This window comes from Pseudomonas sp. S2_C11, from assembly GCF_054668395.1.
Genome location: NZ_CP162765.1, coordinates 1,764,248 through 1,819,514 on the forward strand (window position 1 = coordinate 1,764,248; position 55,267 = coordinate 1,819,514).

Sequence of the window (55,267 nt, forward strand, 5' to 3'; positions counted from 1 at the left end):
GCAGCTACAGGGAGGATCGGCGTTTCTTGCTCTGAAAACAGTCTTGTTCTACATCCTTCGCACCAACACGGCGCACGCGTTTACTCCCGTCAAAGTGATCGCCGATGTTCTGTAAGTAATTGTCGCTTAAAAACAATTGCCTCCCTGCGCGCCGCCATAGACTGCCGGCCACGTCGGTTTTTGCCGTTAGAACGCCATGACCGAACGCTGACTCGAAAGCTGCCAATAAAAGCCTCCGCACGGGAGTAATAAATGAAAAAGCTAGTGATGTTCGGTGCCCTGGCACTGTCGATGTTGTCCCTGACCGCCGTGGCCGAAGACGCCAAGCCGATCCGCATCGGTATCGAAGCCGGGTACCCGCCATTCTCGATGAAAACCCCTGACGGCAAACTCACTGGTTTTGACGTGGACATCGGTGACGCACTGTGCGCGCAGATGAAGGTTAAATGCACGTGGGTCGAGCAAGAGTTCGATGGTCTGATCCCGGCGCTGAAAGTGAAGAAGATCGACGCGATCCTGTCGTCGATGACCATCACTGACGATCGCAAGAAAAACGTCGATTTCACTATCAAGTACTACCACACCCCGGCACGTTTCGTGATGAAGGAAGGCTCGGGCGTGAAAGACCCGCTGACCGAACTCAAGGGCAAGAAAGTCGGCGTGCTGCGCGCCAGTACTCACGACCGTTACGCGACCGAAGTGCTGGTTCCGGCCGGGATCGAACTGACGCGCTACGGCTCGCAGCAGGAAGCCAACCTCGACATGGTGTCCGGGCGTATCGACGCGATGCTGGCCGACTCGGTCAACCTCAGCGACGGTTTCCTGAAAACCGATGCTGGCAAAGGCTTCGAATTCGTCGGCCCGACCTACGAAGATGCCAAGTACTTCGGCGGCGGCGCTGGCATCGCGGTGCGCAAGGGCGATACCGCACTGGCCGAGCAGTTCAACAAAGCCATCACCGAAATCCGCGCCAATGGCGAGTACAAGAAAGTCCAGGACAAGTACTTCGACTTTGACGTATACGGCCATTAATACGCCGTGAAAAAAAGTGGCCCCGTTTGCGCGGTGGCCACTTTTTTTATGCTTTTTTATTGATGGAAATTCTCTGTGGGAGCGAGCCTGCTCGCGAATGCGGTCTGACATTCGACATCGTCATCGTCTGACCTGACGCATTCGCGAGCAGGCTCGCTCCCACAGGGTTTTATGTAACCCAGCTATTCAGGAGTTTTCCATGCAACGCATCGACCACGTTCTGCCCTGGAGCCATTTGGGCAGCGAGCGCTCCCTCAGCGTTTTCCGCTACGGCGCCGGCAGCCGCAAGGTGTATATCCAGGCCAGCCTGCACGCTGATGAACTGCCGGGCATGCGCACCGCGTGGGAACTCAAGCTGCGCCTGAACGAACTGGAACGGCAGGGCCGTTTGCAGGGCGTTATCGAACTGGTGCCGGTGGCCAATCCGATCGGCCTGGATCAGCATATGCAAGGCAATCACATGGGCCGCTTCGAATTGGGCAGCGGCAAGAATTTCAACCGCGCATTCGTCGAGCTCAGCGCCCCGGTGGCGGCACTGGTTGGCGAGCGTCTGGGCGCGGATGCCGAGGCCAACGTCGCCCTGATCCGCCAAGCCATGGCTCAGGTCTTCGAAGAATTGCCAGCGCCGGCATCGCAACTGGAAGCCTTGCACCGCTTGTTGCTGCGCCACGCCTGCGACGCCGACATCACCCTCGATCTGCATTGCGACTTCGACGCTGCGATTCACCTCTATGCGCTGCCGCAACACTGGCCGCAGTGGCAATCGCTGGCGGCGCGGCTGAAGGCGGGCGTGGCATTGCTCTGCGAAGACTCCGGTGGCAGCTCGTTCGATGAGTCCTGCTCGACGCCATGGTTGCGTCTGGCCAAAGCATTCCCGAACGCGGCGATTCCGGCGGCGAATCTGGCGACAACGCTGGAGCTGGGCAGCATGGGCGACACCCGCGTCGATCAGGCTCAGGCCAATTGCGAAGCGATTCTGGGCTTTCTCGCCGAGCAGGGTTTCATCAGCGGGGAATGGCCGGCGGCGCCGAGCGAATGTTGTGAAGGTCTGCCGTTTGAAGGCACCGAATACCTGTTCGCCCCGCACCACGGCGTGGTCAGTTTCTTGCGCAATGCCGGCGAGTGGGTAGAGCAGGGCGATGCGCTGTTCGAGGTTGTTGACCCGTTGCAGGATCGCGTGACCACCGTGCGCGCCGGCACCAGCGGGGTGCTGTTTGCGATTGATCGCGGGCGTTATACCGAGCCGGGGATCTGGCAGGCGAAAGTGGCGGGGCGGGTGCCGTTTCGTACGGGCAAGCTGACCAACGACTGACAGGTTGCGGTGAACGTGCGGGCCTCTTCGCGAGCAGGCTCGCTCCCACAGGGGGAACGCATTTCAACGGTGGGAGCGAGCCTGCTCGCGAAAGGGCCATCAGCCACTCCACAAAATTTGGATCCTCAGCCGAGAATGTTAGGCTCCCCCGCGAACCCGACACTCTGTGAAGGAACGCTGCAATGCTCAAATTGTTCGCCCTGCTGACCCTGCTCGCATCCACCGCCGTCCACGCGCAAACCACCCTGCAATCCGACTTGCCGCTCAAATACCTCGAACAGGTCCACGCCGACGCTGAACCACGTCCGCTGGTGATTTTCCTGCACGGTTACGGCAGTAACGAGGCCGATCTGATAGGTATGAAGTTTCAGCTGCCGGCGCAGTACAACTACCTTTCCGTGCGCGCGCCGATGACGTTGGGTGAAGGACGTTTCCAGTGGTTTCGCAAGAAGGGCGAAGGCGCCTACAACGGCGAGACCGATGATCTGAAGGTCAGCGGCCAGAAGCTGCGCGACTTTATCGCCCAGGCGGCGAAGAAATATCACGCCGCGCCGGACAAGGTGTACCTGATCGGCTTCAGCCAGGGCGCGATGATGAGCTACGAAGTGGGCCTGCGCGCGCCAGCGGTCGTGGGCGGGTTTGCCGCGTTGAGCGGGCGCTTGTTGCCGGTGCTCAAAGCCGAACTCAAGCCTGGGCAAGCGCCGCTGCCGCTGAGCATTTTTATCGGCCACGGCACCGCTGATGATCCGGTGCCTTACCGTCACGGCACCGAGGCCAACGCGCTATTGCAGAAACTCGATTACAAGCCCGAGTTTCACGCTTATCCGGGCGTCGGCCACAGCATCAGTGCGGCCGAATTGCGCGATCTGAATGGCTGGTTGCAGCGGCTCAATCCTTGACGATGGCTTTGATCAAGGCATCGTGAGCTTTCTTGTCGCTGACGCGGGAAATCACCTGCACCAGCGCCATCTTCGTCCCCGAGCCGGCCAGCAGCGTCGTGTTCAGCGTCTGGCCACCGCCCTGAGTGGCGGTGCTGTCAACCTGACGCAGCCCCAGGCCGGTGCCTTTCTGGGTCAGGCTTTTTTCGCTGAGCTTGTTGAAGTCCGGCAGGGCCTTGCGCTGATCGTCGATGAAACTCGACACGCTGCCGTCGAGAAACTCACCGTCGTTGTCCTTGACGTTCTGCCCAGCCGGGATCTGGTTTTCGGCGGCGATGACCACGGTCTTGGTGGCCTGGTTGGTGTACATCGTGCCCTTGGCCCCGCTCGGGCTGGCGGGCAGCGGGTTGGCGACAAAGCCTTTGGGCAGGACAAAGGCAAACTTGCCGTCGAGCAGCGAGACCTTCTCGGTTTTGACCTTTTCCTTGGCGGCGTGCGCGTTGATCGCGGCGAAACCAGCGATGGCCGCCAGCAACAGGACGACGGCTTTTTTGCTCAACAATGACATCTGAAATCTCCGGAAAATGGCCGCGCGAGGCGGGCGATCATCCCACGGAGCGTGCCGGGCGTTCCAGCGCGATTCGTCCAGGCGGTTATTGTGCTTGCGCCTTGGCCACTGGCCGCGCCAGCAGACGCCGGGTCACCCCGAGCATGGCCACCGACACTGCCACTCCCACTGCGAAGCCGCTGAGGCCCATGGTCGGCAGCGTCAAGGCCGACACCAGGCAGAACGCCGAGAACGAATACATGCCGGTTGCCGTTGCGCGCAATAACGCAGCGGTAAACGCAGGGCCGCGGGTTTGTTGCGAGAACACCGCCATGACGCTGCCAAGCACCGGGAACACCGCGAGAAGGCCGCTCCAGCGTTCGCCGACGGTGCTGGCGAGCATCGTCACCACCAGCGTCAGCGCCGCACCGGCGATCATCCGCCAGATCAGTTTGTCCGACTTCGGTGCTGGCCCGTTCAACACCGGATGCACCTCAGGGAACAGATAAGGCGAAGCGAGCAGTGCCACCGCTGCCGCAATCACCGAGAACGGCAAGGACGCCGGGATCACCGACAAGACTGCCGCCAGCGCGGCCCACACCGCCAGTGAAATGGTCAACGCCCACGGCCAGTTCGCCCGCTGCGCCACCTGCGCATAAGTGATGCAGAAAGCGATCATCGCGAACATTGCCGACAGCGCCGCGACCGCTGATTGCGCGGCAAACTGCGGCCCTTGTTCGATCGCCAGAAAAAACAGAATCGGCCCGACCACCACCGGCAATCCCGACAGCCACCCGGCCACGCTCGGCCCCCAACGTTTGCCCGCCAGGGAAATCAGCAGGAGAAAACCGGGAATCAGCAGCAGTTTGAGGATCAGCACGCGGGTGTCTCCATCGGGTCAGGATGAGCCACGTTAGCACTGCCGATTGAAGATTGCTGCCTATGTTCGCAATTTTTGTATACAAAAATTCAGGCGCGAATCCGGCTATGCTTTGATCATCAGAATGCAGCGGAGACGATACGGCGATGAACAGAACACCCAAGCTCGTACGTGGCTGTTGTGGCATCGGTTTATGGGCACTGCTGCTGACGCCGACGTGGGCCAATTGGCAGGACGCAGTGCCAGGGGCGCAAATCATCGGCAGTGGCGATTTCAGCGTGTTCGGCTTCGATGTTTACAGCGCGCGCTTGTGGAGTGCCGCGCGGCCTCTGGCGGACGGCCAGCCGTTTGCTCTGGAGCTGATCTACCGGCGCAATATCTCGCGAGACGATCTGGTCAGTACCAGCGTCGATGAGATCAAACGCCTGGCCGGTCCCCGGGTCACTTCAGCGCAATTGGCCGGCTGGCAGACGCAGATGCAGCAATCGTTTGTCGACGTTCAGGCCGGCACGCGGATTACCGGCGTGTATCTGCCGGGGCAGGGCGCGCGGTTTTTTGTCGGCCAGAAGCTGCAGCATGAGATTGAGGACCCACAGTTTGCCAAGGCGTTTTTCGATATCTGGCTGGATCCGCGAACACGCAGTCCCGAGTTGCGCGAGCAGTTGTTGGGGGTGAACCCATAGGTTCAGTGATCTTTGCGCTTCAAGGCATCAGGCGAAACGACTAAGCTGCCGGGCTCCCGTTTTTGTTTCTGGATGTGTGCGTGAAATTCAGTCTGCCCAAAATCGCCACCGCGCCGTTTTGCCCGCCGGAAGTGGCTGGCAGTGTTGCGGTTGATCCGACTGCCTCGTTCTTCAAACGTGTGCTGCGTTTCGCCGGTCCCGGTTTGCTGGTGTCGATCGGCTACATGGATCCGGGCAACTGGGCGACCGCGATCGAGGCCGGTTCGCGTTTTGGCTACAGCCTGTTGTTCGTGGTGTTGCTGGCGAGTCTGGCCGGCATGGTCGTGCAATGTCTGTGCTCGCGGTTGGGCATCGCCACCGGGCGCGATCTTGCGCAGCTGTCCCGCGAGCGCTACAGCACGCCGACCGCGCGCCTGCAATGGATACTGGCGGAGATCTCGATCATCGCCACCGACCTCGCCGAAGTGCTTGGCTGCGCTCTCGCGTTTCACTTGCTGCTCGGTTGCTCGCTGACCTTCGGCATCGCCCTGACGGCGTTCGACACGTTGCTGGTGCTGGCCTTGCAGAACCGGGGTTTCCGCCGTCTCGAAGCAATCATGCTGGTGCTGGTCGCGACCATCGGCGTGTGTTTTTTCGTTGAGCTGTTGCTGATCAAACCCTACTGGCCAGACGTCGCACTGGGCTTCAAACCTTCACTGGCGGCCATCGGCGATGCCGCGCCGCTGTATCTGGCCATTGGCATCCTCGGCGCCACAGTAATGCCGCATAACCTTTACCTGCACACCTCGATCGTGCAGACGCGGATGATCGGCAAGGACCTGGCGAGCAAGCAGGACGCGGTGAAACTGGCGCGTATCGACACCATTGGTTCGCTGGCCCTGGCGCTGCTGGTCAACGCTGCGATCCTGATTCTCGCGGCGGCGGCGTTTCACCAGTCCGGACACACCGATGTGGTCGACATTCAGGACGCGTATCACCTGCTCGACCCGTTGGTTGGCGGTGCGCTGGCGAGTGTGTTGTTCGGCGTGGCGCTGCTCGCGTCGGGGCAGAGTTCGACCTTCACCGGGACCATCGCCGGGCAGGTCATCATGGAGGGCTATCTGAACCTGCGCATCCCGTGCTGGCAGCGGCGTTTGATCACTCGCGGGCTGGCGCTGATTCCGGCGTTCATCGGCGTCTGGCTCATGGGCGATAACGCGATCGGCAAGTTGCTGGTGTTGAGCCAGGTCGTGCTCAGCCTGCAACTGCCGTTTGCCTTGTACCCGCTGATTCGCATGACCAACGACCGGCAGTTGATGGGGCCGTTCGTCAACCGCTGGCCCACGCGGGTGCTGGCTTGGGGGCTGTTTGTGTTGATCAGCGGGGCGAACAGCTGGTTGATATTGCAGTGGGCGGTTTGATCACTGAGTTGCGGTGACTGGCAGGGCCTCTTCGCGAGCAGGCTCGCTCCCACAGGTTTTCGCGGGCCGCCACAATTCAGCTGGCCAGCCGACGAGGGGTCATCCATCAACTTGTTTCGCGGCGGGCGAGCCTATACTGTATATGCACACAGTAAAGAGTCCGTGCCATGCAAATCATCGACAAGCTCAGCATCCTCGCCGACGCCGCCAAGTACGACGCCTCCTGCGCCAGCAGTGGTGCGCCCAAGCGCAGCTCCGAGGGCAAGAGCGGGCTTGGTTCGACGGATGGCATGGGCATTTGCCACAGCTACACGCCGGACGGGCGCTGTGTGTCGTTGCTGAAAATCCTGCTGACTAACTTCTGCCTTTACGATTGCCAGTACTGCGTCAACCGCCGTTCCAGCGATGTGCCGCGTGCGCGCTTCACCCCGGAAGAAGTCGTGACGCTGACCATGGATTTCTACCGCCGCAACTGCGTCAGCGGCCTGTTTCTCAGCTCCGGGATCATTCGCTCGGCGGACTACACCATGGAGCAACTGGTGCGGGTGGCGAAGTTGCTCCGAGAAGAGCACGAATTTCGCGGCTACATCCATTTGAAGACCATTCCGGAAGCCGATCCGGCCTTGATCGAGGAGGCTGGGCGTTACGCCGACCGCCTCAGCGTCAACATAGAATTGCCCACCGATGCCAGCCTGCAGACACTGGCGCCGGAGAAGGACATAACTTCCATCAAGCAAGCGATGAACACCATCTACACCGGAGTGCAGACGGTATTGAACGAGCCGCGCTCGGCAAAGTTCGCCCCGGCCGGGCAGAGCACGCAATTGATCGTCGGTGCCGATGACACCGACGACAGCACCATCCTCCACAGCGCCCAGTCCCTGTACGGCAACTTCCGTTTGCGCCGGGTCTATTACTCGGCGTTCAGCCCGATCCCCGACAGCCCGAAAAGCGTACCGCTCGCCGCGCCGCCGCTGATGCGCGAGCACCGTTTGTATCAGGCTGATTTCCTCCTGCGCAGCTACGGCTACAGCGCTGACGAATTGCTTAAAGGCCCGGGCAATCTGGCGCTTGATATCGACCCGAAGCTGGCCTGGGCGCTGGAAAATCGCGAGGTGTTTCCGCTGGACCTGAACCGTGCCGACGCGACGTTGATCGCGCGCATCCCGGGCATTGGCTTGCGCACCACCGAGCGCCTGGTCGAGTTGCGCCGTCAGCGGCGAATCCGTTACGAAGACGTGGCGCGGATGCGCTGCGTGCTGGCCAAGGCGAAGCCTTTCATCATCACCAGCGATTACCACCCGCAACAGGCGGAAGTCACCAGCCACATGCTCTATCAGCAATTGCGCGACCGACCGATGCCGCAGCAGATGGGGTTGTGGGGATGATCAGTCTTGATTGCGATGACCTGTTCGACACATGGCGTCAGCAGGCGCGCTGGTTGCTCAGCCATGAAATCGATCCGAGTCTGGTGAGCTGGGCGGCGGAAGGGGTGGGCGATCTGTTTGCCAGTGATGAGCACGTGCCCGAGGGGCAGGGGCCGTTTCAGGCGCGTATTCCCCGCGCGCTGCTCGACACCCTCGAACAAGCGGCGCGCTATCGCGGCGAGCAACGCTGGAGCCTGTTGTATGAAGTGCTCTGGCGCGTCAGTCACGGCGACCGCACGGCGATGATGGCAGGCGACAAACTCGGCAGCGAGTTGCAGCGGCGCATCAAGCAGGTCAGTCGCGAGGCCCATCATCTGCATGCATTCGTGCGTTTCATCGAGCGGTCGAAGGATCTGCCCGGTCCACAATACGTGGCGTGGCACGAGCCGGCGCATGACATCCTGCACAGCGCCAGCGAGCACTTTATCGGGCGCATGGGCCAGCATCGCTGGTTGATCGCCACACCGCGTGACGGCGTTTATTACGACGGTGAGCAATTGATTCACGAGCGGCAGTGCCCGATTGAGTGGCAGCAACTGGCGCAGAACGTCGACGATCCCCACGGCGATTTGTGGTTGACCTACTACAGCCACATCTTCAACCCGGCGCGGTTGAACCCGAAGGTCATGCAAGGGCATCTGCCGGTGCGGTTCTGGAAGAATCTGCCGGAGGGGGAGTTGATACCGGGATTGATCACCCAGGCGCGGATGGGCAAGCAGCAGAATGGGCAGGCGAGCGGGATTTCGGATCGGACGGGCAAGCGCATTGCCTCCAAAAATCAAAAGCAAACCCTCACCCCAGCCCTCTCCCGGAGGGAGAGGGAGCCGACCGAGGTGTTCTTGCGAACTCCATCGACCTGAATGGCCGAGGTGAACGCGATTTTTGAAAAGCACACAAGTCGGCTCCCTTTCCCCCTCGCCCCCTTGGGGGAGAGGGCTGGGGTGAGGGGGTGACGTTCTTCAATACGACACCAGAGCCCAGCCCTACAAAAAAGCCCCCCACCAATCACTCGGTGGAGGGCTTTGAGCATCAGCAGTCGTCAGATCAAACCTTGACGATCCAGCCCGCTGGCGCTTCGATGTCGCCGGTCTGCACGCCAGTCAGCTCTTTGTAGAGCTGCTGGGTTACCGGGCCTACCTCGGTTTCGCTGTGGAACACATGCAGGTGGTCGTTGTAGCTGATGCCGCCAATCGGCGTGATCACCGCAGCGGTACCGCAGGCACCGGCTTCCTTGAAGTCCGACAGCTTGTCGATCAGCACGTCGCCTTCAACCACTTCCAGGCCCAGACGCGATTTGGCCAGTTCGATCAGCGACAGGCGGGTGATGCCTGGCAGGACCGATGGCGAGTTCGGGGTGACGAACTTGTTGTCGTGGGTGATCCCGAAGAAGTTGGCCGAACCGACTTCCTCGATCTTGGTGTGGGTCATCGGATCGAGGTAGATCGCGTCGGCGAAGTTGGCCTTCTTGGCTTTCGAGCCCGGCATCAGGCTGGCGGCGTAGTTGCCACCGACCTTGGCCGCACCGGTGCCTTGCGGGGCCGCGCGGTCGTAGCTGGAGATCTGGAAGTTGTGCGGGGTCAGGCCGCCCTTGAAGTAGGCGCCGACCGGGATGCAGAAGATCGAGAAGATGAACTCGGGCGCAGTGCGCACGCCGATGTTGTCACCCACGCCGATCACGAACGGACGCAGGTACAGCGCGCCGCCAGTGCCGTAAGGCGGGATGAAACGCTCGTTGGCGCGGACCACGGCTTTGCAGGCTTCGATGAACTGCTCGGTGTCGACCGTCGGCATCAGCAGACGCGCGCAGCTGCGTTGCATGCGCAGGGCGTTCTGGTCCGGGCGGAACAGGTTGATCGAGCCGTCCTTGCAGCGATAGGCCTTCATGCCTTCGAAGCACTGCTGACCATAGTGAAGGGCGGTGGAGCCTTCGCTGATGTGCAGGACGTTATCTTCGGTCAGGGTGCCTTTGTCCCACTCGCCATCGCGAAAGTACGACAGATAGCGCTTGTCGGTCTTGATGTAGTCAAAACCCAGCTTGTCCCAATTGATGCTTTCGTTACCCATGACACCCTCTATCACTGAACAACCGCCGAAACGGTTCAAGGCTTCTGACGTTTTTTTGGATGGGCACAACAATACTTCATTCTTGAGCGGTTTCGCAGCCCGGACTATCGGATGACACTCAGATAAATAGTGTTGCCCTCAAGAATTCGCGAGCAGGCTCGCTCCCACAGGGGGAATGCATTTCAAGTGTGGGAGCGAGCCTGCTCGCGAAGGGGCCTACAGATGCAGCGCATGCCCCAGCGCCCGCAACGCCGCTTCCTGCACCGCCTCACCCAAGGTCGGGTGGGCATGGATGGTGCCGCCGATGTCTTCCAGTCGCGCGCCCATTTCCAGGCTTTGCGCAAACGCCGTCGACAGTTCGGAAACCCCAACGCCCACCGCTTGCCAGCCGACAATCACATGATTGTCGCGACGTGCGACCACGCGGACGAAGCCGCTTTTCGATTCCAGGGTCATCGCCCGGCCGTTGGCGGCGAACGGGAAGCTGGAAACGATGCAGTCCAGCCCCGCAGCCTTGGCCTCGTCCGGGGTTGTGCCGACCACCACCAGTTCCGGGTCGGTAAAGCACACGGCGGCGATGGCGGTCGGGTTGAACTCACGGCTCTTGCCACTGATCAACTCGGCAACCATTTCGCCCTGAGCCATGGCGCGGTGGGCCAGCATCGGTTCGCCGCTCACATCGCCAATGGCGTAGACGTTGCGCATGCTGGTCTGGCAACGGCTGTCGATCCTGATCGCCGAACCGTTCATGTCCAGATTCAGCGCTTCGAGATTAAACCCCTGCGTATTGGGTTTGCGACCGACGGCAACCAGTACCTGGTCGGTTTCCAGATTGAGGGTTTCGCCTTCAGGATCGCGCACCTGCAACGTGCCGTCGAAACCGAGCACGCTGTGCTTGAGGTACAGCTTCACACCCAGTTGCTTGAGCGCCTCATGCACTGGTTGCGTCAGTTCTGCGTCATAGGCCGGCAGGATACGGTCCTGTGCTTCGACCACGCTGACCTCGGCGCCGAGCTTGCGATAAGCGATGCCCAGCTCCAGCCCGATGTAACCACCGCCGACCACCACCAGACGCTTCGGCACAGCCGTTGGCGCCAGCGCTTCGGTGGAGGAGATGATCGGCCCGCCAATCGGCAGGATCGGCAGATTGACGCTGGTCGAACCGGTGGCCAGCACAAGATGTTCGCACTGGATGCGCGTATCGCCGACTTCCACGGTTTTGCCGTCGATGACTTTCGCCCAGCCATTGATGACCTGAACCTTGTTTTTCTTCAGCAGCGCGGCGACGCCAGTGGTCAGGCGATCAACGATGCCATCCTTCCACTCGACGCTTTTGCTGATATCCAGGGTCGGCGCGGCAACGCTGATGCCCAACGCCGAATGCTGGCTGTGATGCTGCGTCTGGTGAAACTGCTCAGCCACATGAATCAGCGCTTTTGACGGAATGCAGCCGATATTCAGGCAGGTGCCGCCCAACGACTGGCCTTCGACCAGGATGGTCGGAATACCCAATTGCCCGGCGCGGATCGCGGTGACGTAACCGCCGGGGCCGCCGCCGATGATCAGCAGCGTAGTGTTCAGAGATTGCATTCGGGCTTACTCCACAAACAAGGTAGCGGGTTGTTCGAGCAAGCCACGAATGGCCTGAATGAAGAGCGCCGCGTCCATGCCGTCGACCACGCGGTGATCGAAGGAGCTGGAGAGGTTCATCATCTTGCGGATCACCACTTGGCCTTTGACCACCATTGGCCGTTCGACAATTTTGTTCACGCCGACAATGGCCACTTCCGGCAGATTCAGCACCGGCGTGCTGACAATGCCGCCCAATGCGCCGAGGCTGGTCAGAGTGATGGTCGAACCGGACAGCTCATCGCGGCTGGCCTTGCCATTGCGCGCGGCGTTGGCCAAACGCGAAATTTCCGCGGCGCTGTCCCACAGGCTGCGCGCTTCGGCGTGACGCACCACGGGCACCATCAGGCCGACATCGCTTTGCGTGGCGACGCCGACATGCACCGCACCGAGGCGGGTGATGACTTGCGCTTCGTCATCGTAACGGGCGTTCATCTGCGGGAAGTCGCGCAGGGCGACGACCAGCGCGCGAACAAGGAACGGCAACAAGGTCAACTTGCCACGGCTGGCGCCATGTTTTTCATTCAGATGCGCGCGCAGTTCTTCGATTGCGGTGACGTCGATTTCCTCGACATAACTGAAGTGCGCGGCACGCTGAGTAGCATCTTGCATGCGCTGAGCGATCTTGCGGCGCATGCCGATCACTTGAATCTGTTCTTCGTCGTGGCGCTGGGCATAAGCGGCAGCGGCCGGCGCCGAAGCGTTCGACTGACCTTGCGCCAGATAGGCTTCAAGGTCTTCGTGCAACACGCGACCGGCCGGGCCGGAGCCGCGCACCAAGCGCAATTGAATGCCCAGATCCAGCGCATGTTTGCGCACGGCTGGCGAGGCTAGCGGGCGTTCATCCGCTTCGCGAGCGACCATCGGACCCTGGCAAACGGCAGCCGGACGTGGTGCGGCGGCTGCGGCGGGTTTGCTTTCGACAGCGGTCTCAACTTTCGGCGCAACCGGTGCTTCTTTGACCGGCGCGGGTGCGGCGGACTCTTTAAGGTTGCCGGCACCTTCAACCTCGATGCTGATCAGCACACTGCCGACCGCCATCACTTCACCCGGCTGACCACCGAGCGCAATCACTTTCCCGTGCACCGGCGACGGAATATCGACCATCGCCTTGTCGGTCATCACATCCGCCAGCACCTGGTCTTCAACCACCAGATCGCCAACCTTGACGTGCCACTGCGACAGTTCTACTTCTGCGATGCCTTCGCCGATGTCCGGCATCTTGATAACGTGCGTGCCCATTCAGACCTCCATGACCCGTTTCAACGCCGCGCCCACGCGGGACGGCCCTGGGAAATACGCCCACTCCTGCGCGTGCGGGTAGGGAGTGTCCCAACCGGTGACGCGTTCGATCGGCGCTTCCAGGTGATGGAAGCAGTGCTCTTGCACCAGCGATACCAGCTCGGCGCCGAAACCGCAGGTGCGGGTGGCTTCGTGTACCACCACGCAGCGGCCGGTTTTCTTCACCGACTTGACGATGGTTTCCAGGTCCAGCGGCCACAGGCTGCGCAGGTCGATGACTTCGGCATCGACACCGGATTCTTCGGCAGCGACTTGCGAGACGTATACGGTGGTGCCGTAGGTCAGCACGGTCACGTCCTTGCCCGGGCGAGTGATCGCGGCAACGTCCAGCGGCACGGTGTAGTAACCGTCCGGCACCTGGGCTTGCGGATGTTTCGACCACGGGGTTACCGGGCGGTCGTGATGGCCATCGAACGGGCCGTTGTACAGGCGTTTCGGCTCAAGAAAGATCACCGGGTCATCGTTTTCGATGGAGGCGATCAGCAAGCCTTTGGCGTCATACGGGTTGGACGGCATGACGGTGCGCAGACCGCAGACCTGAGTAAACATCGCCTCGATGCTCTGGCTGTGGGTCTGGCCGCCGTAGATGCCGCCGCCGCACGGCATGCGCAGGGTCATCGGCGCGGTGAACTCACCGGCCGAGCGATAACGCAGACGCGCCGCTTCGGAAATGATCTGGTCGGAGGCGGGGTAGACGTAGTCGGCGAACTGGATTTCGGCGACCGGACGCAAACCGTAGGCGCCCATGCCGACGGCGACGCCGACAATGCCGCTTTCCGAAATCGGTGCGTCGAACACGCGCGAGGTGCCGTACTTGGTCTGCAGGCCTTCGGTGCAGCGGAACACGCCGCCGAAGTAGCCGACGTCCTGACCGAAGACGACGACGTTGTCATCACGCTCAAGCATCACATCCATGGCCGAGCGCAGGGCCTGGATCATGGTCATGGTGGTCGTGGTCATGGCGGTTTCCAACTGAATATTGTTGTTGTGATCGTTCATGTCAGATCCCCAACTGCTGACGCTGGCGCTTCAAGTGCTCCGGCATCTCTTTGTAGACGTCTTCGAACATGGTCGCGGCGCTTGGAATCTGACCGCCGGCGAGGGTGCCGTACTGTTCGGCCTGTTTCTGCGCAGCAATCACTTCGGCCTCGAGTTCAGCGCTGACGGCGGTGTGCTCTTCCTCCGACCAGTGACCGACCTTGATCAGGTGCTGTTTCAGACGCGCAATCGGATCGCCGAGCGGGAAGTGGCTCCAGTCATCGGCAGGGCGGTATTTCGATGGGTCGTCGGAGGTCGAGTGCGGGCCGGCGCGGTAGGTGACCCATTCGATCATGGTCGGGCCGAGGTTGCGCCGGGCGCGTTCGGCAGCCCAGGCGGAAGCGGCGTAGACCGCGTAGAAGTCGTTGCCGTCGACACGCAGCGAGGCGATGCCGCAACCGACGCCGCGTCCGGCGAAAGTCGTGGCTTCACCGCCGGCTATGGCCTGGAAGGTGGAAATCGCCCACTGGTTATTCACGACATTGAGGATCACCGGCGCGCGATAAACGTGGGCGAAGGTGAGGGCGGTGTGGAAGTCCGATTCGGCGGTGGCGCCGTCACCGATCCACGCCGAGGCGATTTTCGTATCGCCCTTGATCGCCGAGGCCATGCCCCAACCGACGCCCTGAATGAATTGGGTGGCGAGGTTGCCGGAAATGGTGAAGAAGCCAGCGTCCTTGACCGAGTACATGATCGGCAACTGGCGGCCCTTGAGCGGATCGCGCTCGTTGGACAGCAACTGGCAGATCAGGTCGACCAGCGGTACATCGCGGGCCATGAGGATGCTTTGCTGGCGATAGGTCGGGAAGCACATGTCATCGATGTTCAGCGCCAATGCCTGGGCGCTGCCGATGGCTTCTTCGCCAAGGCTCTGCATGTAGAACGACATCTTTTTCTGCCGCTGGGCGACGACCATGCGGTTGTCGTAGATGCGCGTCTTGAGCATCGCGCGCATGCCTTTGCGCAGGATCTCGACCGGCACGTTTTCGGCCCACGGGCCGAGGGCGTTGCCCTGATCGTCAAGCACGCGAATCAGGCCACGGGCGAGGTCGGCGGTATCGGCAGGTTCTACATCGACAGGGGGTTTGCGCACCGTACCGGCATCGGTCAAATGCAGGTAGGAAAAATCGGTTTTGCAGCCGGGACGGCCCGAGGGTTCAGGGACGTGCAGGCGCAGCGGTTCATACGCTTGGGTCATGGCTTCTACGCTCGATCTTGTGAATTTCTTGTAGTGAGCTGGCAGTCATTCCCGGGTAGGGGAAATCTTGTCCTACAACAATCATAGGCGTGGGCAAGAAGAATATTTCTCTGTGTTTCGTTGCGCTGGCGACCATTTGCAGATAGAAATTCTCCATAAACATAAAAAACAGATGGTTTTGTCTCATGCGCAAACTGGACCGTACCGACATCGGCATTCTCAACAGCCTTCAGGAGAATGCGCGCATCACCAACGCCGACCTCGCCCGTTCGGTGAACCTGTCGCCGACGCCGTGCTTCAACCGGGTCAAGGCCATGGAAGAATTGGGCCTGATTCGCGAGCAGGTCACGCTGCTGGATGCCGATCTGCTGGGGCTGCATGTGAATGTGTTCATTCACGTCAGCCTGGAAAAGCAGGTGGAGGAAGCGCTGCAGCACTTCGAGGAGGCGATTTCTGATCGGCCGGAGGTGATGGAGTGCTATCTGATGGCCGGCGACCCGGATTATCTGATCCGTGTGCTGGTGCCGAGCATTCAGTCGCTGGAACGCTTCATGATGGATTTTCTGACCAAGGTGCCGGGGGTGGCGAACATCCGCTCCAGCTTTGCGCTCAAGCAGGTGCGCTACAAGACCGCGTTGCCGTTGCCGGCTAATGGATTGACGTTGGGAACCTGAAGATCAAAAGATCGCAGCCTTCGGCAGCTCCTACAGTTGCACCGTATTCCAAATGTAGGAGCTGCCGAAGGCTGCGATCTTTTGACGTTAAAGTTTGTTGAGCGGAATCTTCAGGTAAACCACGCCGTTGTCCTCAGGCGCCGGCATATTCCCCGCCCGTACATTCACCTGAATCGCCGGCAGTAGCAACGTCGGCATGCCTAACCCAGCGTCACGTGTCGTGCGCATCTCCACGAACGCCGCTTCATCGATCCCGTCATGCACATGAATATTGCTTTTGCGCTGTTCGCCGACAGTGGTCTGGCACTGCGAGGCGCGGCCCTCGGGCGGGTAATCGTGGCAAACGTAAAGCTTCACGCTGGCCGGAAACGCCAACAGCTTCTGGATCGACTTGAACAAGTGCTGCGCATTGCCACCGGGGAAATCACAGCGCGCGGTGCCGACATCGGGCATGAACAGCGTGTCGCCGACGAGGATCTGTTCGCCGTCGACCAGGTAGGCCATGTCCGCTGGTGTATGGCCGGGGACGTGCAGGGCGGTGGCCTTGAGGTTGCCGATCAGGAACGATTCGTTCGGCGCGAACAGGTGATCGAACTGCGAGCCATCGGCGCAAAATTCCGGCTCCAGATTGAACAGCGCCTTGAACACATTCTGCACTTTGCTGATCGATTCACCGATGGCGATCTTGCCGCCCAGTTCTCGACGCAGGTACGGCGCGGCGGAGAGGTGATCGGCGTGGGCGTGGGTTTCCAGTAGCCATTGCACTTGCAGCCGGTGCACACGCACGAAAGCGATGATCTTGTCCGCCTGCGCCGTGCCGGTGCGCCCGGCGGCGCCATCGTAATCGAGCACCGGGTCGACGATCGCGCACTGGCCGCCGTCGGCTTCGTAGACCACGTAGCTGTAGGTCGAGGAGGCGGGGTCGAGGAACGCTTCAATCAGGGCGGGCATGGCGAAAACCTGTGCTGGGTAATTTCGGGTTGCAACACTTTATGTAAAAACATAATGTTCGCAGCTTAAGTGACCTTCAAGGCCTCGTGCAAATGCAATCCAGTCTGACCGAATGTGAAGTCGCCCAACTGCGCGCCTCGGCGTCCAAAGCCTGCGCCTTGCTCAAAGCCCTGGCCAATGAGGATCGCCTGTTGATCCTCTGTCAACTGACCCAGGGCGAACGCAACGTCGGCGAACTGGAAAAAATGACCGGCGTACGCCAGCCGACGCTGTCCCAGCAACTGGGCATCTTGCGCGATGAAGGCCTGGTCGCGACCCGCCGCGAAGGCAAATACATTTTCTATGGCCTGGCCAGTCACGAAGTGATCCAGGTGATGAAAACCCTTTCGGGGCTCTATTGCGGAGCGGTACTCAAGAGCTGGGAACAGCCATAAATGCCAGCCCTCACAAACATCTCCTGTGGGAGCGAGCCTGCTCGCGAAGGCGGCGTGTCAGCCGACGAATAGTTGACTGAGCCACCGCTTTCGCGAGCAGGCTCGCTCCCACATTGGTTGTTGTGGTGAGCCAAAAAATCCTTGCGTGCAGCAAAAGGAACAAGCAATGAACGATCAACACTGGGGCCTATCCATCAGTGCGGACATCGTGGTCATCGGCGGTGGCACGGCCGGCATCGGTTTTGTCGCCAGCCTGCTCAAGCGTGACCCGCAGCTTAAAGTCACCGTGATCGAACCGAGTTCACAGCACTACTATCAACCGGCGTGGACGCTGGTCGGCGGTGGCGCGTTTGACGTGAAGGACACGGTCAGGCCGATGAGCAAAGTCATGCCGCGTCAGGCGACGTGGATTCAGGCCAGTGTCAGCGCCATCGACCCGCAAAGCCGCCAACTCACCCTCGATGACCAGCGCACCGTCAGCTATCAGAACCTGATCGTCTGCCCCGGCCTGCGCCTGGCCTGGGAGAAAATCGAAGGCTTGCAGGAAAGCCTCGGCCAGCACGGCGTCACCTCCAACTACAGCTATCAACACGCCCAGTACACCTGGGATCAAGTGCAGAAACTGCGCGATGGCCGGGCGCTGTTCACCCAGCCGGCGATGCCGATCAAATGCGCCGGCGCGCCGCAAAAAGCCCTGTACCTGTCTTGCGATCACTGGCGCAAATCCGCCGTGCTGAAAGACATCAAGGTTGAATTCAATCTCGCTGGCGCTGCGCTGTTTGGCGTGCCGACCTTCGTGCCGCCGTTGATGAAGTACATCGAACAGTACGACGCGCAACTGGCGTTCAACTCGAATCTGGTCAAGGTCGACGGCCCGGCAAAAACCGCGTGGTTTGAAGTCAAGGGCGCCGATGGCAACATCAGCCGGGTCGCGAAAACCTTTGATCTGCTCCACGTCGTGCCGCCACAAGTCGCGCCGGATTTCATCGCACAGAGTGCGCTGGCCGATGCCGGCGGTTGGTGCGAAGTCGATCCGCACAGCCTGCAGCATCCGCGTTATCCCGACGTGTTCGCACTGGGCGATATCTGCGGCACCAGCAATGCGAAAACTGCCGCAGCGGTGCGCAAGCAGGTTGTCGTCGTTGCGCAGAACCTGCTGGCCGCGCGCAAACAACAGCCGCTGCCGCTCAGGTACGACGGCTACGGTTCCTGCCCGCTGACGGTGGAGAAGGGCAAGGTGATCCTCGCCGAGTTCGGCTATGGCGGCAAACTGCTGCCGACTTTCCCGCTGAACCCGACCGTGGCCCGCCGTTCGGCATGGTGGCTGAAAGCGACGCTGCTGCCGTGGTTCTACTGGCACGGCATGCTCAAGGGCCGCGAGTGGCTGACGCGTCTGTCCAGGGTCGACTGAGAAAACTCCTATGTTGCTGGCAAGTCTGTTTGGCGTGGTGATGGGTTTGGTCCTCGGCCTGACCGGCGCGGGCGGCGGGATTCTCGCGGTGCCGGCGCTGGTGCTCGGGCTCGGCTGGACGATGACGCAAGCGGCGCCGGTGGCCTTGTTTGCGGTCGGCAGCGCGGCAGCGGTCGGGGCGATCGATGGTTTGCGCCATGGCCTGGTGCGTTACCGCGCGGCGCTGTTGATCGCCGCGTTGGGCGCAGTGTTTTCGCCGCTGGGGATCTACTTCGCGCATCAGTTGCCGGAAAAGATTCTGATGATTCTGTTCAGCCTACTGATGGTCCTGGTCGCCTGGCGAATGTTCAGAAAGGACCGTCAGCAAGCGGGGCCGAGCGATCACGGCCACGCCAGTTGGGGCCAGAAAAACTGCATGCTCAACGAGCAGACCGGGCGCTTCGACTGGACCGCCAAATGCACCGCCACTCTGGCTGCACTGGGCGCGATTACCGGCGTGGTTTCGGGTTTACTCGGCGTCGGCGGCGGCTTTCTGATCGTGCCGGCGTTCAAGCAACTGACCGATGTGCAGATGCGCGGCATCGTTGCGACGTCGTTGATGGTGATCAGTCTGATTTCCGCGATCGGGGTGATCGGCGCGTTTCATGCGGGTGTGCGCATTGACAGCCAGGGTGCGGCGTTCATTGTCGCCAGCATCGTTGGCATGATCGTCGGTCGCAGGCTGTGCGCGCAGGTGCCGGCGCGGGCGTTGCAGGTGGGGTTTGCCAGTGTCTGTCTGGTGGTCGCCGGGTACATGCTGGTGCGGGCGTGAAGATCAACAGATCGCAGCCTCGTTGCACTCGACAGCTCCTACAGGGGAATGCGATTCCTGCAGGAGCTGCGATCTTTTCAGCGGGTTACAACACCAGGTGCGGCAGCCACAGCGAAATCGCTGGAACGTAGGTCACCAGCAGCAACACCAGGAACAGCACGCCATAGAACGGCAGCAGCGCTTTTACGGTGCTTTCGATACTGACCTTGCCCACCGCCGAGCCGACGAAGAGCACGGCGCCTACCGGCGGTGTTATCAATCCGATCCCCAGGTTGACCAGCATGATCATGCCGAACTGCACCGGATCGACACCGATGCCCATGATCACGGGCATCAGGATCGGCGTGAGGATCAGGATCAGCGGCGCCATGTCCATCACCGTGCCCAACAGCAGCAACATCACGTTGATGCACATCAGGATCACGTAACGGTTGTCCGACAGGGTCAGGAACAGCGTGGTGATCTTCGCCGGGATCTGCATCAGGGTCATGATGTAGCCGAAGCTGGCGGCGAAACCGATCAGGATCATCACAATGGAGATGGTGCGCACCGTGCGGTGCATCAGCTTGGGCAGTTCGCTCCATTTGTAGTCGCGGTAGATGAACATGGTCACGAAGAATGACCACAGCACCGCGATGGCCGCCGATTCAGTGGCGGTGAAAATACCCGAGAGAATGCCGCCGAGGATGATCACCATCGCCATCATGCCCCACAGGGCTTCGCCGACGATCTTCAGCGCCTGGCGCATCGGAATCACTTCGCCCTTGGGGTAGTTGCGCTTTTTCGCGAAGATCAGGCACAGCACCATCAGGCAGGCGCTCATCAGCAGGCCCGGGACGATGCCGGCCATGAACAGCGAAGCGATCGACACCGTACCGCCAGCGGCCAGCGAGTAGAGCACCGAGTTATGGCTTGGCGGCGTCAGCAGGGCTTGCACCGAACCGCTGACGGTCACGGCGGTGGAGAAGTCCCGTGGATAGCCCTTGCGTTCCATTTCCGGGATCAGCACCGAGCCTACCGACGCGGTGTCGGCCACCGAAGAACCGGAGATCGCGCCGAAGAACGTCGAGGCAACGATGTTGACCAGCGACAGGCCACCGCGGACGAATCCCACCAGCACCCCGGCACACGCCACCAACCGCCGTGACATGCCGCCCTCGGCCATGATCGCACCGGCGAGGACGAAGAACGGAATGGCCAGCAGCGAGAATTTGTTCACCCCCGAGGCGACCTGGATCATCACCGCCTGGAACGGGATGTCGATCCACCATGCGCCGATCAGCGCAGCGGCGCCCAACGCGTAGGCGACCGGCATGCCGATCAGGATCAATACGATAAAACTGCCCAGCAGAATCAGAGCGTCCATTAAGCGGCACCTTCACTTTCTTCAACCAGGTCGAACTGCACGACCCGCCGTTTGCTCTGGTCACCGAGCAAGAGTTTTTCCAGAACAAAAATCAGCGTCAGCAGGCCGCCCACGGGGATCGGCAAATACGTTACGCCAACGCGCAGATCGGGCAGGGCGGCCATGAACTGGTTCCAGGTGGAGATGCACAGCTTGGTGCCCCAGATGGTCATGAAGATGCAGATTGCCGCCATCAGCAGTTGCGAAAAAATCGCTGCTGCGGATTTCAGCTGCGGTGGCATGCGGTCGGTGAGCATGGCCACGGCCATGTGCGCACCGGCGCGGTAACTGGCGGCGGCGCCGATGAAGGTGAACACCATCATCAGCAGGATCGCCGTCGGCTCTGGCCAGCTGGAGCCGGTGCCGAGCACGTAGCGGGCGAAGACGCCCCAGGGAATCATCAGGGAAATCGCCAGGACGGAAAGGCCGGCGACCCAGATGCACGTCATGTAGATCTTGTCGTTGATACGCAGCAGCAGATTCTTCATCGGGTTCCACCGTAACCGGGCGCGCCTGAACCGCTGGCGCGCCGGGCCTTTTTCATGAGTACGGAGCGGGAGGCGTTACTGAACGGCTTCGATCTTTTTGATCAGATCGGCATAAGGCGCGCCGTATTTCTCGCGAACCGAGGCGGTAGCTTCGTAGAAAGGTTTCTTGTCAACGGTGATGAACTCGACGCCAGCGGCCTTGAGTTTTTCTTCACTGGCAGCGGACTTCTTGTCCCACAGTACGCGCTCTTCAGCCTGGGCAGCCTTGGCGGCTTTTTTCACCAGTTGCTGTTGATCCGGAGTGAGTTTTTCCCAGGTGATTTTCGACATCACGATCGGCTCCGGCAGGATCAGGTGACCGGTCAGGCTGTAGAACTTGGCGTTCTGGAAGTGGTTGTGTTCGAGCAGGGTCGGCGGGTTGTTTTCCGCGCCGTCGATCACGCCGGTCTGCAGGGCGCTGAAGATTTCGCCGGTGTCCATGGCGATACCGTTGGCACCCATGGCGTTCATCATGTCGATGAACATCGGGTTGCCTTGCACGCGAATTTTCATGCCCTTGAGGTCTTCGAGCTTGCGCACCGGTTTTTTGGTGTAGATGTTGCGCGTACCGCCGTCCATCCACGCCAGGGCCACCAATTTGAATTCGGAGTTGGTGATCTTGTCGAGAATCTCATCGCCCACCGGGCCATCGATGACGTTACGCATGTGCTGCTGGTCGCGGAAAATGAACGGCATGTTGAACACGTTCACATCCGGCACCACGGGGCCGATGATACCCAGGCTGACCCGGGACATCTGTATCGCGCCGACTTGCATCTGCTCGATAACTTCCTTTTCCGAACCGAGTACACCGCCTGAGAAGTACTTGAAGGTCAGCTCGCCGTTGGTTTCCTTGGTCAGGGTCTTGCCCATGCTTTCTTCGGCTTCCACGGTGGGATAACCCTTGGGGTGGATGTCGGCGACTTTAAGTTCCAGTGCCTGAGCGCCACCAGCAAAGGTGAACATCAGCGGGAGTGCAGCGGCGAGCAAGGTGCGTTTGAAGTTCATGAGGGGTGAGTCTCCAGTCTTGTTATTTTTGTGTTCAAGGCGCAGCGGTGCAGCAGAGGGTCTAAAGCAAATCGTTGAATTGCGGTTCGGCGAGGCCCTTGACGCCTGGCTTCAGGGCGAACACGCCGCCGGCCAGGGATTGCGGGTCGTGGTCATCGCCGGGGCGAATCGAGGCGACAAACAAGGTGTCCAGGTTGCTGCCGCCGAAGGCACACATGGTCGGTTTCTTCACCGGTACTTCCAGTGAAAAATCCAGACGACCGTCCGGGGCGAAGCGGTGAATCAGGCCGGCGTCGTTGGCGCAGATCCAGTAGCAGCCTTCGGCATCCACGGCAGCGCCATCGGGGCGGCCGGGGAAATGATTCATGTCGACGAAGATTCGGCGATTCGATGGCGTGCCGGTCTCGGTGTCGTAATCGAAGGCCCAGATCAGTTGCACATTGGGGTGCGAATCCGACAGGTACATGGTCTTGCCGTCAGGGCTGAAAGCGAGGCCGTTGGGTACGATGAAGCCATCCAGTTGCGCTTCGATCACGCCAGTCTGCCCGGCGCCGTAGCGATAGAGCCGGCCTTCAGGCGCGTTCAGGCCCATATTCAGCACCATGCTGCCGGCCCAGAAACGCCCTTGGCGATCGCAGCGACCGTCGTTGAGGCGCATGTTCGCGCGGCTGTGCCCGACGGTGGCGAGCAATTCGCTGTCGAGGCTGCCGTCGCTGTGCGGGTGCAGGCGATAGAAACCGCTTTCCATGCCGGCAACCCAGCCGCCACTGCGGTGGCGGGTGATGCAGGCGAGCATTTGCGGGGCCTTCCACGAGGCAACATGGCCAGTGTCAGCGCTCCAGCGTTGCAGTCCGCCGTTGGGGATGTCGACCCAGTACAGGGCGTTTTCCTGCGGCACCCAGACCGGGCTTTCACCGACCGCGTTGCGGGCGTCGACGATCAATTCGGCTTGCATACTCATTCCCTTGGTTTTTATTGGAGGGGGATCAAGTCGAGCGATCAATCGCCAAACGGGCCTGCTGCGACGAAGGCGCCGCCCTGATAGATCCGCGCCGGATCATCGTCGGCTGGCATCGGCTGCGCTTCGACCTTGTCGCGGAAAACTTCCGAGGTGTCCTTGGCTTCGAAACCGAGGTGGCTGGCGTAGCGGTTGTCCCACCAGACGTCTTTGTTGGCGGACATGCCGTAGACCACGGTGTGGCCGACGTTTGGTGTGTACAGCGAGCGTTCGAGCAGTTGCGTGAGATCGTCGAAGCTCAGCCAGGTGTGCATCATCCGGCGGTTCTGCGGTTCGGGGAACGAGGAGCCGATGCGGATGCTGACGGTTTCGATACCGTAGCGATCGAAGTAGAAACTGGCCATGTCTTCGCCGTAGGACTTGGACAAGCCGTAGTAACCGTCGGGGCGGCGCGCCGAAGTGGCGTCGAGCTGTTGGTCCTGTTTGTAGAAACCGATGACGTGGTTGGAACTGGCGAAGATCACCCGCTTCACACCGTGCTTGCGCGCCGCTTCGTAAATGTGGAACACGCCGCAGATGTTGGCGCCGAGGATTTCTTCGAACGGCCGCTCAACCGAAACGCCGCCGAAATGCAGGATCGCATCGACGCCTTCGACCAGTTGATGCACGGCTTGCTTGTCGGCGAGATCGCAGAGCACGACTTCTTCGTGGTCATCGACGGCCGGGGCGAGGGCGGCGATGTCAGACAGGCGCAGCACGTTGGCGTAAGGGCGCAGGCGTTCGCGCAACACTTTGCCCAGGCCTCCGGCGGCACCGGTCAGCAGCAGGCGGTTGAAAGGAGCGCGGGGGGTAGAGGTAGACGTCATGGCAATCCCTGAACACATTGTTATTAGGTTTGTTGTAGGTTGTCGTATGACTGCGCTGAAGTATCGGTAGGGTTTCCGGATCTTGTCAACGCGACTTTTGGTGTAGATGACGGAAGGGGCGATTCATTTTCTCAACACCCTATACCTGACTTGCAATGCAATCCCCTTGTGGGAGCGAGCCTGCTCGCGAAGGCGTTGTGCCAGTCAGAACAAGTCGACTGGTCCGGCGCTTTCGCGAGCAGGCTCGCTCCCACAGGGCAAACCGCCAACCCTTACAACAACGAAATCGGATAGCTGATAAAAATCCGGTTCTCGTCAAATTCGTTGGTGCTGAAGTCCCGGCGAATGGTCGCGTTGCGCCATTTCACGTTGAGGTTCTTCAGCGGGCCGCTCTGCACGGTGTAGGCCAGTTCCGATTCGCGGCCCCATTCCTTGCCGTCGTTGGTGGTGGCGGTGTGTACGTTATCGCCGCTGATATAGCGGTTCATCAGGGTCAGGCCAGGCACGCCCAGCGCAACGAAGTTGTAGTCGTGACGCACCTGCCAGGAGCGCTCTTTGGCGTTGTCATAACTGGCGTTGTAACTGTCGTTGGCCAGGGTGCCGCCGCTGGTGCCGTTGACGCGCATCCAGGCATCGTCGCCGGTGAGTTTCTGCAGGCCGACGTAGAAGGTGTTGCCACCGTACTTGGCCGAGAGCAGGGCGAACGCGGTCTTGTTGTCGAGGTCGCCGGCCTGAGCGCTGCCGTCTTCCTTGCCGGTGAAGAAACCGAGGTTGGCGCCCAGCGTCCAGTCGCCCATCGGCTGGCTGTGGCTGAGGTTGAAATACTGCTGCTGATAGATGTCGGTGAGCTCGGCGTACCACACGCCGACCATGGTGCGTTTTTCGTTGAAGGTGTATTCGCCGCCGCCGAAGTTGAAACGATCGGAGGTGAACGCACCGCGGCCGTTCATCGACATGTCTTCCATGCTCGCGTCGTTGCGCGGGCTGTTGCCACGGAACTGGCCGCCGTACACGGTCAGGCCGTTGATTTCAGTGGACGTGATCTGGCCGCCGCGAAAGGTCTGCGGCAGGGAGCGGCCGTCGTCGGAGCGCAGGATCGGCAATACAGGCATCCATTCACCGACCTTCAATTCGGTTTTCGAGACTTTGGCTTTCAGCGCCACGCCGAGGCGGCCGAAATTGTCAGCCGGGCGCCCGTCATCATGGATCGGCAACAGTTGCGTGCCGCCAGTGCCTTTGCCGCCATCAAGCTTCTGCGAATACAGCCCGAGCACATCGAGGCCGAAGCCCACCGTGCCTTGGGTGAAGCCGGATTTGGCATCGAGAATGAAGCTCTGCGTCCACTCTTCAGCCTTGCCCTGCGGATAGGCCGGGTTGACGAAGTTGCGGTTGAAGTAGGCGTTGCGCAGGTTCAGCGTGGCTTTGCTGTCGTCGAGGAAGCCTTCGGCATCGGCGCTCATGGGCAAGGCCAGAGCGAGGCTGCTGCAACCGATCAGGCTGAGGGTCGAACGCGGCTTGAAATGGGCAAAACGTGAAGGGCGGACGGAATTGCGGGCGAGTGGGCTCACTGTGACGCTCCCTGGATCGTTTGTTGTTTTTATTATTTGTCATACGTCGTCGTACAACATCGATGCGGATATTTCCCAGATTTTCAGGGATTGTCAACTGGAAGTTATACGATGACCTCCCATGCGACGCCGAACCCATGTGGGAGCGAGCCTGCTCGCGAATGCGGACTTTCAATCAATGAAGTTGTCGACTGACACAGCGCTTTCGCGAGCAGGCTCGCTCCCACAGGGTTCCTTGGTGTCTGTCGAGTCGTGTATTGCCCGTGAAATTGCGGCAAACTTCCCTCACCCCCAGCACCAGGCCGATCCATGGATAAATACGCCCCGCGCAACTGGCAACCCCACGAAAAGCCCAGCCTGCCCGGTTCTCCGTCGACACCGCTGCACTCCACGCCCAAGCGCCTGGCGTACGCGGCGGTTGGCGTGCTGGTGGCGGTGACCGGTGGGTTGGGCAACTCGCTGGTGGTTGCCAACCTGCCTTACCTGCAAGGCTCGCTCGGCGCGACCACGGCGGAGATGGCCTGGCTGCCGGCGGCGTATGTGATGACCAACGTGTCGATGAACCTGCTGTTGGTGAAGTTTCGCCAGCAGTTCGGCTTGCGCGCGTTCACCGAAGTGTTTCTGGTGCTGTATGCGCTGGTGACCTTCGGCCATTTGTTCGTCAACGATCTCAACTCGGCAGTGGCGGTGCGAGCAGCGCACGGCATGGTCGGTGCGGCGCTGAGCTCGCTGGGTCTGTATTACATGGTGCAGGCGTTCCCGGCGAAGTGGCGGCTCAAAGCGTTGGTACTCGGCCTCGGCACGTCGCAACTGGCGTTACCGCTGGCGCGGCTGTTTTCCGAAGACCTGTTGCAGATCGCCGAATGGCGCGGTCTGTACCTGTTCGAATTGGGCATGGCCCTGCTGTCACTCGGCTGTGTGTTGCTGCTGAAGTTGCCGCCCGGTGACCGCTTCAAGACCTTCGAAAAACTCGACTTCCTGACCTTCGCCATCCTCGCCACCGGTGTGGCGTTGTTGTGCGCGGTGCTGTCGCTGGGGCGCATCGACTGGTGGCTGGAGGCGAACTGGATCGGCGTGGCGCTGGCCTGTTCGATCGCGCTGATCATTATGGGCCTGGCCATTGAGCACAATCGCAGCAACCCGATGTTGATGACACGTTGGCTGGGCAGCGGAACGATGATTCGCCTGGCGCTGGCGGTGACCCTGATTCGCATGGTCACCTCGGAGCAATCCACCGGCGCGGTCGGTTTCATGCAGAACCTCAACATGGGCTATGAGCAGTTGCACAGTCTGTATGTGGTGATGCTGATCGGCAGTATCGCCGGGCTTGCCACCAGCGCGTTGACCATCGACCCCAAACACTTGCTGATGCCGTTGATCATCTCGCTGGCGCTGATGGCCACCGGTTCGGTGATGGACAGTTTTTCCAACAACCTGACCCGCCCGCAAAATCTCTACTTCAGCCAGTTCCTGCTGGCATTCGGCAGTACGTTTTTTCTCGGCCCGACCATGGTCTTCGGCACGCGCAACGTGCTGACCAATCCGCGCAACCTGGTGAGTTTTTCCGTGCTGTTCGGGATCTGCAATAACCTCGGCGGACTGCTCGGCGCGGCGTTGCTCGGCACTTTTCAGATCGTGCGGGAGAAGTACCATTCCAGCCACATCGTCGATCATCTGGTGATGTCCGACCCGTTGGTGGCCGCGCGGGTGCAGAGCGGCGGCTCGGCGTTCGGCGGTTTGCTGGCGGACCCTAGCCTGCGCAATCTGGCCGGCATTCGCAGCCTCGCCAATGCGGCAACACGCGAAGCGAACGTGCTGGCCTATAACGATGTCTTCATGCTGATCGCGGTCATTGCCGTCCTGACCATGATCTGGCTTTCGATTCGCGCGTTGTGGCTGATGAGCACCACCAAAGCCATTGAACCGACACCTTCCGTACCACCCAGCGGTGCCACTTCTTCATGACCGAACCGACCACCACAACTACCAATGCCATCGCCGCCACGCCTGAAGGTGAGGCGCCGCCATCGTCACCCAATACCGCGCCGCGTTCGCTGCGGGTGCGGATCATTTCTTCGCTGGGCTTTGCCGCAATCGCCATCGTCGGTGTCCTGATCGTGCTGTATGCGTGGCAACTGCCGCCGTTCAGCAGTGCGGTCGAAACCACCGAAAACGCCTTGGTGCGCGGGCAGGTGACGATCATCGGCCCGCAGCTCAGCGGCTATGTGTTCGAGGTGCCGGTGCAGGACTTCCAGTACGTCAAGGCCGGGGATCTGCTGGTGCGTCTGGACGACCGCATTTATCAGCAACGCCTCGACCAGTCCCTGGCACAACTGGCAGTGCAGAAGGCCGGGCTGGCCAACGTCGTGCAGCAACGCAACAGCGCTGAAGCGACGATCAAATTGCGCCAGGCGGTGTTGGCCGACAGCCAGGCGCAGTTGCGCAAGAGCGAGGCCGATCTGCGGCGTAATCAGGAACTGGTGCGCGACGGCTCGGTGTCCAAACGCGAGTTCGACGTGACCCTTGCTGCCAACGCGCAGAGCACGGCTTCTGTGGCGCAGGCCAAGGCCAATCTGGAAATCGCCCGTCAGGATCTGCAAACGGTGATCGTCAATCGCGGCTCGCTGGAAGCCGCCGTGGCCAGTGCCGAAGCAGCGGTGCAACTGGCGCGCATCGATCTGTCGAACACGCGGATTGTCGCCCCGCGCGACGGCCAGCTCGGGCAGATCGGCGTGCGCTTGGGGGCCTACGTCAACTCCGGCGCGCAGTTGATGGCGCTGGTCCCGGACCAGAAATGGGTGATCGCCAACATGAAGGAAACCCAGATGGCCAACGTACGTGTCGGGCAACCGGTGCGCTTCACCGTCGACGCCTTGAACCACCGCAGATTCACCGGCCATGTGCAGCATATTTCGCCGGGCACCGGTTCGGAATTTGCCTTGCTGCAGGCCGACAACGCCACCGGCAACTTCGTCAAGATCGCCCAACGGGTGCCGGTGCGCATCACCATCGATCCCGATCAGCAGGAAGCAGAACGCTTGCGGCCGGGGATGTCAGTTGTTGTCAGCATCGACACCGCCGCCGGCGACACCCAACCCCACTGATCAATGCATAACCCTGTGGGAGCGAGCCTGCTCGCGAAAGCGTCGTATCAGTAACATTTCTTTATCTGACACACCGCTTTCGCGAGCAGGCTCGCTCCCACAGGATTAGTGCTCACGGGGCTCTATTCATTCGGGCGAGGGGGTGACCCGGCAACTTTTGCGGTTGCGAATCTGCTCGTCGCTGGGCCTCTCGCGGACGAATTCGAAGCGCGGTTCGCCTTCGCTGTAATGCACCAGCCAGCCCCATTCCAGTTCGCTTTCGTCCTGTCCGGGATGTGGTGGCCGGGCCCACCAGGGTTCTTTGCTGAGGATCTCGCGCATGGCAGCCTCCGGTTGATGGCAATCCCTGAACTATAGCTTCCTGTCGCGAGTCGTCAGAACAGGCTGTGTAGAATCGGCGCGATCATGACGAACAAGGGGGCATGGCAATGATTGATGGGGTGCGCAAGGATGAACCTGCAAAGCGGCTGTTCTTTGCCCTGGATTGCCCGCCGGCGCAGCGCAAGGCAATCGCCCAGTGGCGCGCGGAGCTGGGCCTGCGCAGCGGCAAACCGGTGCCGGCGGATAACTTTCATCTGACTCTGCTGTTTCTTGGAGCGGTGCCGCTGGCGCAGATTCATGGCGTCTGTGAAGCAGCGAGCAGTGTGCGTATTCCCGGCGAAACGTTGCGCATTGCGCTGGATCGTTTGCAGGTCTGGCATCGCGCCGGTGTGCTATCGCTGGCACCGGAACAGGCGCCGCCCGCGTTGTTGCGCCTGGTCTACGCGCTGGAACAGGCGATGCTGCCGTTCGGTTTTGACGAGCCCAACCACGAGTTCCGCCCGCACCTGACGCTGGCCCGCGAGTACCGCGCGCCGCAGCCGGAAGCGCGCACGCCGCCGGAGTTTTTCCTGCGCCCTGAACGCTTCGGCTTATTCGAATCGCACAAGGGCCGCTATCGAGTTGTGCAGGACTGGTCGCTGATCTGAACGGACAAAAAAAGGCGCCCGAAGGCGCCTGCAAATTCACCCGAGCCGAGGGAGCCGGGTGAGGCCGTTCAGAGCAGGGTGCAGCGGTGGTAAGGCGCTGCGTGAACGGAAATCTGGCAATGTCCGAATTCGATCGAAAACCTGTGGGAGCTGGCTTGCCAGCGATGGGGCCAGCGCGTCTAGCGTCATCGTTGTCTGACCCACCGCCATCGCTGGCAAGCCAGCTCCCACAGGGTTTATCAGTGTTGACTGGTGTTTTTATTTACCAAGCTTCACCCGCGTCCAGCCGCGCGTCATGATCCGCTGCGTGGCAATTGGCTGATCCGGCACTGCATACAACGTCGCCATCACCGCTTGCGACGGATACGAGCCCGGTTCGTTGCGGATCGCTTCGTCCACCAATGGCGTGGCCGCTGCGTTGGCGTTGCTGTAGCCGATGCTGTTGGTGACTTCGGCGATGATGTCCGGGCGCATCAGGAAATCCATGAACAGGTAGGCGTTGTCGACGTTCGCCGCATCACGGGGGATGGCGACCATGTCGTAGAAACTGCCGGCGCCTTCCTTGGGAATGCTGTAGTCGATCACCACGTTGTTGCCCGATTCCACCGCGCGGGCCTTGGCCTGCAGGACGTCGCCGGAGTAACCGACCGCCACGCAGATGTTGCCGTTAGCCAGATCGGAGATGTACTTCGAGGAATGGAAGTACGCCACGTAAGGGCGGATTTTCATGAACAGCGCTTCGGCTTCGGCGATGTGCGCCTTGTCCTTGTCGTTCACCGGATAGCCCAGGTAGTGCAGGGCGGCCGGGAGCATTTCGGTCGGCGAATCGAGGAAACTGATGCCACAGGCTTTGAGTTTTTCCGCGTTCTCCGGTTTGAACAGCAAGTCCCAGGAGTTGGTCGGGGCGTTGGCGCCGAGCACTTCCTTGACCTTCGCCGGGTTGAAACCGATGCCGATCGAGCCCCACATGTACGGAAAGGCATGGGCATTGTCCGGATCACTGGCGGCGGCGTTTTTCAGCAGCACCGGGTTAAGATTCTTCCAGTTCGGCAGCTTCGACTTGTCCAGCGGCTGGTAGACGCCGGCTTTGATCTGCTTGGCCAGAAAACTGTTCGACGGCACGACGATGTCATAGCCGGATTTGCCCGCGAGCAGGCGCGCTTCCAGAGTTTCGTTGCTGTCGAAGACGTCGTAGGTCACGCGAATGCCGGTCTCGTCTTCGAATTTCTTCACGGTGTCCGGCGCGATGTAATCGGACCAGTTGTAAACACGCAGCACCTTGTCGTTGGCCTGGGCGCCCATGACCATTGCGCCCATTAAGGACAGTGTCAGCAGAGTCCTGCCAAACATTTTCATCGGTACAACTCCCTTCTTCTTATTCAAAAACACAAAAGCTCGGTGCACTTGAACCTTGTGGCGAGGGGATTTATCCCCGCTCGGCTGCGTAGCAGTCGCAAAACCTGAATACGGAGTCTTCAGGTAGAACTGCAGGGGCCGCTTCGCAGCCCAACGGGGATAAATCCCCTCGCCACAGTTGTTCATCGGTGTTGCTCAGGCAGTCGCCGTTGCCGGTTGCTGCCACGACTCGTTCGCGGTCTGATCCATCGCTTCCTGAATCGCCCGTTTGCGGTTGGCCTCTGCCTTGCGGCCGAAATACCAGACGAGGAAAGTCACCAGCGATACCGCCAGTAGAATCAGGCTGGCCACGGCGTTGATCTCGGGTTTAACGCCCAGGCGCACCGCCGAGAACACTTCCATCGGCAGCGTCGTCGAGCCCGGGCCGGAAACGAAACTCGCCAGCACCAGATCGTCCAGCGACAAGGCAAACGACATCATTCCGCCGGCGGCCAGCGACGGCGCGATCATGGGAATGGTGATCAGGAAAAACACCTTGAATGGTTTGGCGCCGAGGTCCATCGCCGCTTCTTCGATCGACAGATCCAGCTCGCGAAGGCGCGCGGAGACTACCACCGCGACATAGGCTGCACAAAACGTGGTGTGGGCGATCCAGATGGTGACGATGCCGCGCTCCTGCGGCCAGCCGATCAGTTGCGCCATCGCCACGAACAGCAGCAACAGCGACAGACCGGTGATCACTTCCGGCATCACCAACGGCGCGGTCACCAGACCACCAAACAGCGTGCGGCCCTTGAAGCGCGTCACCCGCGTCAGCACGAACGCCGCCAGCGTCCCCAGTGCCACAGCGGCAATCGCGGTGTAGCAGGCGATCTCCAGCGAGCGCAGCACCGAGCCCATCAGTTGCGTGTTGTCGAGCAGGCCGACATACCACTTCACTGACCAGCCACCCCACACCGTCACCAGCTTCGAGGCGTTGAACGAGTAGATCACCAGAATCAGCATCGGCAGATAAATGAACATCAAGCCGAAGATCAGCATGAACTTGGAAAAGTTGAAGCGTTTCATCCCCGTGCCTCCATCTCTTTGGCCTGGCTGCGGTTGAACAGCAGAATCGGCACAATCAGGATCAACAGCATCACCACCGCCAGCGCGGAAGCCACCGGCCAGTCGCGGTTATTGAAGAACTCCTGCCACAGCACGCGACCGATCATCAGCGTCTCCGGGCCACCCAGCAGTTCCGGAATCACGAACTCGCCGACTACCGGAATGAACACCAGCATGCAGCCGGCAATGATGCCGTTCTTGGCCAGCGGCACGGTGATCTTCCAGAAGTTGTTGAAGTTACTCGAACCCAGATCCTGCGCGGCTTCCAGCAGGCTGTTGTCGTGCTTGACGAGGTTGGCGTAGAGCGGCAGCACCATGAACGGCAGATACGCGTAAACCACACCGATATAGACGGCAGTGTTGGTGTTGAGGATTTCGATCGGGTGGTCGGTGAGCCCGGTCCACATCAGAAACCCGTTGAGCAACCCGTTGTTGCTGAGGATGCCCATCCACGCATACACGCGGATCAGGATCGCCGTCCAGGTCGGCATCATGATCAACAGCAGCAGGACATTTTGCGTTTCCTTGCCGGTCTTGGTGATCGCGTAAGCCATCGGGAAACCGATCACCAGGCACATCAGCGTGCTCAGTGCCGCGACCTTCAGCGAGCCGAGGTACGCCGACAGGTACAGCTCGTCTTCGCCGAGCAGGGTGTAGTTGCCGATGTTCAGCAGCAGCTGGAATTTCTGTTCGGCGAAGGTGTAGATCTCCGAGTACGGCGGGATCGACAGCGCGGCTTCCGAGAAGCTGATCTTCATCACCAGAAAGAACGGCAGCATGAAGAACAGGAACAGCCAGATGAACGGAATGCCGATCACCAGTTTTCGTCCGCTGGGCACCAGGCGCAAGAATTGCTGATTGAAAGTTCTCATGAGCGCAGCACCACGCCGCTGTCGTCTTCCCACCAGACGTAGACTTTGTCGTCCCAGGTCGGCCGCGCGCCACGCCGCTCGGCATTGGCCATGAACGACTGGACGATCTTGCCGCCGGGCAGCTCGACGTAGAACACCGAGTGGCCGCCGAGGTAGGCGATGTCATGCACCTTGCCTTCGGACCAGTTGTAGCGGAACTCCGGCTGGGTGGTGCTGACGAGCATTTTCTCCGGGCGGATGGCGTAGGTGATCGACTTGTCCTGCACCGAGGTGCTGACGCCGTGACCGACATAGATCTTCTGCTGCAAGTCGGGGCTGTGAATGATCGCGTGGCCTTCCAGATCTTCCACCACAGTGCCGTCGAAGGCGTTCACGTTGCCGATGAATTCGCAGACCATGCGGCTGACCGGCGCTTCATAAATGTCCACCGGGCTGCCGATCTGCGCGATCCAGCCCAGGTGCATGATCGCTATGCGCTGGGCCATGGTCATGGCTTCTTCCTGGTCGTGGGTGACCATGACGCAGGTCACGCCGACGCGCTCGATGATCTCCACCAGCTCCAGTTGCATCTGCGAACGCAGCTTTTTATCCAGCGCACCCATCGGCTCGTCGAGCAGCAACAGTTTCGGCCGTTTGGCCAACGAGCGGGCGAGGGCGACGCGCTGCCGCTGGCCGCCGGACAACTGGTGCGGGCGGCGCTTGGCGTATTGGGTCATGTGCACAAGGCGCAGCATTTCTTCGACGCGAGCATCGATTTCGCTGGCAGGCAAACGGTCCTGTTTGAGGCCGAAGGCGATGTTCTGTGCCACGGTCATGTGCGGGAACAGCGCGTAGGACTGGAACATCATGTTGATCGGCCGCTCGTAAGGCGGCATGTCGGTGATGTCCACGCCATCGAGCAGAATCCGCCCCTCGGTCGGCCGCTCGAAACCGGCGAGCATGCGCAGCAGAGTCGATTTGCCCGAACCGGAACCGCCCAGCAGCGCGAAAATCTCGCCCTGATGGATCTCCAGGGACACATCGTCCACGGCCACGGTTTCGTCGAACTTCTTGGTGACACGATCGACTTTCACCAGCACCTTTTTCGGTTGCTGCTGACCCTCGAGTGCCTTGCGGTAAGTGCTGGAGGCGTTTGCCATGTGAAACTCCCAACAGGTGTCGTGTGCCTGGCCAATGTGGCCGGGCTTAAGTGGATTGCGGAGCGGTCCGGAATGCCTGTCAGCTGGCGCAGAACCTGTGGGAGCGAGCCTGCTCGCGAATACGGAGTGTCAGTCGACATCATCGTTTGCTGATACACCGCTTTCGCGAGCAGGCTCGCTCCCACAGGGGATATGCGTTGACCTGAGTGGCCTTTGTCCGTACCGATCCGGCTTGTTCGGCGCCGCCGTCCTGGCTGCCTGGGTCGTACTTGTTGTTATTACGGGTGTCGCTGTTCACGAATGACGGATGTGCGCAGGCACACCCGACGTCCGTGGGGGCAGTAAATCGTTATGGATTCTTGGGTTGAGTCAGCGTTGGTTGCGCTTCGCCGCCCGTTGCCGGCACGCTGCGCCGAACGTCTGGAAAATCTTCAGGTAGTTCGGGTTGTCCAGCACTTGCCATTCCGGGTGCCATTGCACGCCGAGGGCGAAGGTCGGGCTGTGCTCGACCGAGATCGCCTCGATCAAACCGTCCGGCGCCACGGCTTCAGCACGCAGGCCGGGAGCGAGGCGGTCGATGCCTTGGCTGTGAATCGAATTGACCTGAAATTTGTCGGGCAGCCCCAACGCTTCGAACACGCCGCCAGCGATCACGCTGACCGCATGGGCCGGTGCATATTGCACGGCGACATCCGGGCTGTCGGCTTCGCGGTGGTCGAGCATGCCGGGCAGCTCATGCACCTTTTGATGAAGGCTGCCGCCGAACGCCACATTCATCTCCTGGAAACCACGGCAGATGCCGAGCACCGGAACGCCCGCCGCGATGGCTGCACGCAATAAAGGAAGGGTGGTGGCGTCGCGGGCCGGATCGTGATCCGTGCCGGGGGCGCTGGCCGGGCCTTGATAGTGGAAGGGCTCCACGTTCGAGGGCGAGCCGGTAAGCAAAAAACCGTCGAGTTGACCGAGCAGGTCTTCGATTTCAGTCAAGTTGCCGAGGGAAGGAATGACCACTGGCAACCCTTCAGCGCCAACGCTGACAGCACGTACGTACTTGTCGCCGCTGATGTGATAGGGGTGCAGGCCAATCTGTTTGACGCACGCAGTAACGCCGATCAATGGCTTGAATGCCATTTTTATTCACCTCGAAGTCTGTCACTTGAACGAGCTTTTCCGGAGCTTAGCCTCGTTGATTTTAATTAACAACTGTCATGTAAAAAATTCTAAACGCCGTTCATCAAATCGCTTAGGTTTACCGTGGTTTTCCGGCGGATATGGCTCGAGAGTGTTAAGAAAAGCCCGAAAAATAAAGGCTGCAGGGCAGGGTGTTCGCTATTGACTTCACTTTGCCTTTCGGATTGACTGGCTGCGCAACACGGTGGTGAACATAATAATTAACAGCTAAATAGGTGCATCATGTCGGTCCCTCTGCGTACCGTTCAACTCAACGAAGCCAACGCATTCCTTAAGAAATATCCTGAGGTTTTGTACGTCGACCTTCTGATTGCGGATATGAACGGTGTGGTGCGCGGCAAGCGCATCGAACGCACCAGTCTTCATAAGGTGTACGAAAAAGGCATCAACCTGCCGGCGTCGCTCTTTGCGCTGGACATCAACGGCTCGACGGTGGAAAGCACCGGTCTGGGCCTGGATATCGGCGATGCCGATCGCATCTGCTACCCGATCCCCGGCACCCTGAGCATCGAGCCGTGGCAAAAACGCCCGACCGCTCAACTGCTGATGACCATGCACGAGATCGAAGGTCAGCCGTTCTTCGCCGACCCGCGTGAAGTACTGGCCAACGTTGTGCGCAAATTCGACGACCTCGGCCTGACCATCTGCGCGGCGTTCGAACTCGAGTTCTACCTGATCGACCAGGACAACGTGAATGGCCGTCCGCAATCGCCACGTTCACCGGTATCCGGTAAGCGTCCGGTGTCGACCCAGGTTTACCTGATCGACGATCTCGACGAATACGTCGATTGCCTGCAAGACATCCTTGAAGGCGCGAAAGAGCAGGGCATCCCGGCGGATGCCATCGTCAAGGAAAGCGCCCCGGCGCAGTTCGAAGTCAACCTGCATCACGTCTCCGACCCGATCAAGGCCTGTGATTACGCGGTCCTGCTCAAGCGTCTGGTGAAGAACATCGCCTACGACCATGAGATGGATACGACTTTCATGGCCAAGCCGTATCCGGGCCAGGCCGGCAATGGTTTGCACGTGCACATTTCGATTCTGGACAAAGAAGGCAACAACATCTTCGCCAGCGAGGATCCCGAGCAGAACGCCGCACTGCGTCACGCGATCGGCGGTGTGCTCGAGACCCTGCCGGCGCAAATGGCGTTCCTCTGCCCGAACGTCAACTCGTATCGCCGTTTCGGCGCACAGTTCTATGTGCCGAACTCGCCGAGCTGGGGCATCGACAACCGCACCGTGGCCGTACGCGTGCCGACCGGTTCAGCGGATGCCGTGCGCATCGAACACCGCGTCGCCGGTGCCGATGCCAACCCGTACCTGCTGATGGCGTCGGTGCTGGCCGGTATTCACCACGGCCTGACCAACCAGATCGAGCCCGGCGCGCCGGTCGAAGGCAACAGCTACGAGCAGAACGAGCAGAGCCTGCCGAACAACCTGCGCGACGCCTTGCGCGAGCTCGACGACAGCGAAGTCATGGCGCGCTACATCGACCCGATGTACATCGACGTGTTCGTTGCGTGCAAGGAAAGCGAGCTGGCCGAGTTCGAGAACTCGATCTCTGACCTTGAGTACAACTGGTATCTGCATACGGTCTGAAGATCAAAAGCCCCTCACCCTAACCCTCTCCCGGAGGGGAGAGGGGACTGACCGCGTCGTCTGGAGATATCCGGCGACCTGAACGATCCAGTCGATGATGGATTCGGCAAAGATTTTTCAGGTCGGCGCAGTTACCAGACATCCCCCGATCGGTCCCCTCTCCCTCTGGGAGAGGGCTAGGGTGAGGGCAGCGATTCCCGGCCAGACAAAGCAACCAGACCAACCCCCAAATTCCCCCTTGTCGAGCTCAAAACAATGACCACAACCCGCAACGACTGGGAACAACGCTTCCAGTTCCTGTCCATCGAATCCCGCGCCTTCATCAACGGCGAATACCGCCCGGCGATCAGCGGCGACACTTTCGAATGTCTGAGCCCGGTCGACGGCCGCTTTCTTGCTGCCGTCGCCAGCACCGATGAAGCCGACGCCAACCTGGCCGTCGAAGCCGCGCGCCAGTCCTTCAACTCCGGCATCTGGGCGAAAAAAGCCCCGGCCGAGCGCAAGCGCGTCCTGATCCGCTTCGCCGATCTGATCCTGCAGCACCAGGAAGAACTGGCACTGCTGGAAACCCTCGACATGGGCAAGCCGATCAGCGATTCGATGAGCATCGACATCCCGGCGACCGCCAACGCGATCCGCTGGAGCGCCGAGGCCATCGACAAGATCTACGACGAAGTCGCCGCCACGCCCCACGACCAACTCGGCCTCGTTACCCGCGAGCCCTCCGGTGTGGTCGCGGCAATCGTGCCGTGGAATTTCCCGCTGATCATGGCCAGCTGGAAGTTCGCCCCGGCGCTGGCGGCGGGTAACTCGTTCATCCTCAAACCTTCGGAGAAATCACCGCTGACCGCCATCCGCATCGCGCAACTGGCGCTGGAGGCGGGCATTCCAAAGGGCGTGTTCAACGTGCTGCCGGGCTACGGCCACACCGTCGGCAAGGCACTGGCGTTGCACATGGACGTCGACGTGCTGGCCTTCACCGGCTCCACGGCGATCGCCAAGCAACTGATGATCTACGCGGGCCAAAGCAACATGAAACGCGTCTGGCTTGAGGCCGGCGGCAAAAGCCCGAACGTGGTGTTCGCCGACGCACCGGACCTGCGCGCGGCAGCCCAAGCGGCGGCCAGTGCCATCGCCTTCAATCAGGGCGAAGTCTGCACTGCCGGCTCGCGTCTGCTGATCGAGCGCTCGATTCGCGAGCAGTTCATTCCGCTGCTGGTGGAAGCGCTGCAAGCGTGGAAACCGGGGCACGCACTGGATCCGGCGACCACCGTCGGCGCCGTGGTCGACCAGCGTCAGCTCGATAACGTGCTGCGCTACATCAGCATCGGCCGCGAGCAGGGCGCCGAGTTGATAGCCGGCGGTCAACGCACCCTCGAAGAAACCGGCGGCCTCTACGTGCAGCCAGCGATTTTCGACGGCGTGACCAATGCGATGACCATCGCTCAGGAAGAAATCTTCGGCCCGGTGCTGTCGCTGATCACCTTCGACACTGCCGAAGAAGCCCTGCAGATCGCCAACGACAGCATCTTCGGCCTCGCCGCCGGGGTGTGGACCAGCAACCTGAGCAAGGCACACACCTTCGCCCGCGGCCTGCGCGCCGGCAGTGTCTGGGTCAACCAGTACGACGGTGGCGACATGACCGCGCCATTCGGTGGCTTCAAGCAATCGGGCAACGGCCGCGACAAATCGCTGCACGCGTTCGACAAGTACACCGAACTGAAAGCGACCTGGATCAAGCTCTGACTCTTATACAGCGGCGGCCGCTCCTGGTTGGCGGCCTTCGGAGAAACCTATGAAACAGCAACACGTAAACAGCTACTACGCCGCCACCCGCAACGAAGTCATCGACTTCCCGATTCTCGAAGAAGCGCTGGACTGCGACGTCTGCATCATCGGCGCCGGCTACACAGGCCTGTCCTCGGCACTGTTCCTCAGCGAAGCCGGCTACAAAGTCACGGTGCTGGAAGCGGCGAAAGTCGGTTACGGCGCCAGCGGGCGCAACGGCGGGCAACTGGTCAATTCCTATAGCCGCGACGTCGACGTGATCGAAGAGCGCTACGGCGACAAGACTGCAGAAATCCTCGGCAGCATGATCTTTGAAGGCGCCGATATCATTCGTTCGCGCATCAAGGATTACGACATCAAGTGCGACTATCGCCCGGGCGGCATCTTCGCGGCGATGAACAAGAAACAACTCAATGGCCTGGCAGAGCAGAAGCGCAACTGGGAACGCTACGGCAACCGCAATCTGAAGATGCTCGATGCAGCGGATATTCGTCGCGAAGTCGGCTCCGACGCCTACGTTGGCGGCTTGCTGGACATGCAGGGTGGCCACGTTCATCCGTTGAATCTGGCGCTAGGAGAGGCCGCTGCCATCGTGCGTTTGGGCGGCAAGATCTACGAACAGTCGGCGGCGGTGGAAATCACCTACGGCGAGCCGATCAGCGTGCGCACCGCCAAAGGTCTGGTCCGCGCCAAATATTTGCTGATTGCCGGCAACGCTTATCTGCCGCAAGGCCTCGACAATCGCGTCACCGCGAAAAGCATGCCGTGTGGTTCGCAGATCGTCGTCACCGAACCGCTGACCGAGCAGCAGGCGCGCAGCCTGATCACCAATAATTACTGCGTCGAGGACTGCAACTATCTGCTGGATTACTACCGCCTCACCGCTGACAACCGCCTGCTTTACGGTGGTGGCGTGGTGTATGGCGCGCGGGAGCCGGACGATATCGAGCAGCTGATCCGGCCGAAGATCCTCAAGACCTTTCCGCAGCTCAAGGACGTGAAGATCGACTACCGCTGGACCGGCAACTTCCTGCTGACCATGTCGCGCATGCCGCAATTCGGCCGCATCGAAAAGAACGCCTACTACATGCAGGGCTACAGCGGCCACGGCGTCACCTGCTCGCACCTAGCCGGCAAACTGATCTCGGAAATGATCCGCGGCGACGCCGAACGCTTCAACGCCTTCGCCTCACTGCCGCACATGCCAATGCTCGGCGGCCGCACCTTCTCCGCACCGCTTACCGCTCTGGGCGCGGTCTACTACTCCCTGCGCGACCGCTTCGGCGTCTGACTTACCTCCCGGCGGCGGTCCGAAAGACCTCGCCGGTTTTTCACTTATGCAAAACCACTGATGTCCACTGTGGGAGCGAGCCTGCTCGCGAAGAGGCCATATCAGGCGACATCGATTCGCCAGACACTACGCTTTCGCGAGCAGGCTCGCTCCCACAGTGGCTGTATTGCCAAGGCCAACAGGACTTTTGCCGCACCATCCATCGAACCTGCTGAGCAACACCGGCAAACGTGATTTAATAGCCGCCTTTCACGGTTCCGGGACACGGGAGCAACGTGATCCGCGCGACCTGCGCGTCACCCGCCACCCACCCCCATTACCCTTAAGTACCTCAACATAAGGCTGTCATGGATACGGGTTCTCGACTCAAACTAGTACGCGAAAGCTACAAACTCTCCCAGCGCGAACTCGCCCGGCGTAGCGGCGTGACCAACGCGACCATCTCGCTGATCGAACAGAACCGCGTCAGCCCCTCCGTCAGCTCGCTGAAAAAGCTGCTCGAAGGCATACCGATGTCCCTGGCCGACTTCTTCACCTTCGACCAGCCCCCGCGCGAACACCAATACGTGTTCCGCGCCAACGAACAACCCGACCTCGGCCGCCACGGCCTGCGTCTGCTGCTCATCGGCGCCTCCGTCCCTAGCCGGCAGATGCGCCTGCTCCGCGAACAATATGCCCCCGGCGCCAGCTCCGGCGAAGAACCGATCGTGCATGCCGAAGGCGAAGAGTGCGGACTGGTCACGCGCGGCACGGTAGAACTGACCGTGGACGGGCAGGTGAGTGTGTTGAGTGCGGGGGATGGTTATTACTTTCCGACGACGTTGCCGCATAAATTCCGCAATATCGGCGCGGATGAGGCGGAGATTATCAGTGCGAATACGCCGGCGAATTTCTGATCGGATAACGCATATTGTTTGTTGACCCGGCATCTTTTAGGGGGTGTCGGGTTGTTTGTTCCTGCCATTCGTCACCCCTTCCGCATTTTCCCCGCGCACGCGCTTCCAATGCATAACTCACCCCCGCAGAGGAACCGCCGACATGCATAAATCCAGTCTCGCAGCATTCACCTTGGCCACGCTGTTATCCGCCACTTCGCTCTATGCAACAGCCGCCAGCGATACCCCGGCACCCACCGCTAACGACGGCAATAGCCAAACCAATCCGAGTGCGCCGGAAGACATTCATTCCAATGGCGCCACCGTGCCCAAAGGCACGCAGGGCAACACCACCAACAATGACGGCTCTACACCTTCGGGTTCCAAGCCCAGTGGTTCGAAGCAATCGAACGACAGCGGCACGAGCAGCGGTGCAGGTGAAGGTTGAAGCTGTTTGCAGATGCAGCAAGCCCGGCATCAAGCCGGGCTCTCTGTCAGGCAATCCTCGATAACCGAGACTATTTAGCCTTCCAGTTCCCGCCACTGTTTTCGCAATCAATCTTCGCCTGCGCCAAGTGCTCACCGTTGTAGTAATACGTGGTGACTTTGGCGTTGTCGGGCATGTTCAGCGGTTTGGCGCTTTTGTCTTTGCTGGTCGAGTGCGGGTTGGCCAGGGACTCCTGGGTGAGGCGGGCGGTGCAGGTGGCCTGGTAGTGGTCGTCGCAGCGATCGACTTTTTTCTTGGTGGCGTTGAGGGTGTCCTTGGTTTCGTTGCTGCAGGACCAGTTGATGGAGTCCACGGGCATGCCGTCGTATTCGTAACAGCTGTGGGTTTCCACCGCCGGCACCGAGGCGCTGGAGGAGCGGGTCTGCACGTCGCAGCCTTCGGCCATGACGCAGGTGGGGATGATGGCGAACGTGGCGATCAGGAGCAGCAGTCGGGTTTTCATCGGCAATTCCTCTCCAATGGCGCCGCGTCTGATCGGTGATTTGGCGCTTGTCTGGTTTCGAGGCGGCGAGGGCGGGCAAGGTTCAATCGGTTTGCGCTGCGCCATCTTCGCGTACACTGCGCAACAATCAGAAACATTCAGCGCAGGATTCGATTCCCATGGCCCAAACCCTCGAACGCGCTATCGCCATTGCCGCCACGGCCCACACCGGGCAAGTCGACAAGGGCGGCGCGCCGTACATTTTGCATCCGCTGAAAGTCATGTTGCGCATGCACACGCTGGAGGAGCGCATCGTCGCCGTGCTGCACGATGTGGTCGAGGATTGCGGGGTGAGTCTGGATGATTTGCGCGGGGAAGGTTTCAGCGAAGAGGTGCTGGCGGCGATTGCAGCGGTGACCAAAGTGCCGGGCGAGTCCTACGAGGATTTTGTCGACCGCGCTGCGCAAAACCCGATCGGTCGGGTGGTGAAGCTGGCGGATCTGGAAGAGAACAGCGATATCTCGCGGATCGCCTCGCCGAGTTGGGAGGATCTGGAGCGGATCGAGAAATATCGGCGGGCGATTGCACGCCTTCGCGCTTAGGAATGCAAATCCCCCTGTAGGAGCTGCCGAAGGCTGCGATCTGATCGTTCCCACGCTCTGCGTGGGAATGCAGCCGGGGACGCACTGCGTCCCAAAAGATCGCAGCCTTCGGCAGCTCCTACCAAGGAATGGTGGTGTCTCACAAAATAGCCAGGAAGGCGAACTATGAAATCCATTGTGTGCTTGTTGATTGCGGCCGGTTTCGGCGCGTTGTTGCAGTTTGAAGGCGTACCCCACGGCTTGCTGCTGGGCTCGATTGTCGTTACCGCGTTGTTTGCCAGTAAAACCGGCATCGCCCCGGCAACTCCTTATGGACTGGGCTACATCCAGGTCACGCTGGGCATCGCCACCGGGCTGATGTTCGAAGCATGGGACAGCGAAACGGCGACGACGATGTTGCCCAGCCTTGGCGTATTGCTGATCTGCCTGACCGTACAAATTGCACTCGCCGGCTGGTGGCTGACACGCGGTGCCGGATGGAATCGCACCGATGCACTGCTGGCGGTGTATCCCGGCGCATTGGCCGCAGTGTTCGATTTGCTCGAGTCGGAAAAGGCTTCGAGCAAAGTCATCATCGTGCATCTGATGCGGCTGCTGTTGATCACCGTACTGGTGAGTTTGCTCATTCCCGGGCAAGCAGCGGTGGCTGAAGTCGCCAGCGATCCGTTGACCACAGGCATGGCGCTGACCGCGTTCTCTGTCATCGCGCTGAGCGTATTGCTCGGACGCTTGCTGTTGCTGGTCGGCGTCCCGGCGCCGTTCATGCTTACCGCGATCATCATCACCGCTGTATTTGTGAAGTCGGGATGGCTGCACGGCTTTCACATGCCGGAGTGGAGCCTGAACCTGGCCGCACTGATTCTCGGCGTGCGCATCGGCTCACGTTTTCAGGGACTCGGCATCGCAGAACTGGCGCGGCATGGGCGCACCGCTCTGGTTTCGGTCGGCTTGATGATCATCGTTGCAGCGGCGTTTGCCGAGGTGGCTGCGCGCTGGCTGGGCAGTGATCCGCTGGCGCTGTGGCTGGCGTACATGCCGGGCGCGATCGAGACGATTGCGATTGTCGCGTTTGGCGGCGGGCTGAACGTGGTGTTTATCCTGACGCATCACTTGAGCCGGATGGTGTTGCTGCATTTTGCTCCGGCGTTGTTGGTGCAGGTCAGGCGGGTGCGCCAGGAAACTTGAAGCAAGCCAGTGCTGCCTGGCGATTGCGGCGTGTCATTCAGATCCATCCCCCTCAGCCCAGCCCTTTCCCCCAGGGCGGCTGCGGCGCATAAGCGGCTTCGTGAGCAATTGCTGGGCTCGGTTTGACGCGCTGTCAGGCGTGGCCCAAGGCAATCGCGAACGACACGACAATCATGCAGGCGAAGGCGAAATTGAGATTCATGGGCTGTTCATCCTCAGCTTTTAAGAGTGGGGCCATTGTGAACAGGCGCAGCGCAAAGAAAAAATTCGCCTTGTTGATTCCAATGATCGAAAGCATTGATAGCCGTTGCGTTTGTATTTGCCTGAGACTTTCGCTAGTGTCGCTTAAACCTGCAACTACAAGCACAAACAGGCATAACCATGCACGACCATTCCATCGCTGAACTTCCGTCCCTGCGTCGGCAGAAAATCCTTTTGCTTCTCGAACGTGACGGCAAGGTCATGGCTTCCGAGCTGAGCCAGCATTTCGCAGTCTCCGAAGACACCATCCGCCGCGACCTTGCCGAACTGGACAGCGCCGGGCTGGTGCAGCGCGTGCATGGCGGGGCGTTGCCGCGACCGAAGGACTCGGGCAAGGATTACTTCACGCGTCTGGATGAGACCGACGAGGTCAAGGTGCGCCTGGCGCAATTGGCGGCGCAGCACATCGAGGATGGGCAGATTGTGCTGTTCGATTCCGGCTCGACCACCTTGCAGGTGGCGCGCGCGTTACCGTCCGATATCCGCATCACCGCCGTGACCGCTTCCCCACTGACGGCGATTGCCTTGTCCGAATACAAGTGCGTGAAAGTGATTCTGGCGGGCGGTGAATTGAATCCGCATTCGATGTCGGCCAGTGGTCAGGAAGCGCTGCGACTGCTGGCGGGAATCAAGGCGGATCTGGCAATTACCGGGGTGTGTGCGATTCATCCCGAGGTCGGGATTACCTCGCTGCATTTCGATGAAGTGCCGATCAAACAGGCGATGCTAGACAGTGCAGCGCGGGTGATTGCAGTGACTACGGCAGACAAGCTGGGTGCGGTGGAGCCGTTTGTGGTCGCGCCGTGCACGCGCCTGCATAGGTTGATTACCGAGCGGCATCCCGGGTCGGGGAATGTCGAGGATTATCGGCGGTTGGGGATTGTGGTGGAGCAGTTGCCGGATTGAATTTTGTGTGGGGTTTGAGGGCCTCTTCGCGAGCAGGCTCGCTCCCACAGGGTGTTGTGTCGTGCACAAATCCAATGTGGGAGCGAGCCTGCTCGCGATAGGGCCAGTGAATTCAGCGCAACCGCTCAAGCATCTGGTAATACCACATCCCCGCCGCCAGCAACGGATTGCCCAGCAGGTCGCCCATTGGCACGCGGATGTGCTGGCACGCGGCGAAGGTGTCGAATTGCTCCATTTGCCCGGTGATCGCGCGGCTCATGATCTCGCCCATGATGTGCGTGGTGGCGATGCCATGTCCCGAGTAGCCCTGGCAATACCAGACGTTGTCCGAGAGCTTGCCCAGTTGCGGGATGCGGTTGATGACGATGCCCATCGCGCAGCTCCACTGGTAATCGATCGCCACACCTTTTAGCGCCGGGAACGTGCGTTCGATACACGGGCGCAGTTCCGCAGTGATGTCGCGCGAATCCTTGCCGCTGTAGTTGGCGCCGCCGCCGAACAGCAAACGGCCGTCGGCGGTCAGCCGGTAGTAATCGAGGACGAAGCGGCAGTCGTACACGGCGAGGTCTTCGCGGTTGATCTGTTGCGCCAGATCGCCGAGCGGCGCGGTGGTGACGATGCCGCCCATGGCCGGAAAAATCTTGCCCTTGAGCTGACCCGGTTCGAGTTTGTGGTAGACGTCGCCGGCGAGCATCACCTGATTGGCGTCGATCTGGCCGTGGGCGGTGCGCACGCCAGGGTTGTCGCCGTGAATGATCTCCAGCACTTCACTGTTCTCGAAGATCAGCGCACCGAGGCTTTCGGCCGCCCGCGCTTCGCCGATGCACAGGTTGAGCGGGTGCAGGTGCATGTTGCGGGTGTTCTTGATTGCGCCGTGGTAGAGCTCGCTTTGCAGCAGGTCGCGAACCTGGCTGCGGTCGAGCAGGCTCACCTCATCGCCCAGACCTCGGCGCACGGCTTCGTCGTAATCCTTGCGCAGATCGACCATGTGGCTTGGCTTGTATGCCGCGTGCAAATGGCCGTGTTTGAGGTCGCACTGGATCGCATATTTCTCGACGCGCTCGCGGATGATTTCATGCCCGCGCCAGCGTAGATGCCAGATGAAATCGTCCACGTCATCGCCCAGTTTCGCGCGCATCTGTTTGCGCATCGCACCGTCGCCGGACAGGCTGCCGGTGACTTGCCCGCCATTGCGCCCGGTGGCGCCCCAGCCGATCTTGTGGCTTTCGACGATGGCGACTTTCCGGCCTTTTTCCGCCAGCTCGACGGCAGTGGCGACGCCAGTGAAACCGCCGCCGATGATCACCACATCGACCTTGTGCCGGCCTTGCACGGTCGGGTAGTCGGTGTCCTGGTTGAGTGTGGCGGTGTAGTAGGAATTGCAGCGAATGGTCATGTCAGGGTCCACAAAAAATTCAGGTTCGAAGTGCATTCCCTGTGGGAGCGAGCCTGCTCGCGAAAGCGGTGTGTCAGTCACCCAAAATGTTGAATGTGATGACGCCTTCGCGAGCAGGCTCGCTCCCACAGGTTCGGTGTCGGATCGTTAAGCCTCGGTCAGGTACCACCGCCAATCCTGCTCACCCACTTCAGCCATGAACTGCCGATACTCGGCACGCTTCACCGCCAGATACACACCAAGAAATTCCTGCCCCAATGCCTCTCGTGCCCACGTGGAATTTTCCAGCGCCTGCAACGACGTCAGCCAGTCGGTCGGCAGCAGTTCTTTCGCCTGGGCATAACCATTGCCCTCGACCGGTGCCCCCGGATCCAGCTCTTCACGAATGCCGCGATGAATGCCGGCGAGGATCGCCGCCGCTGCCAGATACGGGTTGGCGTCGGCGCCGCAGATGCGGTGTTCGATGTGTCGCGTAGGGGCCGGGCCGCCGGGTACGCGCAGGCTGACCGTGCGGTTGTCGACGCCCCAGGTCGGCGCCAGTGGCGCGTAGCTGTTGGCCTGGAAACGTCGGTAGGAGTTGGCGTTGGGGCAAAACAGCAGCAGCGAGTCGAGCAGAGACGCGAGCATGCCGCCAATCGCCGTGCGCAACAGCGGTGTGCCGGCCGGGTCTTGCGAGGCGAACAGATTACGGCCGTCGGCATCGGCGAGGCTGACGTGCATGTGCATGCCGGTGCCGGCCAGATCATCGAACGGCTTGGCCATGAACGTCGCCTGCATGCCGTGCCTGTGCGTCACGCCTTTGACCAGACGTTTGTAGCGCACCGCCTGATCCATCGCCTCCAGCGCATCGCCGTGTTCGAGGGTGATTTCCACTTGCCCCGGGGCGTACTCGGAGATCGCTGTGCGCGCCGGAATGCCGTGCAGTTTGCACGCGCTGTAGAGGTCGGCGAGGAACGGCTCGATCTGTTCCAGCTCGCGCAAACCGTAGACTTGCGTGTGTCGCGGTCGCCCGCCGTCGGCGTCCAGCGCCGGTTGCGGGCGGCCGTTGTGGTCGCGTTTGGCATCGAGCAGATAGAACTCCAGCTCGCACGCCATGATCGGGTGATAGCCCTCGGCCTTGAGCCCGTCGATGACTTTGATCAGCAGGTGCCGAGGGTCAGCGATGCTCGCCGGCAGGCCCTCGCTCGGGTGCATGCTGACCTGCACGGCGGCGGTCGGAATCTGTCGCCACGGCAAGCGCACCAGACTGCCTTGCAGCGGATAGGCGCGGCAGTCGATGTCGCCCACATCCCAGACCAGTCCGGAGTTCTCGACGTCCTCGCCTTGTACGGTCAGGCCAAGGATGGTGCTCGGCAGCGGTCGACCGCTTTCGTATACGGCGAGCAGTTCTTCGCGGTGCAACAGCTTGCCCCGCGGCACGCCGTTGGCGTCGAGGATGAACAATTCGATCATGTCGATATCGGGGTTCTGTTCGAGGAACAGGCGTGCGTCTTCGATGGCTGCGAATTTCATGGCAAATCACTCACGATGGCGCCGCACAGGCGCGCAGATTCGGCCGGACACGACGCGACAAAAAGGCGTAAGTGTCCCGGCAGGGATATCAGGAAAATCGGGAAATTGACTGTCGCGGTTTCAGCTCACGCGATCAGGCAGGAATGGCGATATCCGGCGGGCGTGCGGAGTGACGCAGCTTGGAGCGGCGCAGGGCCATGGGCAGATTGACGATGCGGTTCATACGCGGCCCCTGTTGCAGTGGGCGCGTACAGCAGAGACGTGCAACCTTTGAGGTTGTTGTGGTGACGTACTCATAACGCGTGTTTCCGTTGGCGGAAAGCGTCGGCGGCAGGGCAGGCCCGGCGACCGGTGTGCCCGGATAGTAAGGGGGAATTCGCGCGCGTGTAAACGGAAGATTCGTCGGTGGCGCTTTCCGGCGTTTGGGCTGATTGACCGAGTTGCCTTTTTCGCGAGCAGGCTCGCTCCCACAGGAGAATGCATTTCAACTGTGGGAGCGAGCCTGCTCGCGAATGGCCGCATCTCGGTCCCGAGCGGACGCGCCGGGCCATCTCGTTGTTTGCCGCTGAGCCATTCAGCGCAGCACGTAGTCGTCCGGCTCCGGCGCGGGGGGCAATGGCGAGACGCCCAGTTCGTACAGCACATCGCGCTCCAGGGTGCGCACCAGTGCATCGGTCGGCAGATCGTTTTCATCGCGCCCGAACGGGTCTTCGAGTTCATCGGCAATCGCGTCGAAGCCGAAGAAGGTGTAGCTGACAATTGCCGTGAACAGCGGCGTCAACCAACCCAGCGATTGCGCCATGGCGAACGGCAGCAGCAGGCAGAACAGGTAGATGGTGCGGTGCAGCAGCAGGGTGTAAGGGAAGGGCAGTGGTGTGTTCTTGATCCGGTCGCACACCGCTTGGGCCTGGCTCAGACAGGTCAGGTGATTGGCCAGCAATTGATAACGCCATGGCGACAGCACACCGGCCCTTTCCAGCTCGGAACACTGGCGCCCGAGCTGATGAAGGATCTGTCCGCAGTGATCCGGCGCCGCCCCATCGATCGGTGGGCTGACCCAGTCGGTGCTGGCCTGCTCCTCGCTGTCTCCACGCAGCCGTGCATTCAACGCGTGGGCGAAACCGCACAGGTTGCGCAACAGTTGTCCACGCAGGCGGGTGTCATCGAGGCCTTGGGTTTCGCGCATCACCGCGCGCACCCGCAACAGCACCTCGCCCCAGGCCTTGCGCCCCTCGTACCAACGGTCGTAACAAGCGTTGTTGCGAAAGCTCAGGAAAATCGACAGCGACAGGCCGAGCAGGGTGAACGGCGTCGAATTGATCTGGGCGAAGTAGCTCGGCACCAGAAGTTCGATCAGCACAATCGCCGCCGCCAGCAGTGTCAGCATCAAGGTGCGCACGGCGATGCGTTTGGCGATCGAGCCTCTAAGGGTGAACAGCACGGCGAACTGATTGGGTCTCGGTCTGACGATCATCTCGCGGTCCCGGTTGCGCGGCGAATCAGCCGCCGGTCATGTTCATGAAACGCACCACTTGCACGTCGTCGTTGACTTCGAAATTGTGTCGATACGGCTTGAGTTTCATCGCCTCGATGATCGCGTTTTCCAGGCGTTCCGGGTGGCCGGGATGGGCGCGCAACACCGCTTTGAGGTCCATCGAATGCTCGTTGCCCAGACACAGCAGCAAGCGACCTTCGACGGTCAGACGCACGCGGTTGCAGGTGCCGCAGAAGTTGTGGCTGTGCGGCGAAATGAAGCCCAGGCGAATGTTCGGCGCCTCGGCCACGCGCCAGTAGCGCGACGGCCCTTGCGTCGATTCGGTCGAGTCGATCAGGGTGAAGCGTTCGGCGATGCGTTCGCGCACTTGCGCGCTGGAGTAGAAGGATTCGGCGCGGCTGTGTTCGGCGATCGCGCCCAGCGGCATCTCTTCGATGAAGGAAATGTCCAGATCACGCTCGATGGCGAAACTGACCAGATCGTTGATCTCGTGATCGTTGCGGCCCTGCATCACCACGCAATTGAGCTTGGTGCGAGTGAACCCGGCGGCACGGGCGGCATCGATGCCGTCGATGACCTGCGCCAGATCGCCAGTGCGGGTCAGCTCTTTGAAGCGCTGCGGATCGAGGCTGTCGAGGCTGATGTTGAGGCGCTTGACCCCGGCGTCGAAGAGCGGCCTGGCCAGTCGGCCCAATTGCGAGCCGTTGGTGGTCAGGCACAGCTCGCGCAGGCCGGGCAGGGCGGCGATCTGTTCGCAGAGTTGCACAACGCCGGGGCGGATCAGCGGCTCGCCACCCGTGAGGCGGATCTTGCGCGTGCCGAGGGCGACGAAGCTTTGCGCCACCTGGAACAGCTCTTCGAGGGTGAGGATCTGCTGGCGCGGCAGGAACTGCATGTCCTCGGCCATGCAATAGACGCAGCGAAAATCGCAGCGGTCGGTCACCGACAGACGCAGATAATCCACGCGGCGGTTGTGACCATCGATCAATTCACGCTGTGTCATGGGCTCGCCTCGTGGATGTGGAGCGCCGTCAGCGGGCGCAGATCGCGCAGGGTAGGCTGCGTTCGCCACGCCGTCCAATCACTCTGGCTGACCGAGTGATTGACGGCGTCGATGATGCCTTACGGTGCGCCAAACATTGCCGTCCAGTAAATGCCGGCGTTGCTTTTCGGATCGGTCGCGTAAGCGGCGCCCAGTTCCTGATATTGCGGATTCATCAGATTGGCGCAATGGCCTGGGCTGGCGAGCCAGCCGTCAACGACCTTGCCGACGGTGTCTTGCCCGGCGGCGATGTTTTCACCGACCAGTTGTCCGCTGTAACCGGACAGTTCGGCGCGGTCGCCCGGCGTGCGGCCGTCGCGGTCCTTGTGGTCGAGGTAATTGTTGTTGGCCATGTCGCGGCTGTGATCCTGAGCGACAGTGCCCAGCGTGGCATTCCACGCCAGCGGTGCTGCCGCCGCGAAGGACTGGCCGCCGCACTGGCGCGCCTGGCTGCGCGCGGTATTGAGTTGCGCCAGCAGCTTTTGCCCTTCGCTTTGTGCATCGCCGAGTTTCGCCGTCAGCAACGGCCGCGCGAGGACGATGCGCCAGTCGCGGTCAACGCGGTTGACACCGATATCGACAAACTGCGGATCGAGCACCACCTGACAGAAGCTTTCCTGAATCGCCTTCATTGCTGACGCCGCATCGCGCGGGCCGTTGAGGGTGATCGCCTGCACGTTGACCATCGGGTAGTGGGCGCTGGTCATGGCCTGCTGCAGATCAACCGCGCCGCTGGCCGGCAGGCGCAGCCGTGGATCGGCCGACAGCGGTGGCAACTCGTTTGACGCCTGCGTGCCGCAACGCTGGGGCTGGCTGCGATAGCTGTTGATCGACTCGATCAATTGCAGTTCATCGGCGGCCAGCGCCGAGGTGGCGAACACCACGCCCAGCGACAATGCGGCATAACGCAAAACGGACGGCATGAAGCGCATGGAAATCTCCCTTGAGCTGAATGCGCCCATGATGCGCGAAAGGCCCCCGGTGAGTGAATGTGTTTTTCTTTGCGGCGGATTTTTTTCTGCGCTGGTGTGCCCGCGCATTTGCTCGCTACACTCTGCGAAGACCTCGCAAACCGGGCGTCTCACCGACGTAACATCTTGCCCCGGGCGGGCGCTGACGGAAGAATCGACATGGGATCGAAAGGCTTGGCGGGCGGTTTGTTGTGGATCTTTTTGACCGGCGCGGCATGGGCCGGGGCGCAGGCGCCGATCGAGGCCAAGGCCGAACAGAAAGCCGAGGTGCTGGAGGAGAAAGCGGCGGATAAAGTCAGCGCTGTCCCGGCGCCGAAATCCGAGGCCATCACCCCGACCGAAGCGCAGGCGGTAGACCCTGCCGGTGCCGCGCCGCTGGACGATCCGCTGACCTGTCTGGCGCGCAGTATTTACTGGGAAGCCAAGGGCAAGGACACCCCGGAAATGGAAGCCGTCGCCAGCGTGGTGATGAATCGCCTCGGCCATGACGGCTTTCCCGACACGGTATGCGCGGTGGTCAAGCAAGGATCGGAAAGCGGCAATTGCCAGTTTTCCTGGTGGTGCGACGGCAGGCCCGATCAGGTCAAGGAAGACGCCGAATACGCGCTGGCCAAGGAAATTGCCGGCAAGGCGTTGAACCGTCAGCTCAAGGACCGCACGCGCGGTGCCCTGTATTTTCATGATCGCGGCGTGCACCCGAGCTGGGCCAAGGCCTATCGCAACACGGCGCAGACCGGCAGGTTCCTGTTCTACAAACCCGCCGGAGGCGACGCGCGTTAACTGGCGTGGGTGTTGAGAATGCTCGCCACCTGCTGCGGCTGGCAGTTCAGATACGGTGACTTCTGCAACCAGCGTTGATCCGGATACCAGGAAAACATGAACTGGCCGTTCTTCAGGCGATCGATCACCTGTTTGGCGATCTGCGGCCGCACGGCGGGGCAACCCTGACTGCGGCCGATACGCCCCTGACGCTTGCTCCACAGCGGGTTCACGTAACTGGCAGCATGAATCACGATCGCGCGATCACGGGCCAGATCATTGAAACCGGGCTCCAGACCGTCCATGCGCAGCGAGTAGCCGTGAGTACCTTCGTAGCTTTCCTGAGTGCGGAACAGGCCGAGGCTGGACTGATAACTGCCTTCGCGATTGGAAAACTGCGTGGCGAAGTTTTCCCCGGAGTTGGAACCGTGGGCAACCAGATCACGCAGCACCAGCTTCTTTTTGCTCAGATCGAAGATCCACAGACGGCGTTCGGTGGACGGTTGCGAATAATCGATGATCGCCAGATGCCGCGAGGGTTTCGCGCCGTTGTTGACCGCGCATTGCATGGCGTTCAATGCACTTTTGAGCGCTTGGGGATTGAGTTCCGGCGCGGCGTGGGCGAGGCTGTTGTAGAGAACCGGCGATGGCTTGCCGGCGGCAAATACTGGGCTGGTCACGGCGACAAGGGTCGCGGTGCTCAACAGAAGTCGGCGCAAAAACGTCAACATTTTATAAAGTGTCCTCAACTTGCTACATAAACGGCACTTTGGCTCCTGACTCCCAGTCAATACCCGCAGGCTCGCGGTTCGAGCCTGACTGTTCAGCGCACCTGATGTAAGGTTGACCGTCATCTGGACGGCCATGGATTGGAGTAAAGCAGTTGTTCAAAAAGTACGCATGCTACTTGAGCATTTGTTTGCTCGCTGCGCCGTTTGTCGCTTGCGCCGATGAGCCGCTGCCCCCGCTCGAAACCCTGCCGACGCCTGAAACGCAATTGCCGGTCGAGCCGCGCAGCCCGTTGCAGGCAGTTTTGATCAGCCTGGCGCAGTCGTGCCCGGCCATCGCTCCGCGTCTCAATGGCCCGTCGTTGAGCCAGTTGCAGGCGTTTTATGAACAGCAGGACTGGATGCCGGTGTGGGCGAGTGAGTCGGCACGCTTGCCGGCATTGCGCGCGCAATTGCAGCTGTTGGCCGATGATGGGTTGAATCCGAATCGCTACGCCGTGGCCACTACGCCGCCGCAGGACGGCGAGTTGTGCGCCGACATCGACATCAGCCGCAACTACTTGCAGGCCTTGCAGGATCTGCATTACGGCCGTCTGTTGCAGTCGCATTTCGAACCGCTGTGGCGTGTCGACGGCTCGCCGACCGATCGTCAGGCGCAATTGCTCAGCATTGCCGTGCCGGGCATGAACGATATCGCTGCGGCGTTCAACCTGGCGCGTCCGCATCTGCCGCAATATCAGAGCCTGCGTCAGCTGTATGCCGCGCAACGCTTGCAAGCCTTGCCGCAATGGCAGCCGGTCGGCAGCGGCCCGTTGCTGCGCCCGGCGATGGAAGACCCGCGCGTGCCGGAACTGGCCCGACGCTTGTACAGCGAAGGTTATCTGGCACACGCACTGGTGACACCGGACAACGCCTACGATGACGTGCTGGTGGAGGCAGTGAAGCACTTTCAGGCCAGCCATTCGTTGCAGGCTGACGGCGTGGTCGGGCCGGGCACCATTGCCGAGCTGAACATCAGTCCGCTGACCCGCCGCGATCAGCTGCGCGTCAATCTCGAACGTTTCCGCTGGATGGCCCAGGACATGGAGCCCAGTGGTCTGGTGGTCAATGTCGCGGCCGCTGAGCTGACGCTGTATCAGGGCGGTCAACCGGTGTGGCAGACCCGCACCCAGGTCGGCCGCGCCGAGCGCCAGACTCCACTGCTCAAATCCCGCGTCACCCGCCTGACGCTGAACCCGACCTGGACGGTGCCGCCGACCATCTGGAAGGAAGACAAGCTGCCGGAAATCCGCAAGGATCAGACCTTCCTCAGCCGCCAGAATCTGCAAGTGCTCGACGCCAATGGTCAGCCTCTGGCAGCGGCGGATATCGATTGGGACAACCCCGGCAACATCCTCCTGCGCCAGGACGCCGGCCCGCGCAATCCGCTGGGGCAAATGGTCATCCGTTTCCCCAACCCGTTCTCGGTGTACCTGCACGACACGCCGAGCAAGGCGCTGTTCGACAAAGGCCCACGGGCGTTCAGCTCCGGTTGCGTGCGCGTCGAGCACCCGCTGCAACTGCGCGATCTGCTGCTGTCCCCGGCAGAAAAAGCCCGCACCGATACTTTGCTGGCGACCGGCACCACCCATGAATTTCGCCTGTCGGCGCCGGTGCCGATCCTGATGACCTACTGGACGGCGCAAGTCGACAGCAGCGGCCATGTGCGTTATGCGCCGGACATCTACAGCCACGACAGCGCATTGCTGGCGGGGCTGGATCGGGCGCATTGAGTCCGGCACCAGCACGGCAGTCAAAGATCTGAGTTCGATGAGTGATTTCAGGTCGACGAATCCCGTACAAACACCTCGGTCAGTCCCCTCTCCCTCGGGAGAGGGCTAGGGTGAGGGGCCGATTTCAAGTCGAACCCATTACTCAAAATCTCACCGCCTCAGCTCCTCCACCAACCACGGCAAAAGCTCCTCACACGACCCTTCAATCTTCAAATCGAGCAAATCATCCGCCCGGGTCTTGCCCAGATTGATCGCCATCAACGGCTTGCCACGCTCGGCAATCACCCGACACAAGCGAAACGCCGAATACGCCATCAACGACGATCCCACCACCAGCAACCCCGCCGCATTCTCGGCAGCGGCCAAGGCCCGCGCGGCCGTCGGTTGCGCCACGTTCTCGCCGAAAAACACCACAT

Annotated in this window: 53 protein-coding genes (1 of these 53 only partly in view); 24 read left to right on the forward strand and 29 right to left on the reverse strand. The window is 60.9% G+C overall.

What is annotated here, in order from left to right; all coding sequences use genetic code 11:
• The first annotated feature begins 252 nt into the window (after positions 1-252).
• From AB4N48_RS08150 to AB4N48_RS08160, 3 genes are all read left to right on the forward strand, one after another.
• Positions 253-1,032 carry an ABC transporter substrate-binding protein gene (locus tag AB4N48_RS08150; RefSeq protein WP_071172858.1) on the forward strand — a complete coding sequence of 260 codons (780 nt, stop codon included), beginning with the start codon at positions 253-255 and terminating at the stop codon, positions 1,030-1,032.
• A gap of 199 nt (positions 1,033-1,231) precedes the next feature.
• Positions 1,232-2,344, forward strand: coding sequence for a succinylglutamate desuccinylase/aspartoacylase family protein (locus AB4N48_RS08155; RefSeq protein WP_460095127.1), 1,113 nt, complete (start codon positions 1,232-1,234; stop codon positions 2,342-2,344).
• Between the two features lie 182 nt (positions 2,345-2,526).
• Positions 2,527-3,243, forward strand: a complete 717-nt coding sequence (locus tag AB4N48_RS08160) for an alpha/beta hydrolase (RefSeq protein WP_150634982.1) — start codon at positions 2,527-2,529, stop codon at positions 3,241-3,243.
• Here AB4N48_RS08160 and AB4N48_RS08165 read toward each other — a convergent pair.
• The gene (locus AB4N48_RS08165) at positions 3,233-3,790 is read right to left on the reverse strand and encodes a DcrB/PsbP domain-containing protein (protein WP_460095129.1); all 558 of its coding nucleotides are present in this window, start codon (positions 3,788-3,790) and stop codon (positions 3,233-3,235) included. The two genes, AB4N48_RS08160 and AB4N48_RS08165, sit on opposite strands and share 11 nt — an antisense overlap.
• A gap of 85 nt (positions 3,791-3,875) precedes the next feature.
• Positions 3,876-4,649 (reverse strand): hypothetical protein, encoded by a 774-nt coding sequence (locus tag AB4N48_RS08170; protein ID WP_041476998.1) that lies wholly within the window; start codon positions 4,647-4,649, stop codon positions 3,876-3,878.
• Between the two features lie 146 nt (positions 4,650-4,795).
• Here AB4N48_RS08170 and AB4N48_RS08175 point away from each other — a divergent pair, with 146 nt between their 5' ends.
• The 4 genes from AB4N48_RS08175 to AB4N48_RS08190 all read left to right on the forward strand — a co-directional run bounded on the left by AB4N48_RS08175 (position 4,796) and on the right by AB4N48_RS08190 (position 9,019).
• Positions 4,796-5,332 carry a chalcone isomerase family protein gene (locus tag AB4N48_RS08175; RefSeq protein ID WP_095182013.1) on the forward strand — a complete coding sequence of 179 codons (537 nt, stop codon included), beginning with the start codon at positions 4,796-4,798 and terminating at the stop codon, positions 5,330-5,332.
• A gap of 80 nt (positions 5,333-5,412) precedes the next feature.
• On the forward strand, positions 5,413-6,732 hold the full coding sequence (locus AB4N48_RS08180) for an Nramp family divalent metal transporter (protein WP_236168605.1): 1,320 nt from the start codon (positions 5,413-5,415) through the stop codon (positions 6,730-6,732).
• A gap of 167 nt (positions 6,733-6,899) precedes the next feature.
• The gene (locus AB4N48_RS08185; RefSeq protein ID WP_024013352.1) at positions 6,900-8,120 is read left to right on the forward strand and encodes a putative DNA modification/repair radical SAM protein; all 1,221 of its coding nucleotides are present in this window, start codon (positions 6,900-6,902) and stop codon (positions 8,118-8,120) included.
• The gene (locus AB4N48_RS08190; protein ID WP_236168606.1) at positions 8,117-9,019 is read left to right on the forward strand and encodes a TIGR03915 family putative DNA repair protein; all 903 of its coding nucleotides are present in this window, start codon (positions 8,117-8,119) and stop codon (positions 9,017-9,019) included. Before AB4N48_RS08185 ends, AB4N48_RS08190 begins: the two co-directional genes overlap by 4 nt.
• Before the next feature lie 184 nt (positions 9,020-9,203).
• Here the strand turns inward: AB4N48_RS08190 and AB4N48_RS08195 are convergent, their stop codons facing one another.
• From AB4N48_RS08195 to AB4N48_RS08215, 5 genes are all read right to left on the reverse strand, one after another.
• Positions 9,204-10,223: a branched-chain amino acid aminotransferase gene (locus tag AB4N48_RS08195; protein WP_016775201.1), complete on the reverse strand. Its 1,020-nt coding sequence runs from the start codon at positions 10,221-10,223 to the stop codon at positions 9,204-9,206.
• 216 nt (positions 10,224-10,439) lie between these two features.
• Complete coding sequence (gene lpdA / locus AB4N48_RS08200; RefSeq protein WP_457262765.1) at positions 10,440-11,813, reverse strand: dihydrolipoyl dehydrogenase; 1,374 nt, start codon at positions 11,811-11,813, stop codon at positions 10,440-10,442.
• A gap of 6 nt (positions 11,814-11,819) precedes the next feature.
• On the reverse strand, positions 11,820-13,094 hold the full coding sequence (locus AB4N48_RS08205; protein WP_056789044.1) for a dihydrolipoamide acetyltransferase family protein: 1,275 nt from the start codon (positions 13,092-13,094) through the stop codon (positions 11,820-11,822).
• Positions 13,095-14,153, reverse strand: coding sequence for an alpha-ketoacid dehydrogenase subunit beta (locus AB4N48_RS08210; protein ID WP_003224000.1), 1,059 nt, complete (start codon positions 14,151-14,153; stop codon positions 13,095-13,097).
• A gap of 1 nt (position 14,154) precedes the next feature.
• Positions 14,155-15,390: a 3-methyl-2-oxobutanoate dehydrogenase (2-methylpropanoyl-transferring) subunit alpha gene (locus tag AB4N48_RS08215; RefSeq protein ID WP_095182010.1), complete on the reverse strand. Its 1,236-nt coding sequence runs from the start codon at positions 15,388-15,390 to the stop codon at positions 14,155-14,157.
• Between the two features lie 185 nt (positions 15,391-15,575).
• On the opposite strand from AB4N48_RS08215, the gene bkdR reads away from it, so the two are divergent.
• Complete coding sequence (gene bkdR, locus AB4N48_RS08220) at positions 15,576-16,064, forward strand: Bkd operon transcriptional regulator BkdR (RefSeq protein ID WP_039762201.1); 489 nt, start codon at positions 15,576-15,578, stop codon at positions 16,062-16,064.
• Between the two features lie 87 nt (positions 16,065-16,151).
• Here the strand turns inward: bkdR and AB4N48_RS08225 are convergent, their stop codons facing one another.
• Entirely contained in the window at positions 16,152-17,015 is an 864-nt protein-coding gene (locus tag AB4N48_RS08225; RefSeq protein ID WP_460095133.1) for an MBL fold metallo-hydrolase, read from the reverse strand.
• Between the two features lie 92 nt (positions 17,016-17,107).
• On the opposite strand from AB4N48_RS08225, the gene AB4N48_RS08230 reads away from it, so the two are divergent.
• The 3 genes from AB4N48_RS08230 to AB4N48_RS08240 all read left to right on the forward strand — a co-directional run bounded on the left by AB4N48_RS08230 (position 17,108) and on the right by AB4N48_RS08240 (position 19,671).
• The gene (locus tag AB4N48_RS08230; protein ID WP_016775194.1) at positions 17,108-17,449 is read left to right on the forward strand and encodes an ArsR/SmtB family transcription factor; all 342 of its coding nucleotides are present in this window, start codon (positions 17,108-17,110) and stop codon (positions 17,447-17,449) included.
• Between the two features lie 166 nt (positions 17,450-17,615).
• Entirely contained in the window at positions 17,616-18,860 is a 1,245-nt protein-coding gene (locus tag AB4N48_RS08235; protein ID WP_460095135.1) for an NAD(P)/FAD-dependent oxidoreductase, read from the forward strand.
• Between the two features lie 10 nt (positions 18,861-18,870).
• Positions 18,871-19,671 (forward strand): sulfite exporter TauE/SafE family protein, encoded by an 801-nt coding sequence (locus AB4N48_RS08240; protein WP_150634990.1) that lies wholly within the window; start codon positions 18,871-18,873, stop codon positions 19,669-19,671.
• A gap of 85 nt (positions 19,672-19,756) precedes the next feature.
• Here the strand turns inward: AB4N48_RS08240 and AB4N48_RS08245 are convergent, their stop codons facing one another.
• The 6 genes from AB4N48_RS08245 to AB4N48_RS08270 form a co-directional block, all read right to left on the reverse strand.
• Entirely contained in the window at positions 19,757-21,037 is a 1,281-nt protein-coding gene (locus AB4N48_RS08245) for a TRAP transporter large permease (protein WP_016775191.1), read from the reverse strand.
• Entirely contained in the window at positions 21,037-21,564 is a 528-nt protein-coding gene (locus tag AB4N48_RS08250; RefSeq protein ID WP_056789065.1) for a TRAP transporter small permease, read from the reverse strand. Before AB4N48_RS08250 ends, AB4N48_RS08245 begins: the two co-directional genes overlap by 1 nt.
• Positions 21,565-21,639: 75 nt before the next feature.
• Positions 21,640-22,611, reverse strand: a complete 972-nt coding sequence (locus tag AB4N48_RS08255) for a TRAP transporter substrate-binding protein (protein ID WP_460095137.1) — start codon at positions 22,609-22,611, stop codon at positions 21,640-21,642.
• Between the two features lie 61 nt (positions 22,612-22,672).
• Positions 22,673-23,566 (reverse strand): SMP-30/gluconolactonase/LRE family protein, encoded by an 894-nt coding sequence (locus AB4N48_RS08260; protein ID WP_460095139.1) that lies wholly within the window; start codon positions 23,564-23,566, stop codon positions 22,673-22,675.
• 44 nt (positions 23,567-23,610) lie between these two features.
• Positions 23,611-24,435, reverse strand: coding sequence for an NAD-dependent epimerase/dehydratase family protein (locus tag AB4N48_RS08265; protein WP_016775186.1), 825 nt, complete (start codon positions 24,433-24,435; stop codon positions 23,611-23,613).
• A 272-nt stretch (positions 24,436-24,707) separates the two neighbouring features.
• On the reverse strand, positions 24,708-26,003 hold the full coding sequence (locus AB4N48_RS08270; RefSeq protein WP_130899229.1) for an OprD family porin: 1,296 nt from the start codon (positions 26,001-26,003) through the stop codon (positions 24,708-24,710).
• A 309-nt stretch (positions 26,004-26,312) separates the two neighbouring features.
• On the opposite strand from AB4N48_RS08270, the gene AB4N48_RS08275 reads away from it, so the two are divergent.
• Both AB4N48_RS08275 and AB4N48_RS08280 read left to right on the forward strand, forming a co-directional pair.
• Positions 26,313-27,968 (forward strand): MFS transporter, encoded by a 1,656-nt coding sequence (locus AB4N48_RS08275; RefSeq protein WP_256809194.1) that lies wholly within the window; start codon positions 26,313-26,315, stop codon positions 27,966-27,968.
• Positions 27,965-29,107: an HlyD family secretion protein gene (locus AB4N48_RS08280; protein WP_041480937.1), complete on the forward strand. Its 1,143-nt coding sequence runs from the start codon at positions 27,965-27,967 to the stop codon at positions 29,105-29,107. Before AB4N48_RS08275 ends, AB4N48_RS08280 begins: the two co-directional genes overlap by 4 nt.
• A 126-nt stretch (positions 29,108-29,233) precedes the next feature.
• On the opposite strand, the gene AB4N48_RS08285 is transcribed toward AB4N48_RS08280, so the two are convergent.
• A complete protein-coding gene (locus AB4N48_RS08285) occupies positions 29,234-29,428 on the reverse strand; it encodes a hypothetical protein (protein WP_024013337.1) in 195 nt (64 codons plus the stop codon).
• A 107-nt stretch (positions 29,429-29,535) separates the two neighbouring features.
• Between AB4N48_RS08285 and thpR the strand changes: the two genes are divergently transcribed.
• Positions 29,536-30,075 carry an RNA 2',3'-cyclic phosphodiesterase gene (thpR, locus tag AB4N48_RS08290; protein WP_460095549.1) on the forward strand — a complete coding sequence of 180 codons (540 nt, stop codon included), beginning with the start codon at positions 29,536-29,538 and terminating at the stop codon, positions 30,073-30,075.
• A gap of 258 nt (positions 30,076-30,333) precedes the next feature.
• Here the strand turns inward: thpR and AB4N48_RS08295 are convergent, their stop codons facing one another.
• The 5 genes from AB4N48_RS08295 to AB4N48_RS08315 all read right to left on the reverse strand — a co-directional run bounded on the left by AB4N48_RS08295 (position 30,334) and on the right by AB4N48_RS08315 (position 35,680).
• Entirely contained in the window at positions 30,334-31,431 is a 1,098-nt protein-coding gene (locus AB4N48_RS08295; RefSeq protein ID WP_095182000.1) for a polyamine ABC transporter substrate-binding protein, read from the reverse strand.
• 195 nt (positions 31,432-31,626) lie between these two features.
• Complete coding sequence (locus AB4N48_RS08300) at positions 31,627-32,499, reverse strand: ABC transporter permease subunit (protein WP_056789082.1); 873 nt, start codon at positions 32,497-32,499, stop codon at positions 31,627-31,629.
• Positions 32,496-33,410, reverse strand: coding sequence for an ABC transporter permease subunit (locus AB4N48_RS08305; protein WP_024013334.1), 915 nt, complete (start codon positions 33,408-33,410; stop codon positions 32,496-32,498). Before AB4N48_RS08305 ends, AB4N48_RS08300 begins: the two co-directional genes overlap by 4 nt.
• Complete coding sequence (potA, locus tag AB4N48_RS08310) at positions 33,407-34,549, reverse strand: polyamine ABC transporter ATP-binding protein (protein WP_024013333.1); 1,143 nt, start codon at positions 34,547-34,549, stop codon at positions 33,407-33,409. The genes AB4N48_RS08305 and potA overlap by 4 nt, the downstream gene beginning before the upstream one ends.
• Before the next feature lie 369 nt (positions 34,550-34,918).
• On the reverse strand, positions 34,919-35,680 hold the full coding sequence (locus tag AB4N48_RS08315; RefSeq protein WP_375122346.1) for a gamma-glutamyl-gamma-aminobutyrate hydrolase family protein: 762 nt from the start codon (positions 35,678-35,680) through the stop codon (positions 34,919-34,921).
• Between the two features lie 282 nt (positions 35,681-35,962).
• Between AB4N48_RS08315 and AB4N48_RS08320 the strand changes: the two genes are divergently transcribed.
• From AB4N48_RS08320 to AB4N48_RS08340, 5 genes are all read left to right on the forward strand, one after another.
• On the forward strand, positions 35,963-37,339 hold the full coding sequence (locus tag AB4N48_RS08320; RefSeq protein WP_007918694.1) for a glutamine synthetase family protein: 1,377 nt from the start codon (positions 35,963-35,965) through the stop codon (positions 37,337-37,339).
• A gap of 255 nt (positions 37,340-37,594) precedes the next feature.
• Positions 37,595-39,085 (forward strand): aldehyde dehydrogenase, encoded by a 1,491-nt coding sequence (locus tag AB4N48_RS08325; RefSeq protein ID WP_460095140.1) that lies wholly within the window; start codon positions 37,595-37,597, stop codon positions 39,083-39,085.
• 49 nt (positions 39,086-39,134) lie between these two features.
• The gene (locus tag AB4N48_RS08330) at positions 39,135-40,418 is read left to right on the forward strand and encodes an NAD(P)/FAD-dependent oxidoreductase (protein WP_041480928.1); all 1,284 of its coding nucleotides are present in this window, start codon (positions 39,135-39,137) and stop codon (positions 40,416-40,418) included.
• 347 nt (positions 40,419-40,765) lie between these two features.
• Positions 40,766-41,314 (forward strand): cupin domain-containing protein, encoded by a 549-nt coding sequence (locus tag AB4N48_RS08335; protein WP_011333561.1) that lies wholly within the window; start codon positions 40,766-40,768, stop codon positions 41,312-41,314.
• 142 nt (positions 41,315-41,456) lie between these two features.
• Positions 41,457-41,741, forward strand: coding sequence for a hypothetical protein (locus tag AB4N48_RS08340; RefSeq protein WP_217849279.1), 285 nt, complete (start codon positions 41,457-41,459; stop codon positions 41,739-41,741).
• A gap of 70 nt (positions 41,742-41,811) precedes the next feature.
• Here the strand turns inward: AB4N48_RS08340 and AB4N48_RS08345 are convergent, their stop codons facing one another.
• The gene (locus AB4N48_RS08345; RefSeq protein WP_150635000.1) at positions 41,812-42,243 is read right to left on the reverse strand and encodes a hypothetical protein; all 432 of its coding nucleotides are present in this window, start codon (positions 42,241-42,243) and stop codon (positions 41,812-41,814) included.
• A gap of 158 nt (positions 42,244-42,401) precedes the next feature.
• Between AB4N48_RS08345 and AB4N48_RS08350 the strand changes: the two genes are divergently transcribed.
• Positions 42,402-42,824: an HD domain-containing protein gene (locus AB4N48_RS08350; RefSeq protein WP_071172831.1), complete on the forward strand. Its 423-nt coding sequence runs from the start codon at positions 42,402-42,404 to the stop codon at positions 42,822-42,824.
• 165 nt (positions 42,825-42,989) lie between these two features.
• Positions 42,990-44,009: an AbrB family transcriptional regulator gene (locus AB4N48_RS08355; protein WP_423663227.1), complete on the forward strand. Its 1,020-nt coding sequence runs from the start codon at positions 42,990-42,992 to the stop codon at positions 44,007-44,009.
• A 133-nt stretch (positions 44,010-44,142) separates the two neighbouring features.
• On the opposite strand, the gene AB4N48_RS08360 is transcribed toward AB4N48_RS08355, so the two are convergent.
• Positions 44,143-44,307, reverse strand: coding sequence for a hypothetical protein (locus AB4N48_RS08360; protein ID WP_460095142.1), 165 nt, complete (start codon positions 44,305-44,307; stop codon positions 44,143-44,145).
• An 83-nt stretch (positions 44,308-44,390) separates the two neighbouring features.
• Here AB4N48_RS08360 and AB4N48_RS08365 point away from each other — a divergent pair, with 83 nt between their 5' ends.
• Positions 44,391-45,176: a DeoR/GlpR family DNA-binding transcription regulator gene (locus AB4N48_RS08365; RefSeq protein ID WP_460095143.1), complete on the forward strand. Its 786-nt coding sequence runs from the start codon at positions 44,391-44,393 to the stop codon at positions 45,174-45,176.
• A 112-nt stretch (positions 45,177-45,288) separates the two neighbouring features.
• Here the strand turns inward: AB4N48_RS08365 and AB4N48_RS08370 are convergent, their stop codons facing one another.
• From AB4N48_RS08370 to AB4N48_RS08390, 5 genes are all read right to left on the reverse strand, one after another.
• Positions 45,289-46,572 carry an NAD(P)/FAD-dependent oxidoreductase gene (locus tag AB4N48_RS08370; RefSeq protein WP_460095144.1) on the reverse strand — a complete coding sequence of 428 codons (1,284 nt, stop codon included), beginning with the start codon at positions 46,570-46,572 and terminating at the stop codon, positions 45,289-45,291.
• 147 nt (positions 46,573-46,719) lie between these two features.
• The gene (locus AB4N48_RS08375) at positions 46,720-48,084 is read right to left on the reverse strand and encodes a glutamine synthetase family protein (protein ID WP_460095145.1); all 1,365 of its coding nucleotides are present in this window, start codon (positions 48,082-48,084) and stop codon (positions 46,720-46,722) included.
• A gap of 574 nt (positions 48,085-48,658) precedes the next feature.
• Positions 48,659-49,558, reverse strand: coding sequence for a bestrophin family protein (locus AB4N48_RS08380; protein ID WP_375122342.1), 900 nt, complete (start codon positions 49,556-49,558; stop codon positions 48,659-48,661).
• Between the two features lie 25 nt (positions 49,559-49,583).
• Entirely contained in the window at positions 49,584-50,582 is a 999-nt protein-coding gene (moaA, locus tag AB4N48_RS08385) for a GTP 3',8-cyclase MoaA (protein ID WP_041480911.1), read from the reverse strand.
• A gap of 119 nt (positions 50,583-50,701) precedes the next feature.
• Positions 50,702-51,553, reverse strand: coding sequence for a CAP domain-containing protein (locus AB4N48_RS08390; RefSeq protein ID WP_095181988.1), 852 nt, complete (start codon positions 51,551-51,553; stop codon positions 50,702-50,704).
• Between the two features lie 198 nt (positions 51,554-51,751).
• On the opposite strand from AB4N48_RS08390, the gene AB4N48_RS08395 reads away from it, so the two are divergent.
• Entirely contained in the window at positions 51,752-52,372 is a 621-nt protein-coding gene (locus AB4N48_RS08395; RefSeq protein WP_460095146.1) for a cell wall hydrolase, read from the forward strand.
• On the opposite strand, the gene AB4N48_RS08400 is transcribed toward AB4N48_RS08395, so the two are convergent.
• A complete protein-coding gene (locus tag AB4N48_RS08400; RefSeq protein ID WP_460095147.1) occupies positions 52,369-53,082 on the reverse strand; it encodes a murein L,D-transpeptidase catalytic domain family protein in 714 nt (237 codons plus the stop codon). The two genes, AB4N48_RS08395 and AB4N48_RS08400, sit on opposite strands and share 4 nt — an antisense overlap.
• Before the next feature lie 152 nt (positions 53,083-53,234).
• Here AB4N48_RS08400 and AB4N48_RS08405 point away from each other — a divergent pair, with 152 nt between their 5' ends.
• Entirely contained in the window at positions 53,235-54,851 is a 1,617-nt protein-coding gene (locus AB4N48_RS08405) for a L,D-transpeptidase family protein (RefSeq protein ID WP_460095148.1), read from the forward strand.
• 150 nt (positions 54,852-55,001) lie between these two features.
• On the opposite strand, the gene AB4N48_RS08410 is transcribed toward AB4N48_RS08405, so the two are convergent.
• A protein-coding gene (locus AB4N48_RS08410; RefSeq protein WP_460095150.1) for an NAD-dependent protein deacetylase crosses the window boundary here: on the reverse strand, positions 55,002-55,267 show its 3' end. The gene runs 577 nt beyond the window's last position; the window shows 266 of its 843 coding nt (coding positions 578-843); its start codon lies beyond the right edge, outside the window; the stop codon is at positions 55,002-55,004.

What these genes read in the sequence shown, in the direction of transcription:
- AB4N48_RS08150 (WP_071172858.1), top strand. Translation starts at nt 253, where the DNA reads ATGAAAAAGCTAGTGATGTTCGGTGCCCTGGCACTGTCGATGTTGTCC.
- AB4N48_RS08155 (WP_460095127.1), top strand. Translation starts at nt 1,232, where the DNA reads ATGCAACGCATCGACCACGTTCTGCCCTGGAGCCATTTGGGCAGCGAG.
- AB4N48_RS08160 (WP_150634982.1), top strand. Translation starts at nt 2,527, where the DNA reads ATGCTCAAATTGTTCGCCCTGCTGACCCTGCTCGCATCCACCGCCGTC.
- AB4N48_RS08165 (WP_460095129.1), bottom strand. Translation starts at nt 3,790, where the DNA reads ATGTCATTGTTGAGCAAAAAAGCCGTCGTCCTGTTGCTGGCGGCCATC.
- AB4N48_RS08175 (WP_095182013.1), top strand. Translation starts at nt 4,796, where the DNA reads ATGAACAGAACACCCAAGCTCGTACGTGGCTGTTGTGGCATCGGTTTA.
- AB4N48_RS08185 (WP_024013352.1), top strand. Translation starts at nt 6,900, where the DNA reads ATGCAAATCATCGACAAGCTCAGCATCCTCGCCGACGCCGCCAAGTAC.
- AB4N48_RS08190 (WP_236168606.1), top strand. Translation starts at nt 8,117, where the DNA reads ATGATCAGTCTTGATTGCGATGACCTGTTCGACACATGGCGTCAGCAG.
- AB4N48_RS08195 (WP_016775201.1), bottom strand. Translation starts at nt 10,223, where the DNA reads ATGGGTAACGAAAGCATCAATTGGGACAAGCTGGGTTTTGACTACATC.
- lpdA (WP_457262765.1), bottom strand. Translation starts at nt 11,813, where the DNA reads ATGCAATCTCTGAACACTACGCTGCTGATCATCGGCGGCGGCCCCGGC.
- AB4N48_RS08205 (WP_056789044.1), bottom strand. Translation starts at nt 13,094, where the DNA reads ATGGGCACGCACGTTATCAAGATGCCGGACATCGGCGAAGGCATCGCA.
- AB4N48_RS08210 (WP_003224000.1), bottom strand. Translation starts at nt 14,153, where the DNA reads ATGAACGATCACAACAACAATATTCAGTTGGAAACCGCCATGACCACG.
- AB4N48_RS08215 (WP_095182010.1), bottom strand. Translation starts at nt 15,390, where the DNA reads ATGACCCAAGCGTATGAACCGCTGCGCCTGCACGTCCCTGAACCCTCG.
- bkdR (WP_039762201.1), top strand. Translation starts at nt 15,576, where the DNA reads ATGCGCAAACTGGACCGTACCGACATCGGCATTCTCAACAGCCTTCAG.
- AB4N48_RS08225 (WP_460095133.1), bottom strand. Translation starts at nt 17,015, where the DNA reads ATGCCCGCCCTGATTGAAGCGTTCCTCGACCCCGCCTCCTCGACCTAC.
- AB4N48_RS08230 (WP_016775194.1), top strand. Translation starts at nt 17,108, where the DNA reads ATGCAATCCAGTCTGACCGAATGTGAAGTCGCCCAACTGCGCGCCTCG.
- AB4N48_RS08235 (WP_460095135.1), top strand. Translation starts at nt 17,616, where the DNA reads ATGAACGATCAACACTGGGGCCTATCCATCAGTGCGGACATCGTGGTC.
- AB4N48_RS08240 (WP_150634990.1), top strand. Translation starts at nt 18,871, where the DNA reads ATGTTGCTGGCAAGTCTGTTTGGCGTGGTGATGGGTTTGGTCCTCGGC.
- AB4N48_RS08245 (WP_016775191.1), bottom strand. Translation starts at nt 21,037, where the DNA reads ATGGACGCTCTGATTCTGCTGGGCAGTTTTATCGTATTGATCCTGATC.
- AB4N48_RS08250 (WP_056789065.1), bottom strand. Translation starts at nt 21,564, where the DNA reads ATGAAGAATCTGCTGCTGCGTATCAACGACAAGATCTACATGACGTGC.
- AB4N48_RS08255 (WP_460095137.1), bottom strand. Translation starts at nt 22,611, where the DNA reads ATGAACTTCAAACGCACCTTGCTCGCCGCTGCACTCCCGCTGATGTTC.
- AB4N48_RS08260 (WP_460095139.1), bottom strand. Translation starts at nt 23,566, where the DNA reads ATGCAAGCCGAATTGATCGTCGACGCCCGCAACGCGGTCGGTGAAAGC.
- AB4N48_RS08265 (WP_016775186.1), bottom strand. Translation starts at nt 24,435, where the DNA reads ATGACGTCTACCTCTACCCCCCGCGCTCCTTTCAACCGCCTGCTGCTG.
- AB4N48_RS08275 (WP_256809194.1), top strand. Translation starts at nt 26,313, where the DNA reads ATGGATAAATACGCCCCGCGCAACTGGCAACCCCACGAAAAGCCCAGC.
- AB4N48_RS08280 (WP_041480937.1), top strand. Translation starts at nt 27,965, where the DNA reads ATGACCGAACCGACCACCACAACTACCAATGCCATCGCCGCCACGCCT.
- AB4N48_RS08285 (WP_024013337.1), bottom strand. Translation starts at nt 29,428, where the DNA reads ATGCGCGAGATCCTCAGCAAAGAACCCTGGTGGGCCCGGCCACCACAT.
- thpR (WP_460095549.1), top strand. Translation starts at nt 29,536, where the DNA reads ATGATTGATGGGGTGCGCAAGGATGAACCTGCAAAGCGGCTGTTCTTT.
- AB4N48_RS08295 (WP_095182000.1), bottom strand. Translation starts at nt 31,431, where the DNA reads ATGAAAATGTTTGGCAGGACTCTGCTGACACTGTCCTTAATGGGCGCA.
- AB4N48_RS08300 (WP_056789082.1), bottom strand. Translation starts at nt 32,499, where the DNA reads ATGAAACGCTTCAACTTTTCCAAGTTCATGCTGATCTTCGGCTTGATG.
- AB4N48_RS08305 (WP_024013334.1), bottom strand. Translation starts at nt 33,410, where the DNA reads ATGAGAACTTTCAATCAGCAATTCTTGCGCCTGGTGCCCAGCGGACGA.
- potA (WP_024013333.1), bottom strand. Translation starts at nt 34,549, where the DNA reads ATGGCAAACGCCTCCAGCACTTACCGCAAGGCACTCGAGGGTCAGCAG.
- AB4N48_RS08315 (WP_375122346.1), bottom strand. Translation starts at nt 35,680, where the DNA reads ATGGCATTCAAGCCATTGATCGGCGTTACTGCGTGCGTCAAACAGATT.
- AB4N48_RS08320 (WP_007918694.1), top strand. Translation starts at nt 35,963, where the DNA reads ATGTCGGTCCCTCTGCGTACCGTTCAACTCAACGAAGCCAACGCATTC.
- AB4N48_RS08325 (WP_460095140.1), top strand. Translation starts at nt 37,595, where the DNA reads ATGACCACAACCCGCAACGACTGGGAACAACGCTTCCAGTTCCTGTCC.
- AB4N48_RS08330 (WP_041480928.1), top strand. Translation starts at nt 39,135, where the DNA reads ATGAAACAGCAACACGTAAACAGCTACTACGCCGCCACCCGCAACGAA.
- AB4N48_RS08335 (WP_011333561.1), top strand. Translation starts at nt 40,766, where the DNA reads ATGGATACGGGTTCTCGACTCAAACTAGTACGCGAAAGCTACAAACTC.
- AB4N48_RS08340 (WP_217849279.1), top strand. Translation starts at nt 41,457, where the DNA reads ATGCATAAATCCAGTCTCGCAGCATTCACCTTGGCCACGCTGTTATCC.
- AB4N48_RS08345 (WP_150635000.1), bottom strand. Translation starts at nt 42,243, where the DNA reads ATGAAAACCCGACTGCTGCTCCTGATCGCCACGTTCGCCATCATCCCC.
- AB4N48_RS08350 (WP_071172831.1), top strand. Translation starts at nt 42,402, where the DNA reads ATGGCCCAAACCCTCGAACGCGCTATCGCCATTGCCGCCACGGCCCAC.
- AB4N48_RS08355 (WP_423663227.1), top strand. Translation starts at nt 42,990, where the DNA reads ATGAAATCCATTGTGTGCTTGTTGATTGCGGCCGGTTTCGGCGCGTTG.
- AB4N48_RS08360 (WP_460095142.1), bottom strand. Translation starts at nt 44,307, where the DNA reads ATGCTTTCGATCATTGGAATCAACAAGGCGAATTTTTTCTTTGCGCTG.
- AB4N48_RS08365 (WP_460095143.1), top strand. Translation starts at nt 44,391, where the DNA reads ATGCACGACCATTCCATCGCTGAACTTCCGTCCCTGCGTCGGCAGAAA.
- AB4N48_RS08370 (WP_460095144.1), bottom strand. Translation starts at nt 46,572, where the DNA reads ATGACCATTCGCTGCAATTCCTACTACACCGCCACACTCAACCAGGAC.
- AB4N48_RS08375 (WP_460095145.1), bottom strand. Translation starts at nt 48,084, where the DNA reads ATGAAATTCGCAGCCATCGAAGACGCACGCCTGTTCCTCGAACAGAAC.
- AB4N48_RS08380 (WP_375122342.1), bottom strand. Translation starts at nt 49,558, where the DNA reads ATGATCGTCAGACCGAGACCCAATCAGTTCGCCGTGCTGTTCACCCTT.
- moaA (WP_041480911.1), bottom strand. Translation starts at nt 50,582, where the DNA reads ATGACACAGCGTGAATTGATCGATGGTCACAACCGCCGCGTGGATTAT.
- AB4N48_RS08390 (WP_095181988.1), bottom strand. Translation starts at nt 51,553, where the DNA reads ATGCGCTTCATGCCGTCCGTTTTGCGTTATGCCGCATTGTCGCTGGGC.
- AB4N48_RS08395 (WP_460095146.1), top strand. Translation starts at nt 51,752, where the DNA reads ATGGGATCGAAAGGCTTGGCGGGCGGTTTGTTGTGGATCTTTTTGACC.
- AB4N48_RS08400 (WP_460095147.1), bottom strand. Translation starts at nt 53,082, where the DNA reads ATGTTGACGTTTTTGCGCCGACTTCTGTTGAGCACCGCGACCCTTGTC.